This window comes from Microbacterium sp. NC79 (assembly GCF_019061125.1).
Lineage (GTDB): Bacteria > Actinomycetota > Actinomycetes > Actinomycetales > Microbacteriaceae > Microbacterium.
Genome location: NZ_JAHQYI010000001.1, coordinates 346,029 through 402,418 on the forward strand (window position 1 = coordinate 346,029; position 56,390 = coordinate 402,418).

55 protein-coding genes are annotated in these 56,390 nt (G+C 63.4%); 42 read left to right on the forward strand and 13 right to left on the reverse strand.

The window, feature by feature from the left end:
* Nucleotides 1-38 precede the first annotated feature (38 nt).
* From KTJ77_RS01520 to KTJ77_RS01560, 9 genes are all read left to right on the forward strand, one after another.
* Nucleotides 39-485: a VOC family protein gene (locus tag KTJ77_RS01520; protein WP_367948796.1), complete on the forward strand. Its 447-nt coding sequence runs from the start codon at nt 39-41 to the stop codon at nt 483-485.
* A gap of 132 nt (nt 486-617) precedes the next feature.
* Nucleotides 618-1,787: an exonuclease SbcCD subunit D gene (locus KTJ77_RS01525; RefSeq protein WP_217336758.1), complete on the forward strand. Its 1,170-nt coding sequence runs from the start codon at nt 618-620 to the stop codon at nt 1,785-1,787.
* Entirely contained in the window at nt 1,784-4,954 is a 3,171-nt protein-coding gene (locus tag KTJ77_RS13655; protein WP_217336759.1) for an AAA family ATPase, read from the forward strand. The genes KTJ77_RS01525 and KTJ77_RS13655 overlap by 4 nt, the downstream gene beginning before the upstream one ends.
* A gap of 45 nt (nt 4,955-4,999) precedes the next feature.
* Nucleotides 5,000-5,176: a hypothetical protein gene (locus tag KTJ77_RS01535; protein WP_217336760.1), complete on the forward strand. Its 177-nt coding sequence runs from the start codon at nt 5,000-5,002 to the stop codon at nt 5,174-5,176.
* A gap of 66 nt (nt 5,177-5,242) precedes the next feature.
* Nucleotides 5,243-8,779 (forward strand): bifunctional RecB family nuclease/DEAD/DEAH box helicase, encoded by a 3,537-nt coding sequence (locus KTJ77_RS01540; protein ID WP_217336761.1) that lies wholly within the window; start codon nt 5,243-5,245, stop codon nt 8,777-8,779.
* 41 nt (nt 8,780-8,820) lie between these two features.
* Entirely contained in the window at nt 8,821-10,275 is a 1,455-nt protein-coding gene (locus KTJ77_RS01545) for an MFS transporter (protein WP_217336762.1), read from the forward strand.
* Between the two features lie 25 nt (nt 10,276-10,300).
* On the forward strand, nt 10,301-10,987 hold the full coding sequence (locus tag KTJ77_RS01550; protein WP_217336763.1) for a hypothetical protein: 687 nt from the start codon (nt 10,301-10,303) through the stop codon (nt 10,985-10,987).
* Nucleotides 10,984-11,547, forward strand: a complete 564-nt coding sequence (locus tag KTJ77_RS01555) for a hypothetical protein (protein ID WP_217336764.1) — start codon at nt 10,984-10,986, stop codon at nt 11,545-11,547. Before KTJ77_RS01550 ends, KTJ77_RS01555 begins: the two co-directional genes overlap by 4 nt.
* Nucleotides 11,544-12,056, forward strand: a complete 513-nt coding sequence (locus KTJ77_RS01560) for a hypothetical protein (protein ID WP_217336765.1) — start codon at nt 11,544-11,546, stop codon at nt 12,054-12,056. The genes KTJ77_RS01555 and KTJ77_RS01560 overlap by 4 nt, the downstream gene beginning before the upstream one ends.
* On the opposite strand, the gene KTJ77_RS01565 is transcribed toward KTJ77_RS01560, so the two are convergent.
* Both KTJ77_RS01565 and upp read right to left on the reverse strand, forming a co-directional pair.
* On the reverse strand, nt 12,035-13,456 hold the full coding sequence (locus KTJ77_RS01565) for a hypothetical protein (protein ID WP_217336766.1): 1,422 nt from the start codon (nt 13,454-13,456) through the stop codon (nt 12,035-12,037). The two genes, KTJ77_RS01560 and KTJ77_RS01565, sit on opposite strands and share 22 nt — an antisense overlap.
* Nucleotides 13,457-13,557: 101 nt before the next feature.
* Nucleotides 13,558-14,190: a uracil phosphoribosyltransferase gene (upp, locus tag KTJ77_RS01570; RefSeq protein ID WP_217336767.1), complete on the reverse strand. Its 633-nt coding sequence runs from the start codon at nt 14,188-14,190 to the stop codon at nt 13,558-13,560.
* Nucleotides 14,191-14,269: 79 nt separating this feature from the next.
* Here upp and tadA point away from each other — a divergent pair, with 79 nt between their 5' ends.
* Entirely contained in the window at nt 14,270-14,722 is a 453-nt protein-coding gene (gene tadA / locus KTJ77_RS01575; protein ID WP_217336768.1) for a tRNA adenosine(34) deaminase TadA, read from the forward strand.
* Nucleotides 14,723-14,767: 45 nt separating this feature from the next.
* Here the strand turns inward: tadA and KTJ77_RS01580 are convergent, their stop codons facing one another.
* Together KTJ77_RS01580 and KTJ77_RS01585 are read right to left on the reverse strand one after the other, a co-directional pair.
* Nucleotides 14,768-15,685 (reverse strand): DUF808 domain-containing protein, encoded by a 918-nt coding sequence (locus KTJ77_RS01580; RefSeq protein WP_217336769.1) that lies wholly within the window; start codon nt 15,683-15,685, stop codon nt 14,768-14,770.
* 57 nt (nt 15,686-15,742) lie between these two features.
* Complete coding sequence (locus tag KTJ77_RS01585) at nt 15,743-16,846, reverse strand: alpha/beta fold hydrolase (protein WP_217336770.1); 1,104 nt, start codon at nt 16,844-16,846, stop codon at nt 15,743-15,745.
* A 169-nt stretch (nt 16,847-17,015) separates the two neighbouring features.
* On the opposite strand from KTJ77_RS01585, the gene proC reads away from it, so the two are divergent.
* From proC to KTJ77_RS01600, 3 genes are all read left to right on the forward strand, one after another.
* A complete protein-coding gene (gene proC, locus KTJ77_RS01590) occupies nt 17,016-17,843 on the forward strand; it encodes a pyrroline-5-carboxylate reductase (RefSeq protein ID WP_217336771.1) in 828 nt (275 codons plus the stop codon).
* 772 nt (nt 17,844-18,615) lie between these two features.
* On the forward strand, nt 18,616-19,173 hold the full coding sequence (locus KTJ77_RS01595; protein ID WP_217336772.1) for a hypothetical protein: 558 nt from the start codon (nt 18,616-18,618) through the stop codon (nt 19,171-19,173).
* A gap of 206 nt (nt 19,174-19,379) precedes the next feature.
* Nucleotides 19,380-19,970, forward strand: a complete 591-nt coding sequence (locus tag KTJ77_RS01600; RefSeq protein ID WP_217336773.1) for a hypothetical protein — start codon at nt 19,380-19,382, stop codon at nt 19,968-19,970.
* Nucleotides 19,971-20,142: 172 nt separating this feature from the next.
* Here the strand turns inward: KTJ77_RS01600 and KTJ77_RS01605 are convergent, their stop codons facing one another.
* Nucleotides 20,143-20,814, reverse strand: a complete 672-nt coding sequence (locus tag KTJ77_RS01605; protein WP_217336774.1) for a TrkA family potassium uptake protein — start codon at nt 20,812-20,814, stop codon at nt 20,143-20,145.
* The gene (locus tag KTJ77_RS01610) at nt 20,807-22,246 is read right to left on the reverse strand and encodes a TrkH family potassium uptake protein (RefSeq protein ID WP_217336775.1); all 1,440 of its coding nucleotides are present in this window, start codon (nt 22,244-22,246) and stop codon (nt 20,807-20,809) included. Before KTJ77_RS01610 ends, KTJ77_RS01605 begins: the two co-directional genes overlap by 8 nt.
* A 78-nt stretch (nt 22,247-22,324) precedes the next feature.
* On the opposite strand from KTJ77_RS01610, the gene KTJ77_RS01615 reads away from it, so the two are divergent.
* From KTJ77_RS01615 to KTJ77_RS01655, 9 genes are all read left to right on the forward strand, one after another.
* Nucleotides 22,325-22,729, forward strand: coding sequence for a helix-turn-helix transcriptional regulator (locus tag KTJ77_RS01615; RefSeq protein ID WP_217336776.1), 405 nt, complete (start codon nt 22,325-22,327; stop codon nt 22,727-22,729).
* A 320-nt stretch (nt 22,730-23,049) separates the two neighbouring features.
* Nucleotides 23,050-23,241: a helix-turn-helix domain-containing protein gene (locus KTJ77_RS01620; protein ID WP_217336777.1), complete on the forward strand. Its 192-nt coding sequence runs from the start codon at nt 23,050-23,052 to the stop codon at nt 23,239-23,241.
* 107 nt (nt 23,242-23,348) lie between these two features.
* Nucleotides 23,349-23,447 (forward strand): AURKAIP1/COX24 domain-containing protein, encoded by a 99-nt coding sequence (locus KTJ77_RS01625; RefSeq protein ID WP_003792170.1) that lies wholly within the window; start codon nt 23,349-23,351, stop codon nt 23,445-23,447.
* A gap of 129 nt (nt 23,448-23,576) precedes the next feature.
* Nucleotides 23,577-23,852: a metal-sensitive transcriptional regulator gene (locus KTJ77_RS01630; RefSeq protein WP_254367334.1), complete on the forward strand. Its 276-nt coding sequence runs from the start codon at nt 23,577-23,579 to the stop codon at nt 23,850-23,852.
* Nucleotides 23,839-25,539: an FAD-dependent oxidoreductase gene (locus KTJ77_RS01635; RefSeq protein ID WP_217336778.1), complete on the forward strand. Its 1,701-nt coding sequence runs from the start codon at nt 23,839-23,841 to the stop codon at nt 25,537-25,539. The genes KTJ77_RS01630 and KTJ77_RS01635 overlap by 14 nt, the downstream gene beginning before the upstream one ends.
* On the forward strand, nt 25,526-25,813 hold the full coding sequence (locus tag KTJ77_RS01640) for a rhodanese-like domain-containing protein (RefSeq protein WP_217336779.1): 288 nt from the start codon (nt 25,526-25,528) through the stop codon (nt 25,811-25,813). The genes KTJ77_RS01635 and KTJ77_RS01640 overlap by 14 nt, the downstream gene beginning before the upstream one ends.
* A 182-nt stretch (nt 25,814-25,995) precedes the next feature.
* Nucleotides 25,996-26,271: a glutaredoxin family protein gene (locus tag KTJ77_RS01645; RefSeq protein ID WP_217336780.1), complete on the forward strand. Its 276-nt coding sequence runs from the start codon at nt 25,996-25,998 to the stop codon at nt 26,269-26,271.
* Complete coding sequence (locus KTJ77_RS01650; protein ID WP_217336781.1) at nt 26,268-26,573, forward strand: Dabb family protein; 306 nt, start codon at nt 26,268-26,270, stop codon at nt 26,571-26,573. The genes KTJ77_RS01645 and KTJ77_RS01650 overlap by 4 nt, the downstream gene beginning before the upstream one ends.
* 244 nt (nt 26,574-26,817) lie before the next feature.
* Nucleotides 26,818-28,293: a hypothetical protein gene (locus tag KTJ77_RS01655; RefSeq protein WP_217336782.1), complete on the forward strand. Its 1,476-nt coding sequence runs from the start codon at nt 26,818-26,820 to the stop codon at nt 28,291-28,293.
* Nucleotides 28,294-28,559: 266 nt separating this feature from the next.
* Here KTJ77_RS01655 and KTJ77_RS01660 read toward each other — a convergent pair whose 3' ends face one another.
* The 4 genes from KTJ77_RS01660 to KTJ77_RS01675 all read right to left on the reverse strand — a co-directional run bounded on the left by KTJ77_RS01660 (nt 28,560) and on the right by KTJ77_RS01675 (nt 32,513).
* Nucleotides 28,560-29,642, reverse strand: a complete 1,083-nt coding sequence (locus KTJ77_RS01660; RefSeq protein WP_217336783.1) for an ABC transporter ATP-binding protein — start codon at nt 29,640-29,642, stop codon at nt 28,560-28,562.
* A complete protein-coding gene (locus KTJ77_RS01665) occupies nt 29,642-30,451 on the reverse strand; it encodes an ABC transporter permease (RefSeq protein ID WP_217336784.1) in 810 nt (269 codons plus the stop codon). The genes KTJ77_RS01660 and KTJ77_RS01665 overlap by 1 nt, the downstream gene beginning before the upstream one ends.
* Entirely contained in the window at nt 30,448-31,287 is an 840-nt protein-coding gene (locus tag KTJ77_RS01670; protein ID WP_217338284.1) for an ABC transporter permease subunit, read from the reverse strand. The genes KTJ77_RS01665 and KTJ77_RS01670 overlap by 4 nt, the downstream gene beginning before the upstream one ends.
* A gap of 83 nt (nt 31,288-31,370) precedes the next feature.
* A complete protein-coding gene (locus tag KTJ77_RS01675; protein WP_217336785.1) occupies nt 31,371-32,513 on the reverse strand; it encodes an ABC transporter substrate-binding protein in 1,143 nt (380 codons plus the stop codon).
* 308 nt (nt 32,514-32,821) lie between these two features.
* Between KTJ77_RS01675 and aspS the strand changes: the two genes are divergently transcribed.
* From aspS to ccsB, 7 genes are all read left to right on the forward strand, one after another.
* A complete protein-coding gene (gene aspS, locus KTJ77_RS01680; RefSeq protein ID WP_217336786.1) occupies nt 32,822-34,615 on the forward strand; it encodes an aspartate--tRNA ligase in 1,794 nt (597 codons plus the stop codon).
* Nucleotides 34,616-34,677: 62 nt separating this feature from the next.
* A complete protein-coding gene (locus KTJ77_RS01685; protein ID WP_217336787.1) occupies nt 34,678-35,346 on the forward strand; it encodes a DedA family protein in 669 nt (222 codons plus the stop codon).
* A 57-nt stretch (nt 35,347-35,403) separates the two neighbouring features.
* On the forward strand, nt 35,404-36,033 hold the full coding sequence (locus KTJ77_RS01690; RefSeq protein ID WP_217336788.1) for a histidine phosphatase family protein: 630 nt from the start codon (nt 35,404-35,406) through the stop codon (nt 36,031-36,033).
* Nucleotides 36,030-36,632, forward strand: a complete 603-nt coding sequence (locus tag KTJ77_RS01695; RefSeq protein WP_217336789.1) for a TlpA disulfide reductase family protein — start codon at nt 36,030-36,032, stop codon at nt 36,630-36,632. Before KTJ77_RS01690 ends, KTJ77_RS01695 begins: the two co-directional genes overlap by 4 nt.
* On the forward strand, nt 36,629-37,372 hold the full coding sequence (locus KTJ77_RS01700) for a cytochrome c biogenesis protein CcdA (protein ID WP_217336790.1): 744 nt from the start codon (nt 36,629-36,631) through the stop codon (nt 37,370-37,372). The genes KTJ77_RS01695 and KTJ77_RS01700 overlap by 4 nt, the downstream gene beginning before the upstream one ends.
* On the forward strand, nt 37,353-39,029 hold the full coding sequence (locus KTJ77_RS01705; protein WP_217336791.1) for a cytochrome c biogenesis protein ResB: 1,677 nt from the start codon (nt 37,353-37,355) through the stop codon (nt 39,027-39,029). The genes KTJ77_RS01700 and KTJ77_RS01705 overlap by 20 nt, the downstream gene beginning before the upstream one ends.
* Before the next feature lie 4 nt (nt 39,030-39,033).
* A complete protein-coding gene (gene ccsB / locus KTJ77_RS01710) occupies nt 39,034-40,044 on the forward strand; it encodes a c-type cytochrome biogenesis protein CcsB (RefSeq protein ID WP_217336792.1) in 1,011 nt (336 codons plus the stop codon).
* Between the two features lie 58 nt (nt 40,045-40,102).
* Here ccsB and KTJ77_RS01715 read toward each other — a convergent pair whose 3' ends face one another.
* Nucleotides 40,103-41,419, reverse strand: coding sequence for an LCP family protein (locus KTJ77_RS01715; protein ID WP_217336793.1), 1,317 nt, complete (start codon nt 41,417-41,419; stop codon nt 40,103-40,105).
* 2 nt (nt 41,420-41,421) lie between these two features.
* Nucleotides 41,422-42,414 (reverse strand): o-succinylbenzoate synthase, encoded by a 993-nt coding sequence (locus tag KTJ77_RS01720; RefSeq protein ID WP_217336794.1) that lies wholly within the window; start codon nt 42,412-42,414, stop codon nt 41,422-41,424.
* An 85-nt stretch (nt 42,415-42,499) separates the two neighbouring features.
* Here KTJ77_RS01720 and KTJ77_RS01725 point away from each other — a divergent pair, with 85 nt between their 5' ends.
* From KTJ77_RS01725 to KTJ77_RS01760, 8 genes are all read left to right on the forward strand, one after another.
* Nucleotides 42,500-43,408, forward strand: coding sequence for a 1,4-dihydroxy-2-naphthoyl-CoA synthase (locus KTJ77_RS01725; protein WP_217336795.1), 909 nt, complete (start codon nt 42,500-42,502; stop codon nt 43,406-43,408).
* 29 nt (nt 43,409-43,437) lie between these two features.
* Nucleotides 43,438-44,553: an AMP-binding protein gene (locus KTJ77_RS01730; RefSeq protein WP_217336796.1), complete on the forward strand. Its 1,116-nt coding sequence runs from the start codon at nt 43,438-43,440 to the stop codon at nt 44,551-44,553.
* Between the two features lie 91 nt (nt 44,554-44,644).
* On the forward strand, nt 44,645-45,169 hold the full coding sequence (locus KTJ77_RS01735; protein WP_217336797.1) for a PadR family transcriptional regulator: 525 nt from the start codon (nt 44,645-44,647) through the stop codon (nt 45,167-45,169).
* Nucleotides 45,166-45,855 carry an ABC transporter ATP-binding protein gene (locus KTJ77_RS01740; RefSeq protein WP_217336798.1) on the forward strand — a complete coding sequence of 230 codons (690 nt, stop codon included), beginning with the start codon at nt 45,166-45,168 and terminating at the stop codon, nt 45,853-45,855. The genes KTJ77_RS01735 and KTJ77_RS01740 overlap by 4 nt, the downstream gene beginning before the upstream one ends.
* Nucleotides 45,852-48,011 carry an FtsX-like permease family protein gene (locus KTJ77_RS01745; protein WP_217336799.1) on the forward strand — a complete coding sequence of 720 codons (2,160 nt, stop codon included), beginning with the start codon at nt 45,852-45,854 and terminating at the stop codon, nt 48,009-48,011. The genes KTJ77_RS01740 and KTJ77_RS01745 overlap by 4 nt, the downstream gene beginning before the upstream one ends.
* A gap of 260 nt (nt 48,012-48,271) precedes the next feature.
* A complete protein-coding gene (locus KTJ77_RS01750) occupies nt 48,272-49,177 on the forward strand; it encodes a 1,4-dihydroxy-2-naphthoate polyprenyltransferase (protein ID WP_217338285.1) in 906 nt (301 codons plus the stop codon).
* Nucleotides 49,178-49,254: 77 nt separating this feature from the next.
* Nucleotides 49,255-49,860, forward strand: a complete 606-nt coding sequence (locus KTJ77_RS01755; protein WP_217336800.1) for an aminoglycoside phosphotransferase family protein — start codon at nt 49,255-49,257, stop codon at nt 49,858-49,860.
* A gap of 5 nt (nt 49,861-49,865) precedes the next feature.
* Nucleotides 49,866-50,006 (forward strand): hypothetical protein, encoded by a 141-nt coding sequence (locus KTJ77_RS01760; RefSeq protein WP_217336801.1) that lies wholly within the window; start codon nt 49,866-49,868, stop codon nt 50,004-50,006.
* 47 nt (nt 50,007-50,053) lie between these two features.
* Here KTJ77_RS01760 and KTJ77_RS01765 read toward each other — a convergent pair whose 3' ends face one another.
* Entirely contained in the window at nt 50,054-50,341 is a 288-nt protein-coding gene (locus KTJ77_RS01765; protein ID WP_217336802.1) for a DUF4229 domain-containing protein, read from the reverse strand.
* An 81-nt stretch (nt 50,342-50,422) separates the two neighbouring features.
* Between KTJ77_RS01765 and KTJ77_RS01770 the strand changes: the two genes are divergently transcribed.
* The 5 genes from KTJ77_RS01770 (at nt 50,423) to KTJ77_RS01790 (ending at nt 56,174) form a co-directional block, all read left to right on the forward strand.
* Nucleotides 50,423-50,839, forward strand: a complete 417-nt coding sequence (locus KTJ77_RS01770; protein ID WP_217336803.1) for a PLD nuclease N-terminal domain-containing protein — start codon at nt 50,423-50,425, stop codon at nt 50,837-50,839.
* Between the two features lies 1 nt (nt 50,840).
* Nucleotides 50,841-52,763, forward strand: coding sequence for a thiamine pyrophosphate-binding protein (locus KTJ77_RS01775; RefSeq protein ID WP_367948797.1), 1,923 nt, complete (start codon nt 50,841-50,843; stop codon nt 52,761-52,763).
* A gap of 65 nt (nt 52,764-52,828) precedes the next feature.
* Nucleotides 52,829-53,692 (forward strand): polyphosphate kinase 2 family protein, encoded by an 864-nt coding sequence (locus KTJ77_RS01780; protein ID WP_217336804.1) that lies wholly within the window; start codon nt 52,829-52,831, stop codon nt 53,690-53,692.
* 24 nt (nt 53,693-53,716) lie between these two features.
* The gene (locus KTJ77_RS01785; RefSeq protein WP_217336805.1) at nt 53,717-55,405 is read left to right on the forward strand and encodes a glycerol-3-phosphate dehydrogenase/oxidase; all 1,689 of its coding nucleotides are present in this window, start codon (nt 53,717-53,719) and stop codon (nt 55,403-55,405) included.
* Between the two features lie 40 nt (nt 55,406-55,445).
* On the forward strand, nt 55,446-56,174 hold the full coding sequence (locus tag KTJ77_RS01790) for a tyrosine-protein phosphatase (protein ID WP_217336806.1): 729 nt from the start codon (nt 55,446-55,448) through the stop codon (nt 56,172-56,174).
* The last annotated feature ends 216 nt before the right edge of the window (nt 56,175-56,390 follow it).

Consider the following 56,390-nt stretch of genomic DNA (forward strand, 5'->3'; position numbering starts at 1 on the left):
CCGAGACCATTGCGCCGACGGCGCACAAGGCGCACACTGTGAACGCTTCATTTTCTGTCGATGTGGAGGCGCTCATGCCGAGTTTGAACCCGTATTTGTCGTTCCGCGACAACACCCGCGAGGCGATGGAGTTCTACCAGTCTGTGTTGGGTGGTGAGCTCGATGTGATGACGTTTGAAAACTTCGAGATGCCGCACGATCCGGCCGAAAATAACCTCATCATGCACGCGCAATTGACGACCCCAGACGGATTCGTGCTGATGGCTTCTGACACACCCTCCACGATGGAGTATGTGGCACCAGCGGGCTTCTCCGTGTCACTCGGTGGTGAAGACGAGGCGAAGTTCCGGGGGTTCTGGGAAGGTCTGGCAGACGGCGGAACCATCACCATGCCGCTATCCGCACCCGAATGGGGCGGATTATTCGGCATGCTTGTTGACCGTTTCGGCGTGCCCTGGATGATGTCGATTTCGCCAAGCGAGTAGTCCCCGCGTCAATCACGACGACGGATCCCGCTGCCCTCAGCGCAACAACGCGAGAGCCGCGGGAATCCGGGGTTTTCCTGGTTTCCGGCGCGCTCGAACACCAATGTCGGTGGCCACTCATAGCGTGGGGGTATGCGAATCCTGCACACCTCCGACTGGCACATCGGGCGCTCCTTCCACGGACACTCGACGCTGAGCGCGCTCGCCGAGGTGCTGCAGGCGATGATTCTGCAGGTCCGCGAGCACGCGGTCGACGTGGTGCTGGTGTCAGGAGACGTTTTCGATTCCGCCACACCCTCGGCTGATTCCTACACCCTGCTGACCGACACCCTGGCCGAGCTGGCTGACACCGGCACGCAGGTCATTGTGACCAGCGGCAACCATGACTCGGCGGCGCGTCTCGGCTTCCAATCGGGGCTGCTGCGCCCGGGCATCTACGTACGAACCGATCCGCTTCAGCTCGACCAGCCGATTACGCTCACCGACGAGTTCGGAGAGGTCGATGTGTACCCGATTCCGTACCTCGAACCCGCGATGGTTCGCCACCTGTGGGAGGGCGTCGAGCTGCGCAAACAGGTCGACACGCTGACCCACGCAATGAACCTCGTGCGTCGCCGCCGTGAAGAGCGTGCGACGAGCGGAACCTCGGTGCGTTCTGTCGTGATGGCGCACTGTTTTGCCGCGGGTGTCGAAGCGACGCCTGGGGTAGAACGCGAGGTCCGCCAGGGCGGCGTAGACATGGTTCCGGTATCCGTCTTTGACGGGGTCGACTATACGGCGCTCGGGCACATTCACGGCCGCCAGACACTGCGTGACAACGTGCGGTACGCCGGCGCGCCGTTGCACTACAGCTTTGGTGAACAGCACAAGCCGCGCGGCTCGTGGCTCGTCACCCTTGACGCGGATGGTTTCGCCGATGCCGAATGGCTCGAGGCCCCGGTACCGCGTCGCCTCGTCACCCTTCGTGGCACGCTCGACGAGCTGCTGACCGACGACCGCTTCGACGGCGACGAGACCGCATGGGTGTGTGCCGAGTACACCGACACCACCCCGCAACGCGACCCGATGCGTCGGCTCCGTGAGCGATTCGAGCACTGTGCGCTCGTGCTGCACAAGCCGGAGGGTGTGGTTGCGGGTGCGAAGAAAACGTATGGCGAGCGACTGCAACGCGCCGTGACCGATATTGAGCGCATTGAGGTGTTCCTCGCCGACGTCCGCAACGGCGAAGGAGCCAGCCCCGCCGAACAAGAGATTTTGCAGGCGGTCATTGACGAGCGGGTTCTCGCCGAGGCGCGCGCGTGAAGCTCCATCGTCTCGAGATCGAGGGTTTCGGGCCGTTCCTTCGTCGTCAGGTCATCGACTTCGATGAGTATGACGCTGACGGGTTGTTTCTGATCTCTGGCAAGACGGGTGCAGGCAAGTCGAGTCTGCTCGACGCCGTGTGCTTCGCCCTCTATGCGACCGTGCCCCGCTACAGCAGTGCGGGCGGCAAGCGGGTGCGTAGTGATCACGCGTTACCCGACGACGTATCTGAAGTGTCCCTGACCTTCTCAACCGGTGACGAAACCTACCGAGTGACCCGCTCACCCGAGTATGAACGACCCAAGCAACGCGGCGGCGGCATGACGACGCAGGCAGCCACCGTGCAACTTGATCGCCGTGACGGGGAGCAGTGGATCGGCATTGCGTCTCGAGCTGTCGACGCAGGTAACCAGCTCGCGGAGATTCTGCAGCTCAACAAGGATCAGTTTCTGCAGGTCATCCTGCTGGCGCAGAACCGCTTCGCGAAATTCCTGCTCGCCGACAGTAAAGAACGACAGACGCTCCTGCGTACCCTGTTTGGCACCAGGCGGTTTGAGGATTACCAGAAGCAACTCATCGAGCGGCGCAAACTGAGCGAACAGACGATGGTTGCTGCCCGGGCTCGGCTGCTCGATCGGCTGTGTGACGCCGAGAAGCTCGTTGATGCGCACGGCTGGGGCGAAACGCACGAAGACCTGATCGGCACCGTGCCAGGCGACGACGCCGCACCGCTGGCCGCCGATGACGCCCACGGTGCTGGGGCTGGTCTTGGTGGTGAGACGGGTGCTGCTGCTGGCACGGCTGTTGGTGCTGGTGGCACGGCTGCTGGTGCTGGTACGGAGCCCAGCGCCGACGAAGCAGACACAGACACGCCGCTCGACGCCACGCTGTTGCCAGTCGCTGACCGCCTCGAACGCTTGCACGTTGCTCGCGATCGCGGCGCGTATCGAGTCGAAGCCACGACGAACGCGCTTGCGCATGCCGATGCAAACCGTGTCGCGAGCGCGGCCGCGGCCGCGAATGCGAGGGCGCAACGAGATCATCAAAATCGCCGTGACCTCACCCGCGCCCAGCTCGCACGGTTGGAAGAGCGCGCACCGGAGATTCTGCAGGATCGTGCCGAGCTTGCCGCTGCACGCGAAGCGCAGACCGTGGCCAGTGCGATCGCGGCTCATGACCGTGACATCGCGGCAGCTGCACAGGCCACCGCCGACCAGGCGGGGGCGAAGGCGCGATGGACGACCTACGCCACTGATCCCGCGACAGCACCAACGGCCGCATATCTGCGAGAGCGTGCCGACGAGTGCACCGCGGCGCAGGGGGCACTGGCGGCAGCTGCTGCCGCCGAAGCCGACCTTACACAGCACGAAGACGCGGAAATCGCGACCCGTGCGGCACGGGTCGAAGCCGAGACCGCAGTGGCCACGCTCCGTGATGAGGCGCAGCGGATCCCGGCAGAGCTTGCCGTGTGCGAACGCGCACTCATGGCGCTGCAGGCCCGAGCCGACCGCATCGAAGAACTCACCAGCCGCCGCAGCACACTCGATATTCAACTCGGTGCCGCGCAGCAGCTGGAGGGTCACGAGCGCGATCGCGACCGCGCAATTGAAGCGGCGTACCAGGCGAATGCTGCTGCTCGCGCCGGCGTCGACAAGCTCGATGCGCTCTACAAGCGCAAACTTGCCGGGTCGGCGTCTGAACTTGCCGCGACCCTCACTGACGGCGTTGCCTGCCCGGTCTGTGGTTCCGATGACCACCCGCACCCCGCGCCCGTGCTTGTTGACCCGGTGACAGACACCGAACTTGCCGCGGTGGCGGCAGAGCGCGACGCCCTCCAACGAGCAGCGACGGCAGCGTCTGAGGCAGAACAAGCCGCGGCAACGGCACTCTCCCACGTGATCGCTGCAGCTGGCGGACAAAGCCTTGAGCAGCTCACCGCAGCGCAGCAGAAACTCGCGGCCGAAATTGCTGACGCCGAATCGGCGCAGGCGGAGCACGCCACGACCCAGCGCACCCGTGACGAGCTGCTGGCGCGGGAGAAGTCGATGTCGGCCGCGATCGACGAGGCGATGAAAGCATCGGCTGAAGCGGTCGCCGCGCAGGCCGCTGCGCAAGAGCAGGCACGAGCTGCGCGCGAAAGCGTGGCCGCGGCTCGCGGCGAATATGCGACAGTGGCCGACCGTATTTCCGCGATCGCAGCCGAACGCGACGCTGCTCAGGCCTATGCCGCTGCGCTTGAGAACATGGCTGTGGCGGAGGCGGCCGTCCGCACGTCGCGCGCGGCTGTCGAGCGGGCTCTTGCGACGACAACATTTGCGACCGCAGTGCAGGCGCAGGACGCGGCCCGCTCTCCAGAAGAGATGGCTGCGTTGGATGCGCGCATCGCGGAGCACGACTCCGCACTGCGCGCCGCGAAAGCGACCCTCATGGAGCTGGAACTCGAAGTTCTCCCTGACGACGCCATTGATGTCGACGCCGCCGAAGCGGCCGCCGAGGCTGCGCAACAGGAGTGGGCGCGTATCGGCAGTGAACTCACCGCGCTGCAGAGCGCGGTCGCGGCTCTCGCGGAGCGCACAACCGCAGCAGAAGACGAACAACAGCGTCAAGCAACAGCGCTCACCGCGCACGAGACCATCGAGCGATTGGCCGATACCGTCAGCGGCCATGAGCCCAACACCAAGCGCATGTCGCTGGAAACATTTATCCTCGCCGCCGAACTGGAGGAGATCGTCGCGGCAGCCAATGTGCGCTTGGGGGATATGTCGAGTGGAAGATACCGTCTGCAGCACAGCGACGAACGCGTCGGCAACGCGGCAGCGGGGCTCGGTATCGACATTTTTGACTCTTTCACGTCCAAAGCACGGCCCGCTCACTCCCTCTCAGGCGGTGAGACCTTCCTCGCGTCGCTCTCCCTCGCCTTGGGGCTCGCCGAGGTGGTCACGAACCGTGCAGGCGGGGTGCGTCTTGACACCCTGTTCATCGACGAAGGCTTCGGATCCCTCGACCCAGACACGCTGGCCATCGCAATGCAGACGCTCGATGAACTGCGCTCAGGCGGGCGCACCGTCGGCATCATTAGCCACGTTGAGGCAATGAAAGAACAGATCCCCGCGCAGCTACGCGTTCGCGTCGCGTCAGACGGGTCAAGTGACATCATCACGCGATAGGCGAACATCCGGCCGCCAACCAGATAAGCGCCCTACGCTGGCACTATGAAGAGCACCGCCGGAACCATCATTGCCGTCGTCGTGGCGGTCATCGTTGCGGCCATCATCGTCAACGTGATCTTTAGTGTGATGTGGTTTGTCGCGAAGATTGTCGTCATCGCGATCGTTGCGCTCATCGTGTACGGCGTCATGCGTTCCGTGTTTGGCAAAAGCGAAGGTTAGCCCACGCCCGCCCGCGTCAGCTGGCGATGTCTGATGCCCCGGGTAACGTGAGGGGCAGGAGGCAAAATGCGAATCAGCGACGGCCGGGTTATCTGGAGTGCGACCGATCTCAAGAAGGCAGCCGAGTGCGAGTTCGCATGGGCTCGCGGCATTGATGCCAAGCTCGGGCGCATTGCAGCCGTCGTCGAGCCCGAAGACGAGATGATGCAGCGAGCGATTACGCTCGGTCTCTCCCACGAGCGCGCCGTGCTTGAGCGTTACCGCAGTCAGTACGGTAACGGTGTCGTTGAGCTCGCCACGGTCGGGCCGACCGACCCCGACGCTCTGGCTGCGGCCCTCGACGAAACGGTAACGGCCCTGCACTCCGATGCGCGAGTTCTCTATCAGGGGGCGTTTGCTCACGACGATTTCATTGGGTTCGCCGACTTTATGGTGCAAACGCCTGATGGCTGGCTGGTGCAAGATACGAAGCTGGCACGCACCGCTCGTGTCACCGCCCTCATGCAGCTTGCCGCCTACGTCGACCAACTGCACCGCCTCGGGGTGCCGACCGATCCGACCGTTCAGCTCATCCTCGGCGACGGCGAAATCAGCACCCATAACATCGACGATCTGATGCCGGTTTTCGAGCTTCGTCGGGACCGCATCCGACAGCTCATCGCCGACCGCGCCGTTACTGAAACGCAGGCACCTCTCGCGTGGAACGACGAGCGCGGAGACCTCGGTGTCGTCGCGTGCGGTCGCTGTGCCACGTGTGAATCCGAAGTGGTGGCACACCGCGACCTGCTTCTTGTCGCTGGAATGCGCCCCGTGCACCGCCGTCTCCTGCGCAACGCCGGGGTCGACACGATCGACGCCCTTGCTGCGGCAACCAGCGCACCCGAGGGCATGAACCCTGACGTTTTCGCTTCGCTGCGCCTACAAGCCGATCTGCAACTGCGAAGCCCGGCAGGCGTCCCGTCGCTCGAATCCTCTGCCGACCCGCACGCGGTTCCGGAGTACGAAGTCGTGATGGCACCCGCCCTCAGCAGCCTGCCGCGGCCCAACGCTGGCGACATCTTTTTCGACTTCGAGGGTGACCCGTTGCACACCGAGGGCGACGGAACCATGTGGGGTATCGACTACCTGTTTGGTTGGGTAGACACCAGCGAAGCATACTCCGCACTGTGGGCGCACTCGTTCGAAGACGAGAAGCGTGCGCTGCTCACCTTCCTTGAGGCGGTGGCGGCCATGCGACACGCCAACCCTGGCATGCACATTTACCACTACGCACCGTATGAGACGAGCCATCTCACCGCCATGGCTGCCCGCTACGGTGTGGGGGAAGCGGCCGTCGACACGCTCCTGCGAGACGGCGTGTTCGTCGATCTCTACCCGATCGTGAAGCGGGCGGTGCGTGTCGGCTCACGCTCCTACTCCATCAAGAAGCTGGAACCGCTCTACATGGGCGACCAGGTGCGCACCGAAGATGTGCAGAACGGTGGCGACTCCATTGGTCGTTACGTGACGGCGCGCACGCTTGCCGCAGACGGCCACCGAGCCGAATCCGATGCCATCCTGCAAGACCTGGCGGACTACAACAAATACGACTGCGTCTCCACGCGCCGCCTGCGCGACTGGCTCATTCAGCGCGCAATTGAGGCGGGCCGTGCGCCTGCCCCAGAAGAAGAACCGGAGGAGCGGCCGTACGAAGCCTCACCGCTGGCGACCACCCTGCAGGCGATCGCCGTCGATTATTCGGCACCCGAGCAGGCCATCAGGGCGCAGTCGCTCCGGCTTGCTGCCGCCGCGATCGACTACTACCCGCGGGAGAGTAAAACGTTCTGGGCCGAGCACTTTTTGCGGCTCCGTGAGGTTTTGAGTGTGTGGGAGAGTCAGCGCAACGTTGTCGCGGTCGACCCACACGCCTCAGTTGTGCTCGACGACTGGTCAATCCCCGACGGCAAGTATTCGATGCGCCGTGTTTTGCACATTCGCGGAGCAGTTGCGCCTGGCAGCACGATCAAGGTGGGTTCCGAGCCTCACCTCATCTACGAGCGGCCAAGTCCGTTTGCACCGAAGCGGATGTCACAGCGGTGGCTCAACGTCGCGCACACAGCGCGGGTCATTGACGAGGTGTCTGACGGGTTCATCCTCGAAGAGATGGCGCTTGACGGGCAAACCTGGGACGCGCTGCCGATCGCGTTGACCGAACCGACACCGCCCCACGCTGGAGCGCAACAGGGCGCGATTGACGAGTGGGCTCAGAAACTCATTTCGCATGAGGCGACAGGCGTTGACTTCCGCGACCCGGCGTGGGACCTCCTGATGCGTCGCGCCCCGCGCACCGTGGGCGTCGCCGTGGACGGCAATACCATCCACACAACCGACAAGGTCGACGCCATCGTGTCTGCCGTCTCCGCGCTCGATCACAGCTATCTTGCGGTGCAAGGCCCTCCAGGAACAGGCAAAACCTACGTCGCATCGCACGTCATCGCAAAGCTCGTTCGCGAGAAGAACTACCGCATCGGCGTGGTGGCGCAATCGCACGCCGTCGTCGACAACGTGCTTGACCGTGTTGTTGAGGCGGGCGTCCCGAAAGAACTTGTCGGCAAGTCCTCCGCAAAAGCCATCGACGATGCGGCATTCACCCGCGTCGTGAAACGCAAAATGGGCGACTTCGTCGAAAAGAACAGTGCGCGCGGGTTTGTCGTCGGCGGAACCGCGTGGGATTTCGCGAATGCATCGCGTCTCGCGCGCGGATCACTCGACCTGCTCGTGATCGACGAAGCCGGGCAGTTCTCACTCGCCTCCACGATTGCCTGCTCGGTGGTGGCGAACCGCCTGTTGCTCCTCGGCGACCCGCAACAGCTGCCGCAGGTGAGTCAGGGTACCCACCCGGAGCCGGTTGACACCTCGGCACTTGGCTGGCTGATGGATGACACCGACGTGCTCTCGCCCGAGTATGGCTTCTTCCTGGAACGCACGTGGCGCATGCACCCCGAGGTTGCGGCTGCCGTCTCACAGCTCAGCTACGACGGAAGGCTCCAGGCGCACGATTCTGCGAGCCTGCGCAGCATTGATGGTATTGCGCCCGGCATCCATCCTGTTCCGCTGCCGCACCGCGGCAATACGTCCCATTCACCTGAGGAAGCGCAGGAGGTCTGCCGCATCGTGGAGGATCTCCTCGGCCGAACCTGGCATCCAGGCGATGGTGAGCCTCCGCGACCACTCACGCCCGCTGACATCATTGTTGTCACGCCGTACAACGCGCAACAGCAGACGGTCAGTGAGGTGCTCGCAGAATACCCTGACATCCGGGTCGGAACCGTCGACAAGTTCCAGGGGCAAGAAGCGGCAGTGTCGATCACGTCGCTAGCCGCCTCGACGGCGCGCGAAGCGCCGCGCGGACTCGAGTTCTTGCTCCTGGAAAACCGCATCAACGTTGCGGTCTCACGTGCGCAGTGTGCAGCCTATGTGGTGTACTCGCCGTGGCTACTCGACGATCTGCCCTACACCCCAGCCGGGGTGCGCCGGCTCTCGGCATTCGCGCGGCTTATGGGAGTGGGCGTCTCAGCAACCGGACACCGTGCGGCCCGGCATGAGGCGTCGCTCGTAGACTAACCAGGGTGCCTTCGCCGAGAAGCACGCGGAGAAGGGACAACATGTCGCTGGAGACCCACAAGTGGCGCGCCTACTGGGTAGGTGTCTCGATCGCCGCCGTCACGATTCTCGACATGACCAAGGTCAACACGGCGCTGCCCGCCCTGGAGACGGCGCTGGGCGCATCGTCCACCGAACTACAGATCATCGTGGCTGGCTACGTTCTCACGTTCGGTCTTGCTCTCGTTCCCGCCGGACGTATCGGCGACCAGCGCTCCCGTAAGACGCTGTTTCTCGTTGGCCTCATCGTCTATACCGGCATGAGTATGGTCGCCGGTTTTGCCGGGGACCCCACCACCCTCCTGATCGCGCGACTATTGCAGGGCGTCGGCGCAGGCATCCAAATGCCGCAGGTGCTCGGCACCGTGCAGGAGCTTTTCCAAGGCAAGGAGCGCGGCAAGGCGTTCGGTCTTTTTGGCGCGACCGTGGGCCTCGCGACCGCGTTTGGTCCGGGCCTCGGTGGCCTCGCCATCGAGTTGGGTGGGCCGGTCGACGGGTGGCGGTGGATCTTCTGGATGAACCTGCCGCTGGGGCTGCTGCTGATCCTCGGCGTGATCCTGTTCATTCCGGCCGCCCCGAAGAAACAACGCGAGACGCTCAGCTTGGATCCGATCGGAGTCCTGCTGTTCGCGGTCACCGTTATTGCGCTGATGTGGCCGTTCCTGTTCACCACAGGATCGGCAGAGGATGATCCGACGCGATGGTGGCTGCTTGTCGTGTTCGCCGTCGCTCTTGCCGCATTCATCTGGTGGGAGAGCCGCTACGCGCGCCGCGGACGTGCACCGCTGGTTCCGCTCGCCCTCTTCCGCAAGCGTTCGTTCCGCAACGGCCTCATGGTGGGCACCCTGTACTTCGCCGGGCTTCCCCCGATGTTCCTGCTCATCACGATTTTCATGCAGCAGGGCCTCGGACTCAGCGCGCTCATTGCCGGGCTGATCACCACCGGCTTTGCGCTCTCCAGCGCCTACGCAAGCTGGTGGGCGGGCGCGCGGATCAACGCCATGGGGGCGAAGCTCATCGTCGTCGGCATGATCATCGTGCTCAGCATCATGGTCTCGATGGCGGCTGCCGCATCGTTCCTGCCACACGCATGGATTCCGTGGATCGTGGCAGGGCTACTCTTCGTCGGCGGTATCGGCGGTGGTCTCGTCGTGTCACCAAACCAGACCCTGCTGCTGGAAGATGTCGCGGTACGTGAGGGCGGTCTCGCCGGATCCGTCGCGCAGCTTGGCCAACGCATCGGTAACGCGATCGGCACGGCCGTCGCCCTGTCGATCTACTACGCCACCCTGTCCCGCGAAGCCGGCGCTGTTCCTGCCGACCAGGTTCCGTTCGACGCGTTGCGCCTCGGACTCGTCGCCGTTGCCCTCCTCATCGCTCTCGCTCTCATCGTGGCAGTGGTCGATCTGCGCGGCCGCGGCGATGCCCATGACCTGATCGCCCGCGCGTCGGAGTAGCCTCAGCACCGTTTAGGCTGTGCGTATGGGGACGGGCAGGAGCTGGCTTCACGCTGTGGTGCGTGACAGCGAAGGCAAGCGTCGTCGCTGGGCGGCACCGATTCCCTGGTTCGCGGGCATCACCGGCGTCGCTGCCCTCGGTATCGGCGGGCTCCTCGGCGGTTTGGCGCCGGTCGATGACGTGCTCGTCATCGGTGATGAAACGACCGTGGTCGATGCCGGTGTTGTGACGATCGGCGTCGAGAAGGCGCTGATTGTAGATGACGCGGAAGAGCTCAGCATCGACCTGGACCGCGACGAAGATCTGCTCCTGATGCGCGTGGTCGTCACGAACACGTTCAACGAGCCGATCCACGGCACCCGAATTTTTGCGCAGACCTTCGAAGCTGACCCGCTCAGTATCGTTGACGAAGGGGGAGCCAGCAGCATCCAGGTGCTTCGCATCCCCGATATCGCCACCCAGCCCAGCCTCCTGATGCGCCTCGACACGTCTGAAATGCCTGCGATCGTGTTGCAACCAGGGGTACCGACGAAGCTCGCGATCGGGTTTGTTATTCCCGCAGACACCGACGTCAGCGAGCTCGGCATCCGGGTCGACAAGATCACCACCTTCCAGTTCACTTTTCTCGGCGATGGCGAAGATCACGGCTTCAATTCAGAAGGACACTTCGCCACCCTCACTGTGCCCGTCACACGCGAGGTGATTCCGTGAACCGTCTCGCATCATGGGGTCTCGGCGCCGCATTCATTGCCGCAGCGTGGGGCACGACGCTCCTCGCGCCAGCACCGACAGAATGGCGCACCCCCTATGTCACCGATATCGAGGTGGGTGAGGTGCAGACGTCAGGAAATCTCACCGTCGAAGTGCACGACGTGTATTTCGCCGATGAGCTGGTCGATTCTCAGCCCTCAGGGGTGTGGACCGGAGCCGGCAACTTTCTGGTCCTCGATCTGTCAGCGCAGGTTTACCAAGACGAGTCGATGAATCGCATCGTGACCCGCACCGCAATTCTGGGAGACGACGAGTACTGGCCGACCGAGCGCGTCTACACGCAGATTGGGTCGGCGACGCTGTCTGCCGCTATCGCGTCGCGCGGAACCATGGTGTTTGAACTGCCTCCCGAGGTGCGAAGCGGAACCATCATCGTGCAACTGGGAAGCGGCGATGCGAAGCAAGCGGGTCAAATCACTCAGCTCGAGATTAGCCTCGAGGAGCTCACCGTTCATGACAGCATGCGGCTGGAAAAAGTGCGGTGGGAGCCGTCGCTATGAGCCGGTTTCGGTCGCATCTACCCGCACTCGCCGTCGCCGCCGGTGCCGCGGTCGCGCTCGCTGGTTCCGTGGCTTTCTTCGACGTCATTCCGCGCATGCCCCCCACCTTCGACACCCGCATCGTGGCTGCGGATGAGCCGATTCAGGTCGACGGATTGCAGCTGACATCGATTGACATGACGGAGCGCGACAGCGAAGGACGCCTCCCAGACGGAGCGGTGCTGTACGTCTTTGAGGTGGACTTCGTGCCGTCTGAAACGGATAACGAGCCAACATGCATCGCGGTACGGCTCATTGAGACCCAGGGCTCTCAGCGTACGTTTGAGCCCTTCGAGGACTGGGATATCGCCCGTGCGCGTGGCGACTATCCGGCGTCCTGTATTGCGTCCTACGAGGGTGCACCAGGAACGGTCATGATTCAGTTCGTGGTTCCCGATGACCACAGCGACCTCGCCCTCATCTTGGGGGGTCCCTACGAAGATCGGGTTCAGGTTTCCGTCGCTGAATGATGCGTCGCGGCTGGCTCCGTCTCCGGGGTGTGCCCGGTTTCGGCTGTCGCCGTGGTTTCGGCCGATTGTGCAACTTCGGTGGTATCGGTATCGGTATCGGTATCGGTGTCGGTGTCGGTTTCGGCCTCAGCGGCCGATTGCTCAGCCGCGGCGGTGTGCGCATCCTCGGCGCGGGCGACGTTCTTGTCGACGGTGACGTTCAGCGCTGTGTCGTACGCGGCCGAAACGAGGGCGGAACGTAGCGGCTCTGAGATCGCGAGCGCGAGCGCGCCCACGATGGGCGTCACCCACCACAGGGTCTCGGGACTGAGCGGACCCAATACTCGGAGGAGCCCGACGTCGAGCCATCCTGCGCCCAAATTCCACAGCTGGTAGAGCAACACGTAGCCGCCGAGAAAAATCGGTCCAGCGCGGAGCGCCATGGCGAGCGCCTTGCCAATGGTGGCCAATCGCCCCTTGGTATCGCCTGCGACCTGGTCAACCGCGAACGTCACGCCTTCACGCACGGTCTGATTGACCCGCCCGTAGGTGCTCTTGACGCGCGTGAGTGCGGAGACCTGCTCGGCGAGCGGGCGTGCCGAGATCGCCTGCCCGTAGACGACACCGGCAACCATCAGCCATGCCAGGGGAGCGGCAATGAGCCCGGCAGCAGCACCGAGACCGGCCGTGATGGCTTCCCACACAGCAGCAACCGGCGGCATTGTTGCCGCAATCCAGTCGCCAATGCCGAATATCCAGGCGAACCCGACGCGGCTCTCCAACCACTCGCCTGCACCCCCAAGGAGTTCCTTGATGACGCGAACGGAGAGGAACACCCAGACGACCTCGAGGTAGACGGAGACGAGTCGCGTCCAGGTGGGCAGTCGTTTTTCGAAGCGCTTGACGATCGTACGCAACGCAAAAGCGGCGGCGACGATGAGTAAGACGAGCGCGTTGATGTCGAGTTCGGCTTTTTCAAAGGGGTTCTCGGCACCCTCCAGAAATTCGGCGGTGAGAATCCATTGCCGCTGAATTTCTGCAGACACCTGGATGATCGAACGCATGTCTTCGTTGAAGTAGCCGGTTGCATAATAGAACGCGAAGAACGGCAGGATCGCCATCAGAATCGCGTTGATCAGCGCAGTACGCCGCTCGGCGCGCGTCGCAGCCCGTATCGGTGCCAGCGCCGACAGCGCGGGCAGCGCCTCCCGCACGATCAGGATCATCACGACATAGCTGATCAGACGAGCAAGGATCGGCAGCGGGTGCACGAACATGCCCCAAAACTCGCTGGCCGCCGTCACGAGGCCGGCAAGGCGAATCAGCAAAAAGTGCGCTGTGGCACCAGCCAGATACGCGGCTATGAGTTCAGGCCCACGTTGCCGCAGCACCGCCCCCATGATGCGAATCACCGACAACATGTCTCAACGGTAATACCTGATGCCGATGCGCCGTACCGAAAACGACGAAACCGGAACCATCTGCGCGTCGCGCGTGATGGTTCCGGTTTCGAGAAAGAGATTTAGACGGTGCCGTACAGGCGGTCTCCGGCGTCGCCGAGACCCGGAACGATGTAGCTCTTCTCGTTGAGACGCTCATCGAGCGCACCAAGCACGAGCGTGACATCGCGGTCGCCGACCTGCTTTTCAATGGCGGCAACACCCTCGGGTGCACCGAGAATGCAGACCGCGGTGACGTCTTGAGCGCCGCGATCGAAGAGGAATTCAATGGCCGCACCCAGCGAGCCGCCGGTGGCGAGCATCGGGTCGAGCACGAAGCACTGGCGGTCGCTGAGGTCTTCTGGCAGACGCTCTGCGTAGGTGGTCGGCTCGAGGGTTTCTTCATCGCGCGCCATGCCGAGGAAGCCCACTTCGGCGGTGGGGATGAGCTTAACCATGCCGTCGAGCATGCCGAGGCCAGCACGCAGAATCGGAACCACGAGGGGTCGCGGTTCGGAGATGCGCACGCCGGTGGTCTTTGTCACCGGCGTCTCAATCTCGTACGGCTCAACGCGCACATTACGCGTTGCCTCATACGCCAGCAGCGTCATGAGTTCTTCCGTCAACTGACGAAAGACGGGCGATGGTGTCCGCTTGTCGCGAAGTACCGTGAGCTTGTGGGTGATCAGAGGATGATCGGCGACGTGAACACGCATAGATTCAGAATAACGTTTCTGGCCGCCCACCGTGGCGTCCATGCGCGTCCTGCGTTACCTGGATAGGTAGGGTTCACATATGAGCACGACGGATGAGGCGATGACGACGGCGCTTGCGTTGGCGCGTGAAGCCGCAGACGTGGGGGAGATTCCCGTGGGTGCTGTGGTGCTCTCCGCAGACGGACAGCGGCTCGGCGCTGGCCGCAATCGGCGCGAAGAAACGACGGATCCGACCGCGCATGCTGAGGTGGTGGCGCTGCGCGAAGCGGCGCTCGCGACCGGATCATGGAACCTCAGCGGAACCACGTTGGTGGTCACGATGGAGCCGTGCGTCATGTGCGCGGGTGCGATTTTGCAATCACGAGTGTCTCGCGTCGTGTTCGGTGCGTGGGATGACAAGGCGGGTGCCGCTGGCTCCCTCTACGACGTATTACGCGACCGCCGCTTGCCCTATCGTGCGGAAGTGGTTGGTGGCGTGCGTGAAGACGAAGCCGTCTCGCTCCTGAAAGAATTCTTCGCGGAGCGTCGCTAGGTTCCGCTGGTCGCGCGTTCCGCGCGCTCAGTGCGACCCACGCACTCAGTGCGCGACGGTTGCCGGGCTCTCGCCACCCTCGTTGAACGACGGTTTCTTGCCGAAAATCTTGGCGACCAGCAGCACGAGCGCGACAACGGTCAGACCGATGATGAGGCCAGCGATGGCCGATACGAGGGTGTCACCGAACCACACCACGACAGCGCCAAGCGGTGCCAAGAATCCTTCGACGGCGTGCAGCATATCGACGGGGACGTGCCAGCCAACCTCCCCCAGGTTTGCCAGCACGAGGTGGCCGCCGACCCAGAGCATGGCAATGGTTCCGATGATGGAGATCGTGCGGAACACGGCGGGCATGGAGCGCACGATGCGGGTGCCGGTGTGGCGGACGCGCTTTTCTTTGTTCTTCGCCATCTTCAACCCGATGTCATCGAGTTTGACGAGCAGCGCGACGGCACCGTAGACGACACCGGTCATCAGCAGGGCGATGACGCACAGCACGGCGAGGGTCATGCCCATGCCCATGTTGGTGTCGAGGCTTGCCAGTGAGATCAGCATGATTTCGGTGGAGAGAATCAGGTCAGTGCGCACCGCACCGAGCACGAGCTTCTTTTCGTCGCGCGCCTCGGCTTCTTCGTGCCCATGGCCAAAACCGAACCATTCCAGAACCTTCTCCGCGCCTTCGAAGCACAGGTAGGTTCCGCCGACGATCAGCAGGAAAGGCAACACCTGGGGCGCCCACGCCGTCAGCATGAGTGCGATCGGGATGATGATCACAAACTTGTTGACGATCGACCCCAGAGCGATCTTGGCGACCACGGGAAGCTCGCGAGCGGGCGTGAGCCCGTGAACGTACTGGGGCGTCACAGCGGCATCGTCAATGACAACGCCAGCAGTTTTCGCCGAAGCCTTCATCGCTGCGCTCAAGATGTCATCGACAACAGCGAGCAAACCGACCGACATGGGTCCCCCTTTAAGTTTTAGCGGGTTCAGCCTAGTGGTCGTTGTTTGTGAGTTTTCTTAGTCGGCGGACTTCAACACGATCGACTCGGTCGGCGGGCCGCCAACCGGAACGTAGTCGATGCGGTGCAGGAGAGCGGCACGGAAATCTTCCGGCTCCTCCAGGTGCGGCGCGTGGCCGACGCCGTCGAAGACGAGCTCGGTGACGTGACCGCCTGCGGCAACATACGCATCGAGCACATCGCGGGTCTGGCTCACCATTTCCTGCGCGGGGGCGACGTCGTCACCTGGCCAGTCAGGGATGACCCCGAGCTTGCCCAGGTTGTTGATGTCGAAGAGCGAGTTGTCGCTGACGATGATGTCGGCATCGCCGCGAACCCACAGAATGCCGGGCTTCTTCTCCAGCTCGACGATCGAGGCGACGTTGAAGTACTGGGGTGCCATGGCGTTGAGCACGCCGATCTCGCCGGGAGCAAAACCTGGCCAGTTGTCCGAAGCCTTGGCGTCGCCTGGGTAGTTGCCCTCGGCGGTCGACGTGGTCAGCATCGACTCGACCCAGTGATCTTCGTTCACGCTGTGGAAGTCGGTCGCGATGTAGGAGGCGCGGAAGACGCTGCGCGGTGAGGTGGGCGCCTCATCCGTCGTGTCGTTGGCGGCAAGGCGAGCGACGAAGTCGGGGTTTGCACCGCCAGCACCGGTTCCGGCATCGTCGTCGGTCAGACGGGAACCATCACGGCGCGTGCCGCCGAATCCGTAGGGGGACACGGGCGATTCGAGGGTGAGCGAAAGCGTGGGGTAGTCCAGGGCGTACTGCATGATGACGCCGCCACCCATTGACCAGCCCACGAGGTGAGCGGTTTCGAGGCCGAGAGTCTCCAGCACCGAGTGCAGATCATCGGAGAAATCGCGTAGTCCACGCGTGGCATCAACGGGGAGCGAGTCGGAATTGCCGAACCCCCGGAGATCAACAGCGATGACGCGAAGGTCGCGCGGCAGGGCGAGCATGGCGACCTGCCAGAATGCGGCAGACGATACGTTGCCGTGAACGAAAACGATCGTCCGGTCGGCCGATGTGTTGGCATCGTCGGCCGTGCGCTCGAGAATTCCAGCGTTTAGGCGCGGGGTTTCGACGATGCGTGCAGTGATTCCGTCAAAGAGTGTCATTTTCCCTCATTGTCGCCGTCGTTCGAGAAGCGCCGCTTTGCGCTTCTTAAACCCATCGTAACGACCTTCTGAGAAGGTGCGATGCCGTCGGCGCGGAAAGCCCGCGAGTTGAGTGCACGGGTGCATTCGTGCCGCACGTGGTTCCGGAATAAAAACCTATGATGAAGGCATGACTGCTCCTGCGATTGCGATTCTTGGTGCCGGTTCGATGGGAGGCGCGATTGCGCGCGGCGTGGTTGCCAGTGGGGTGCCAACCCGCTCGCTGACGGTGACGAACCGCACCTCTGCGAAGGCTGCCGAACTCGCTGCGCTTGACGGTGTGACCTCTATCGCGCTGGCAGACAATCCGCGCGGAAACCACGATGCCGTGGCAGACGCTGACATCGTGCTGGTCGGCGTCAAGCCCGTCATGGTTGCCGATCTGCTGCGTGAGATTGCACCGTCACTGAAGCCGGGAGCGATTGTGGTCAGCATGGCGGCCGGAACCACGCTGGCGGCGATGGCGTCGGCGGCAGGTGCGAGCACGAAGATTATGCGCGTGATGCCGAATACGCCGGCAATTGTGCGTAAGGCAGTGACAGGTTTGGCATCGAACGAGAACTGCACGACGGAAGACATTGCCACGGTGCGCGCCGTGTTTGAGGCGGTCGGAACCGTCATCCTCACGGACGAAGACGGCATCGATCGGCTCTCCACTATTTCGGGTTCCGGTCCGGCCTACGTGTTTTTCTTGATCGAGCAGCTGACCCAGGCGGCGTTGCACCAGGGGTTCACGCTCGCCGATGCGCGCGCGATGGCTGAGCAGACCTTTATCGGTGCGGCCGCGCTGCTGGATGCGACAGGGGAAGACCCCGCCGAGCTGCGCCGTCGGGTAACGAGCCCGAAGGGCACGACGGAGCAGGCGATTTTCGTGATCCAAGATGCTGGCCTCGACACGATGTTCATCTCCGCCACGAACGCCGCCCTCGCCCGCGCCAAAGAACTCGCCGGCGCCTAATCTCGTGCGTCGGGGTGCTGTGTTTGCGGCCCCCAGCCTCTGGTTCCGCGGGGTGCTGTGTTTACGGCACCCAGCCTCGCGCGCCGGGGTACTGTGTTTGCTGCCGCCAGCTTCTGGTTCCGCGGGTCCATGGCTCGTTGACCCGTGCGAGGTTTGTCCCGCGTCGGAGACGTCGCGCCCTGTTACGCAACACGCCGGACAATCGTCACTCCAGTCACACAACTCCCGACGTAAGACAACAGGCTGCCCGTTTGTCGGGCGCTCGCTCTGCGGGTGAGTACTCCCGTCCGGCAGCCTCGGCTGCTTACCCTGCGCACGATTCCCCCGCGGGTTGATGCGCGCATCGCCGGGTGTTGTCGCGCGTCGGAAGCTGTGTGACTGGTGAGGCAAAGTCGCGGCGTGTCGCGTTTTAACCGACAACATCTCCGACGCGAGACAACGTGCGAACGAGGGATGGCAAGTTAGCCGGCGAGTGGAGCCAGCTGAGCTGGATGCCTGGTTGGCCTGACGTTGAGGGGCGTCGTCCCGCGGAACCACGGACTACGGAACCAGGGGGCTACGGAACCACGTGGGCTGGGGGTTCATGGGCTGAGGAACCATGGGCTACGGAACCATGGGCTGAGGCGCGGGCGATAGAACCATGGCTGAGGAATCATGAGCTGAGAATCAGGAATCATGGGCCAAAGAACCAGGGGCTGAGGTGCGGGCGAGATTGATCTGACAGTTGTGGATAAAGTGCGCGGTGGGGGCGGAATTCCAGTACTTTCGCTCCATGCGAATTTCTCGGATGGTTGCGGTAGGCGGCATCGCGTCCATGCTCGCGCTCGCGGGATGCACAAGCACACCCGACGAGCCGCTGCCGGTACCGACGTCCGCGCCGAGCACGACACCGCCCGAGTACACGCCCGGCCTTGACGCCGAAGCCGACGTCGAAGCCGCGATCAAGACCTACGAGGCCTACGTCGAAGCCAGCAACAACCTCGTCATCGCAGACAGGGAAACCTGGGACCCGGTCCTCGAGCTTCTCCTCGAGGATTACAAAGCCTCATCGATCACGACATATGAAGGCATGGCGGAACGAGGTGAGGTACTTGAGGGCGAGGCAACGATCGTGTCAGCGGAACTTGATGAGGCTCTCGGTACGGTACTTCGCATTCACGTATGCACCGACTTCTCTGAAGCCTTGATACGGAATGCGGACGGCACACTCATCGGCTCAGTCGAGGACTATGGAGTGCAGTCAATGAACGTCGTACTGCAAGCAGATGGAACGGCACAATATTCCTGGCGGATTGGCTTCTTCGGAGAGTCTGATCGGCCATGTTCTTAGTACTTGTAGGGTTGGCGCTATTCACGCCCGCACTTGCAGCCCCCACGCCGCAAGATTGTGCCCCGGGCGATTTCTGGTGCGCTGTGGAGGAAAGCGGTACAGCGCTTGACGTAGGACGGATTAAACCAGGCGACCCCGGATACGGTCTGGACCCCGTTCTCGGGGATGACGGCGCACCCATCGGCGTTGGCAACCCGGGAGCGCCGGTGAATCCACCTGTCACGCTCTGCAATACCGAAGACGACACCTTTCCGATCGATGATCCGTTGCAGGGCGGATGCGAGTCGGACGACACCGTCACCATCCCGTACCCGACGCTCTCTGACCTGGCCCGCTTCATGCCCGAGCCACCGACGTTGAGTGGAGAGCCGCTCAACGCTGGCGTGCTCGGCAAGCCCACGAACTTCCTCAGCACGGCGAACGAACACACGCTCGACGGTGAGCTCTTCGGCTACCCCGTGAGCGTACGTTTCACGCCTGTTGAATACACTTTTGACTACGGTGACGGAACCACGGCGACCGTCACGGACGCCTACGATTCGTGGGCGGAAATGGGGCTGGCACAGTTCACGCCCACCGCCGCGTCACACACCTATTCGGCCAAGGGGGAGCACGACGTGAACGTCACGGTGTCGTACTCGGCCGCGGTGAACTTTTGGGGTTCCGATGCCTGGCTGCCCGTCGAGGGGTACGTCCGTGCCTCGGCATCCGGATACGGCGTCACCATCTACGAGGTCGTGACAGCGCTCGTTGATAAAGACTGCACGGAAGACCCCGCAGGTATCGGCTGTCCCTAGCCTGCTTCGACGACCCGCAGCGTGGTTCCGCCCAGTGGTTCCGCCCCGCAGGGCGCCGGAACTGGGGTGCCGTCCAGCGGTCCCCCCGCACACGTGCACAGCAGACGCCGGAACCGCGGTACAGCAGACCCCGGAACCCCGGAACCGGAGGTCCGTCGCGGCAAAGCGTCGGCTAGCGGTCGAGGGCGGCGAAGCGTTCGATGTCGGAGTTGGTGCCAGAGACGATGATGAGGTCGTGGTTGGTGACGACGGTGTCGGCCTCGGCATAGCGGAACGGCTTACCAGGACTCTTCACACCGACGACGGTGACTTTGTATTTCGAACGCACACCCGATTCGTTCAGGCCAACGCCGCGGATGAAGCGCGGCGGGTACATTTTGGCGAGCACGAAGTCGTCGTCGAAGCGGATGAAGTCGAGCATGCGACCTGACACCAGGTGGGCGACGCGCTCACCCGCTTCGCGCTCGGGGTAGATGACGTGGTTGGCGCCAACACGAGCGAGAATCTTGCCGTGTGATTGTGACACAGCCTTCGCCCAAATCTGCGGAATCTTGAGGTCAACGAGGTTCGCGGTGATCAGCACCGACGCCTCGATTGACGAGCCGACGGCCACCACAGCGACCTGAAAGTCTTGGGCGCCGACCTGGCGAAGCGACTCCAGGTTTTTGGCGTCGGTCTGCACGGTGTGGGTGACGCGCTCTGACCACTTCTGCACGAGCTCGAGGTTCTCGTCGATCGCCAAGACCTCGCGGTCCAGTCGGTCTAGCTCGCCCGCACACGCGGCGCCGAAACGCCCCAGTCCGATGACGAGCACGGGGGCATCGCTGCGGATCTTCTCAACCAACGATCGGCCTTTCAACGGGCAGCGAATAGAGCTGCGAACGGGCGGTTGCGGCCACGGCTGCGGCGAGTGTCACTGTACCAACGCGGCCCATAAACATGGTGATCGCCAGCACGTAGACGCCGGAGTCTGGCAAGTCTTGCGTGAGTCCTGTTGACAGGCCAACCGTGGCGAAGCCGGAGATCACGTCAAACAGCACGTGCTCGAGCGGGGCTTTTGTAATCTGCAAAAGGATGATGGTCGACAGCGCCACAATCGTCGCTCCCCACGCCACCACCGAGATGGCGACGCGTTGCACGTCAGATGGGATGCGGCGGCCAAACGCCTCAACGGTCTGGCGCCCGCGCGCTTCCGACCACACGGCCAGCGCCAGCACCGCAAGGGTGGTCACCTTGATACCGCCGGCGGTCGACGCGGAACCACCACCCACGAACATGAGCATGGAACCAACAACCATGCTGGAGCCGTTGAGCTCGGCAATATCGATCACGGCGAATCCGCCTGAGCGCGTCATTGCCGACAGGAAGAACGCTTGGAAGGTGGTGTCCCACGCATCCATCGATCCAAACGTCTTCGGGTTGTTGTACTCCAGCACGAGGAAAGCCGCGGCTCCCGCGAGGAACAGAATCACCGTCGTGATGACGGTTAGCTTTGCGTGGAGCGACCAGCGGCGCACATGCCACACGTGCTTCGCCAGAGCGAAGATCACGGGGAAGCCGATGGAACCGAGAAAGACGCCGACCATCAAAACGCTGAGGAAGAGGTAGTCGTCAGCGAACGGGGTGAGGCCGCCGGCGTTCGGCGTGAACCCGGTGTTCGTGAACGACATCGCCGCGTAATACGGCGCTTCCCATAGCGCGGTCAGCGGGTCGACCCCGGCGATGACCATCAGTGGGTACAGCAGAACCGCGAGCGTCGCTTCAATGATGAGGGTGGACAGCGCGACTGTGACGAGTAGTTGACCGACCTCGCCGAGGCGAACCGTCTGGCCCTCGTTGACGGGGCCACCGTGCACGCGCAACGGGTTGGAATCACCGGCTGCGAGCAGTTTTGCGCGAAGGCCGAGACGCTTCGAGATGACCAGACCGAGGATCGATGCCAGGGTCAACACGCCCAACGCGCCGATCTGTACGCCCAAAAACACCAGGGTGTGTCCGAGTGGAGTCCACTGAGTGTCCATGTTGACTGTCGTCAGCCCCGTCACGCAGATCGTCGACGTCGCGGTGAAGAAGGCGTCGGCGAGCGAAAGGGACTGGCCATTGGCAGACGCAGCCGGGAGCGAAAACAGCCCGGTGAACAGCAGAATCAACGAGCTGAAGATGATGACGGCAAAGCGAGCAGGCGACTTTGTCGTCTGCTCGCGGAGGTCGTGGAACCAGGTGTGAAAGCGTTCGCTAAAGGGACGCTGGGTGGATGGTCGCGTAGGTCGAGCCATGACCGCAGCCTCCCCTCAAATCGTGAATTCCGGTCGCCCGTCATGGTACTCCCCGCGCGCACTGACTAACCTAAACACATGGCTGACATCTTCGACGTGATCGCCGACGGTACCAGGCGAGAAATCTTGCGTCTGCTTCTGGACCGGTCCGACACGCCCTCCTACGACGGCACGAGTGTGTCTCACATCGTCGCCGAGCTCGGCGTCAGCCAGCCGACCGTGTCCAAGCACCTCAAGGTTTTGCGCGAAGCCGGACTCGTCGTTGTCCGTGAAGAAGGACAACACCGCTACTACAGCCTCGACCCCACGCCGCTCGGCGATATCGATGACTGGATTCTGCCCTTCCTTGACGCCGAGGCTCCGGAACTCGCGTCCGCTCTTCCGGAGCCCGCCGCGAACGCCGCTGAGTTCGTCGGTCGTGCGGCAGCGTCTGCCAAGCACGCCGTCGAAAGCGTGTGGCGTCGATTCCCCGGCGTGAACTGAGAGAAGCGAGATTCCCCGGCGTGAACTGAGAGAAGCGAGCGGGAAGGGTGCTCCAGATCTGCACCCCACCCACTCGCGCAAGGGAACCATTAGGGGGACTGGTTCCGCATCTTCGGGAATCTCAGACCGAAGTGCTTGCACAATATTTGAACGCACCACCCTGGAACGCGGATGGGTGCACCTTATGGGGTTTCTGAGAACGTGTTGGTGACTCATTCCCTGGACCCTGCAGGCTCGCTGTTTCGTTAGTCACAGAAACCACAGGTGTTTACACACGCCACATGAGTCCCATAGAGTGACAGAAACAGGGGGAGCCGGAAATGGCGGAAATTCCAGACGTGACCTTTCTCACGGTCGCCGAAGTAGCAAAGCTAATGCGCGTTTCGAATATGACGGTGTACCGCATGGTACATTCGGGCGAATTGCCCGCCGTCCGCTTCGGGCGTTCCTACCGTGTTCCCGAATCTGACGTGGTTGCTGCGATGAATCGACCGATCGCAAATGCTGGCTGATTACGACACCCTCTGACAGCGTGTAAACTGTCGGAGGCATTAATTTGCCCGTTCCCGGACGCCCGGGTCACGTCCCGTCCGTCCAGCCCCGATCTAGTGAGGTTTCCGTGGGTTCAGTCATTAAGAAGCGCCGCAAGCGTATGGCGAAGAAGAAGCACCGCAAGTTGCTTCGTAAGACGCGTCACCAGCGTCGCAACAAGAAGTAAGCGGCTGGTCTTCCAGACCGTAGACACTCAGCGCCTGTCATCTCGACGGGCGCTTTGTGTTTTCTCGGAGCGGAACCATTAGGTCGTTTTCTCAGGTTCCGGATACCCCCGGGGGTATATAGTGGGGGCATGGTTGAAGAGAAGCGCGACGAGTTGCACGTCGATATGGACCACGCAATGCCGCGCCTGAAGCGGGCGTACGGGCAATTGGCAGGGATCATGAACATGATCGAATCTGACCGGGAATGCTCCGATGTGCTGACGCAGCTGGCTGCCGTGTCTAAGGCCATCGACCGCGCCGCCTTCTCCATCATTTCCTCCGGTCTTGAGCAGTGTTTTGCCAGCCCGGAATCGACCGAACAAGACCGTGCCCGATTGGAGAAGCTGTTCCATGCCTTCGCGTAAACGCATCCTCGTCGTCGGTGGCGTCGCAGGAGGCATGAGCTTCGCTGCGCGCGCCCGCCGCCTCGACAACAACGCCGAGATCATCGTGTTCGAAAAGAGCGACTACGTCTCTTACGCGAACTGTGGCCTGCCCTATTTTGTGTCAGGTGAGATTGAGAACCAGTCTGCGCTTCTCGTGCAGACGCCCGCGTCTCTCAAAGCGGCGCTCGACCTCGATGTGCGCACCGGCCACTTTGTCAGCGGCATCGACACCGACCGCCGTGTCATCCGCGTGTTCGAGAACCCGGATGCCGCCGAACCCACCGAGTTTGCCTATGACGAGCTCGTGCTCTCGCCCGGCATGTTCTCGGGAATTGCAGACTACCCGGGCGTTGTCGAGGTTGGTTCGCGTCTGACGACCCTGCGCACTGTTCCGGACGCCGTTGCGCTCGAAGCGATTGCATCAAGCGGAACCTCGGCCGTTGTTCTCGGCGGCGGTTACATTGGCGTCGAAGCAGCAGAAGCGCTGCGCTCGCGTGGCCTCGAAGTACACATTGTGCAGCGCTCGACTCACGTGTTGTCACACCTGGAGACCGAGCTCGCGTCGTACATCACTGCCGAGCTGGAGCAGCACGGCATCATTGTGCACGCGAACACAGAGCCGATCGCCTTCGCGGAGCGCGACGGCAAACTTGTCGTGTCGCTGAGCGATGACACCGAGATCGTCACCGACCACGCCGTGATTGCGATGGGCGGCGTACCCGCCACCCAGATCGTGCCTGACTCGATCCCGAAGACCGACGGCGGACTGATCATCGTCGACGAAAACGGTCGCACGTCGGCTGCGAACGTGTGGGCAGTCGGCGACGCCGTCACGCACGCCGACCCGATCACCGGCGCACTGCGTTCCGTTGCTCTGGCAGGCCCCGCGAACCGCGATGGTCGCTACATCGCTGATGCCATGCTGTCGACGTCATTCCGCCCGCGCCCCGCGGCGCTCGGCACCTCGATTGTGCGCGTGTTTGGTCTTGCTGCTGGCGCTACCGGAGCGAACTCGCGCGAGCTCACCGCGGCCGGTGTCGCTTTCGAGACTCTGCACCTGCACGCCAATTCGCACGCCGGCTACTTCCCTGGTTCCGAAGCCATCCACCTCGTGGCGTACTTCGCGACCGAGGGGGAGGAGAAGGGCCGCATTTACGGTGCGCAGGCGGTTGGCCGTGACGGCATTGACAAGCGCATCGACGTTATCGCCACCGCGATCCGCGCTGGCATGACGATTGACCAACTCGCTGACCTTGACCTGTCGTACGCGCCGCCGTTTGGCAGTGCGAAGGACGCCGTGCAGATGGTGGGCTTTGTCGCGCAGAACGTGCTCGACGGAACCACGACGCTGTGGCAAGCGCGTGACCTGAAGCAGGTGATGGCTGACAGCCTTATCCTCGATGTTCGCCGCGCCGATGAGTTCGCCACCGGGCACCTGCCCGGTGCGCTCAACGTGCCGCACACCGAACTGCGCGAGCGTCTCGATGAGGTCATCGCGGCAGCCGACGGCCGGCCGGTGCGCGCGCACTGCGCCGCCGGCATTCGTTCGTACCTCGCCCACCGCATCCTGGTTGCGGCTGGGCTCGATTCTGCAACACTTTCAGGAGGGATGCAGACCCTCATCGCCTACCACGGGAAGGACATCCTGACTCATGAAGACAATTGACGTATCGGAGCTTGAAGGCCGCGGCCTGCCGCTTGTCGACGTTCGCGAGGTTGACGAATACGCCGCCGGCCACGTGCCTGGTGCCATCAACATTCCGATGTCACAGATCACCGAGCGCCTGGGCGAACTGCCCGAGGGTGCCTTCGACGTGATCTGCCAGTCGGGTGGCCGCTCGGCTCGCGTGAGCGAGTACCTCGAGGCTCAGGGTCACGATGTCACCAACATTGACGGTGGCACTGGCGGCTGGATCGCCCTCGGCAAGCCCGTCGAATAACCCCCCTGGGATCGTTCCGCCTCGGACGCTTCGCGCGCTCGCGGCGTATCGCCGGATTGCTTCCGGTCGCTCCGCGAGCGAAGCGAGAAGAACCGCCCAACAAATACCCCGACACGTACCGCACGTGTCGGGGTATTTCGCGTCGGCGAGCCCGTATGCCGTGGCGGGCATAGGATTGATGTGTGACCACTCTCACGCTGATTGGCAAAGACGGCTGCCACCTGTGTGACGTTGCCGAGGGCATCGTCGAGCAGGTCATAGCCGAGCTTCCGGATGCGGTGGCTGATGGCATCGAGATCGAGTCTGCCTCGATCCTCGAAGACAAGGCCCTGTACGACCAATGGTGGGAGAAGATCCCTGTGGTGCTGATCGATGGCGAACTACACGCCTACTGGCGAGTCGCCGCTGACCGTCTGCACGACGCCCTGATCACCGCGAGCAAGGGGAGTGAGCGATGACCATTCGCCATGTTGTCACCTGGCGCTTGGCCGCCGCTGACGAGGCCGACCGCGCAGCGCATGCAGATGAAATCGTGCGCCGTCTGACGAACCTTGTTGGCGTGGTTCCGTCGATCCTGTCGCTGACCGCCGGAGCCGAGTCGCTCTACGTCGGAACCAACTGGGACGTCGTGCTGATCGCTGACTTTGCTGACCAGGAAGGGCTCGAGGCCTACCAGGTGCATCCGGCCCACAAGGAGGCAGGAGCCTTCATTCGCAGCGTGGTCGCTGACCGGGTCGCTGTCGATTTTCACGTCGACTGACGAGAATTGACCTTGTCAATCTGACGCACGACACGCGATATTTGATCTTGCCTAGTGTTGTATCACCGGTAATTATTTCCTGATCAGCAGGAAATTTTCTAATCATCCGATGTGTTGACACGGTGCATAGGCCCGTAGGTAGTATCCCCACAAGTGCGCGCGGCTTCGGCCTGTACTCCAGATGTGCTTCGCGTGCATGATGCGCTCTCTGCGCGCACGAATCTCGAAGAATCATGGGGAGAACATGAAGGTATCGAAACGCGAACGGACGCGTCCGCTCGCTTCTCGCCTCTCGCGGATTGCCGCGCTGAGCGTCCTGATTATCTCTGCGCCATTTGTGGCGCAGAGCGCATGGGCAGCCACGATGACGGCAACCGGCCCGCTTACTGAAATCGAAACAACGCCAGACCTCAACTGTCGCGTCGAGCACATTTCCGACAGCGCCAGTGAGTTCTATGGCAGAACAGCGTGCGCGACATTGGTCACGATGGATGGGGTGCTCTACGGCCCCGCGCAAGTTCCCGCAGGTAGCGAGGTTCAAGACGTCGCGTGGGCACCGGTGTCGCAGGACTCGGGTGGTGGTGGAACCGTTGCTGACCCGTACTGGATTAACACGGTCGTGAGTGGCGGTTCGCTGACGGTGACGCAGCGAGACACCTACGTCAACGGTGAAAACTTCTACCGCACGTCAATTTCTGTGACGTCGACGGAGCCTGGCGACATCATCATCTATCACGGCGGCGACTGCTATTTGCAGAACAGCGATAACGGCTTCAGCGAGCAAGACCCCGTAACGGGAGCCACAACGTGTCGCGCCGTGAATGAGGCGGGCGATGCTCCCGGTGAGCGCATCGAGCAGTACGTGCCGTTGACCGGCGGAAACACGTTCATGGTCGGGTACTACGACAGCGTGTGGGCTGCGATTGCCACGATGCTTCCGCTTCCCAACACGGTCTACGAGGGCTTTACTGACAACGGCATGGCTCTCGCGTGGAGCTACACGCTCCCGGCCGGAGGCTCGGCCAGCGTGTCATTGCTGACGAACTTCTCGCCGATCGGCGTGCTGCCGTTGCCGACCACACTCACGCCAGCTGACGCCACGACGCCGGTGACCGATGCCAACACGATCACGGCGACAGTGCAGAACCCGAATGTGATGGACGTCACGCTCTCTGACCTCGTCGTCACCCTTGCGGACGGTCTGACGTACGTGCCTGGCACGACAACGGGAGCGGGCGAGCCGACGGTGTCGGGTCAGACGCTGACATTTGCAGGGCCGATCCCGGTGGCAGCCGGAACCACGGTGCCTGTCACGTTTGATGTCACGAGCGACACTGCTGGCAGCTATGGCATCAGCCTGATGGGTCACGAGACGGGCGGCGCTCCCGTTCTCGAATCGAACACGACCGTGGTCTTCGAAGGTGTGACACCAACGCCGACGCCGACGCCGACTCCTACGCCGACTCCGACGCCGACTCCGGAGCCCACGCCTACGCCAACGCCTGAGCCCACCGTGACGCCGACCCCCACCCCGGAGCCGACTCCGACGCCGACCACGACGACGGCGCCGACCCCGACGCCGTCTCCGACCCAATCGGCCGCGTTGGCGCAGACGGGTGTGGCCGAGTCGACGCCGTACCTGGGCTCCGCGCTGCTGCTCATGGTCGCTGGTGCGGTCCTGGTCATGGGTGCTCGCCGCGGACAGCGTAACGAGGTTTAGCGACAGCTAAAGTCCCAACACAGCAAGAGAGGCGGGATGGTTCCGATCGGAACCACTCCGCCTCTCGCCCGTTACGCGTACCTTTTCGGCGTGGACGACATCCGCTCTCTGCGAGCCGGCCCTGTGCCACGCGAACCGACCGTGTTGTGCACGACGCGAACACTCGTTAGGCGCGAAAACACGGCGTGCCGCGGCCCAGCCGCCATTTGATCGTGCAGAAATGAGAAAACTCATGCACAACTCGGCCGCTCGGTGGCGCGAACGTGCTATCGAGGAAGCTGCGCGGTCACGGCAGCACCGGTCAGCTCAAGCCCCACAACATCGCCGAACTGCGGCTTCACCGCGGCATCGTGTTGCACGGCGATGCGGTGGCCCGAGTCCGTCAGCACGACGGTGCGACGGAAGCTTCCGAGAAACGTGCTCTCCTGCACCGTGCCGCGTGTGACTGCCCCGGCCGGTTCGGCTAGGCGCACGTGCTCAGGACGAAGCGGAACCTCGACATCGCCGGAGAGGGGAGTGGTTAGCGGCAGGGTGGTGCCCCAAATCTCCACAGTGTTGCCGCTCGCGACGCCGGGGACGACCGATGACAGTCCGACAAACGCTGCCACAAAGGGGGAGATGGGTTGTCCGTACAGCTCTTCCGGGGTTCCGATCTGTTCAATGCGCCCGGCGTTCATCACCGCGATGCGGTCAGAAATCGCGAGTGCTTCCTCCTGGTCGTGTGTCACGAACACTGTCGTCATCCCCAGCCGAAGCTGCAGGCGTCGAATCTCGTCACGCAACTGCACTCGCACTTTTGCGTCCAGCGCAGACAACGGCTCATCCAGCAGCAGCACTCGTGGTTCCGTCACCAGCGCGCGCGCCAGCGCCACGCGCTGCTGCTGCCCGCCGGAGAGCTGGTGCGGGTACCGATCGGCAAAGCTCGCCAGGCCCACGAGATCGAGAGCATCATGCGCGCGTTTCGCCGCCGCAGACTTTCCCACTCCGCGCCTACGCAACCCGAACGCCGTGTTTTCCACGACCTTGAGGTGCGGAAACAGCGAGTACGACTGGAAGACCATGCCGATATCGCGTTTGTTGGTTGGCACGCCCGTGACGTCGCGGTCGCCAAGCAATACGCGTCCGCTCGTCGCGGTTTCCAATCCGGAGAGCACACGCAGCGCCGTTGTCTTTCCGCATCCGGAAGGCCCAAGAAGCGATACGAACTCGCCGGGGGCGATGTCGAGATCCAGGTCGTGCAGCACACGGTTGGTGCCGTAATCCTTCGTGATCTGATCGAACTCGACGCGCGTTGATGTGGTCGACGCCGACAGCAACGAGTTTGACGCGGTGGATGGCTGTGCAGACATCAGAGGGCCTTTCCGGTTCGGCGACGGGAGAGGAGGCCGATGGTGAGGAGCAGGAGGAAGCAGAATGCCAGGGCAAGGAGAGTGAAGATCGCGGGTGCGTACGCATCAGATTTCGAGACCACCACGAGAGCCGTCTGGAGCACCTGACGGTTTAGTAGCGACGCAATGGTGAATTCGCCAAGCACGACGGCAACCGAAATGAGCGAGGCAGACAACAAACCTGGCCGCAGGTTTGGTGCGAGCACGCGCCACACTACGGAAGGCCATGACGCCCCGAGCGTGCGCGCCGCTTCAGACAACGTCTTCATGTCGACCGCATCGATCGACGCCTGCAAGGCGCGGAAAGCAAAGGGCAACACGATAATTCCGTAGGCGAATGACAACGTCCACGCACCGGTGCCGAGGGCACGCGCGATCGGCAAATACATCGGGGCAAGGCCCACGACAAGCACGATCGCCGGAATAGAAATGGGCAGCAGCGCGACAAACTCGAAGAACGGCTTCAGCCGAACGAAGCGCAAGTTCACCAGGATCATCGTGGGCGCGACGACCAGCAGCACAATGGCGACGGTGAGCACGGCGAGCAGGAGCGAATTACCGAGCGCTGTCCACAGCGGCTTCATCATTGCGGCGTTCTCGGGTGAGAACACGGCAGCCCAGCGATCCCATGAGAAGGTGCCGGTGCGTGAATCACGCACGGTGTAGACGAAGGTGCTGACCAGCGGAACCAGGAAGAGGGCTCCGACGACGAGGCTGATGATCCACCTGGTTGCGGTGGAAGGCCCGAGCTGAGCTGGTGACGTACTCATCGTTGCCACCTCGCAGCCCGCCGCTGCACGAGCGAGTATGCCGTCATCACGAGCGCGACAATGACAATCATGCCGAGGGCGAGCGCCCCGGCGAGATTCTCACGGCCGAGCAGGGTCTCACTCGTCAACGCCGTACGAATCTGAAGCGTCACGATTTGCGAGCCCTGGCTGATGAGAGCGGCAGCGGTCGCGAATGACGAGAACGCGTTGGCGAAGAGCAACAGGGTGCTCGCCAAGAAGGAGGGCAGCAGCACGGGGATGCCGACCTTTGTCCAGAATGTCAGTCTCGTGCCGCCCAGCGTGAGGTTCGCCTCCGCCCACTGCGGCTTGAGCGCCGCCAGGGCAGGCATGAAGGTAATGATCATGAGCGGAACCTGGAAGTAAAGGTAGGGCAAAATTAGGCCGGGTACTTCATAGAGCCAGAGTCCGCCCTCGTAAATGTCGATGCCCCACACCTCGCGCAGCAACACCGTGACGACACCTTGCGCGCCCATCGTTGCGATAAAAGTGAACGCGAGCGTCACGCCGCCGAACTGCGCGAGAACACCGCTGGCGGCATCCACGAGCGTGCGGACGATGCCGGTATCGCGGAGCCCGAGCAACGCGTAGCAGACGAGCCCGCCAATGAGTGCGCCGCCGATGGCGGTGACAAGGGAGAGCCACACTGAGTTCCAGAATGTGGCCTGCACGACGGGATCAAACAGTGCCGCGAGGTTGTCTGTGGTGAAGGCGCCATCATCGGTAAACAGTGCAGAGCCGAGCGCCAGCGCGGTCGGCAACGCAAGAAACGCGAGCACATAGGCGGCGAACGGCACCAGGCCGAGCACTGCCCACATCGCCCGCGGTCGGGCCGAAGCTGTGCGCTTCGACCCGACCGCGACGTTGTCCTTCTGCGCAGGCGCGGAGAGGGAAGAGGGCGTCACTGGACGGCCGCTGCCCACTTCTCACCGAGCAACTTTCCGGCGGCGGAGCTCTGCGCTTCGGTCGGAACCACGGTGTCGGTGGGAGCCGCAGGCAAGGCGTCGGCGAGGGCCTTGTCAATGGTTCCGGCCTCGATCATTGCCTCCATGCGAACCGGGCGTGCGCCGCCAGCGAGCCACATGTTCTGAGCGTCGTCGCTGTAGAGGAACTCCTGCCACAGGCGAGCGGCAGCCGGGTGCGGTGCGTCAACGTTGATGGCCTGGTTGTAGTACGCGGCATAGCCCGTGCCATCGAAGACGACAACCTTCCAGTCGGGGTTGTCCTTCGTGTGTGCGGCGTTCAGGTAGTCCCAGTCGAAGACGACGGGGGTCTCACCGCTGGCAACCGTTGCCGGCGTTGCGTCTACCTTGATGAAGTTGCCTGCCTTGTTAACCTCAGCGAAGAAGTCGATGCCCGGCTGGTAGTTGTCGAGGTCGCCGCCGTTCAGAACCGTTGCGAGACCAATGGCACCGAATGCCGCGCCGGCCTGCGTCGGGTCGCCGTTGAGCGCAACAGATGCCTTGTAGTCAGACTTCAACAGGTCTTCGAGCTTCTTCGGCTCTGGCAGCTTCGACGAGTCGTAGCCGACCGACATGTATCCGCCGTAGTCGCCAACGAACAAGCCGCTTGGCTCCTTGAGGGCGTCCGGGATGTCGTCCCAGTTCGCGACCTTATACGGAGCAAATTGATCGGTGCTCTGCAGTGCAACTGTCAGACCCAGGTCGAACACGTCTGGTGCTGTGTCGAGGCCCTTGTTGTTCTCTGCTGCCTGGATCTCTTCGGCGCTGGAGACGTCAGGCGACTGCTCAACGATCTCGATGTCTGGGTACTTCGCCGCGAACGCGTCAAGAATCTCGCCGTAGTTTGCCCAGTCGCGCGGAAGCGCGATGACGTTGAGCTTGCCCTCTGCGATTGCCGCCTTCTCCAGGTCTTCGAGGGTGCCGAAGTCCGCAAGGCTCGTCGCGGTTGCGGCGTTTGAACCGTTACCGTCTCCCTCGCCCGCAGGGGCGTCGGACGTACCGCATGCGCTCAGGGTGAGTGCTGCCACTGCTGCCAGGGCGATGCCGGCGCTGAGGCGCCTGGGCTTGCGTAAAGTGCTCATGGGTCGGGTTCCTCTCGGGTGGTTCACATATCGAGCGCAAAACGAGCGCGCGTCAGACAGTAGGGCTCCAGGGTTGACCGCAAGCGATCAGTAGTTGAACAATTCGTTGCGCGAGACTCTACCCCCGCACCTGGGCAATTGTCACTGGTTCATCTTTTGCCGGTCGTTCTGCCCGAGTTTGGCCTCCGGCTCCCGTGCACGAAGTCCGCTTGGTGCCGATGCAATTCTCGGTACCCACCGCACGCGCGTAGACTGGAAGGATATGTGTGGCTACCCGCCGCACCCCATTACTTTGGAAAGGACCCTTCGTGCTGCGCACTCATGACGCGGGAACACTCCGCGCAGAGCACATTGGTCAGACTGTCACCCTGGCAGGTTGGGTGGCTCGCCGCCGCGATCACGGAGGCGTTGCCTTCCTCGATCTGCGCGATCGCTCGGGCGTTGCCCAGGTCGTCGTGCACGACGAAGCCGTGTTCTCTCCGCTGCGCAACGAGTTCGTTGTTGCCGTCACCGGAACCGTGCAGGCACGTCCGGCTGGCAACGAGAACCCTGACCTCCCCACCGGTGAGATCGAGGTCGCTGTTGACACCCTTGAGGTGCTCAACACGAGCGCTCCGTTGCCCTTTCAGGTCGACGATCACGCCGAAATTGGCGAAGAGGTGCGCCTGAAGCACCGCTACATTGACCTTCGTCGCTCGAAGCCGGCCGCCAACATGCGCCTGCGCTCTGAGGCGAACCGGGTGGCACGTGAACTGCTGCACGAAGGTGGCTTCCTCGAGATCGAGACGCCCACGATGACGCGTTCGACGCCGGAAGGTGCCCGTGACTTCATCGTTCCGGCACGCCTGGCTCCTGGCAAGTGGTACGCGCTGCCGCAGTCGCCGCAGCTGTTTAAGCAGCTCCTGCAGGTGGGTGGCGTCGAGAAGTACTACCAGCTGGCTCGTTGCTACCGCGACGAAGACTTCCGTGCTGACCGTCAGCCCGAGTTCACGCAGCTCGACATCGAGGCATCGTTCGTCGACCAAGACGACATCATCGCGCTCGGCGAGAAGATCGTGAAGCGCCTGTGGGCACTGATCGATGTTGACGTCGATGGCCCGATCGACCGCATCACGTACCACGAGGCGATGCGTCTGTATGGTTCGGACAAGCCTGACCTGCGTTTCGGTCTGCCGCTCGTTGAGCTGAAGGAGTTCTTCAAGGACACCGAGTTCCGCGTGTTCCAGGCGCCGTATGTTGGTGCCGTTGTCATGCCCGGTGGTGCCTCGCAGGCTCGCCGCCAGCTTGACGCATGGCAGGAATTCGCCAAGCAGCGCGGTGGCAAGGGTCTTGCCTACGTGCTCGTGCAGGAAGACGGAACCCTCACCGGCCCCGTCGCGAAGAACCTCACCGAGTGGGAGGCCGCAAACCTCGCCGAGGCCGTCGGCGCGAACCCCGGCGACTGCATCTTCTTTGGTGCTGGCGAAGCAAAGCCGACCCGCGCCCTGCTGGGTGCCGCTCGCGTTGAGATCGGTCACCGCACCGGACTCATCAAGGACGGCGACTGGGCCTTCGTCTGGGTTGTCGACGCGCCGATGTTTGAGCCGGCCGCTGACGCTGTCGCCTCGGGTGACGTCGCCGTCGGTGCTGGCAAATGGACTGCCGTTCACCACGCCTTCACGTCGCCCAAGCCGGAGTTCGTCGACACGTTTGACACCGACCCGGGCTCGGCACTCGCCTACGCGTACGACATCGTCTGCAACGGCAACGAGATCGGTGGCGGATCGATTCGTATCCACCGCCGTGACGTGCAGGAGCGCGTCTTCAAGATCATGGGCGTGACCGACGAGCAGGCCACCGAGCAGTTCGGCTTCCTCCTCGAGGGTTTCAAGTACGGTGCCCCGCCGCACGGCGGAATCGCATTCGGATGGGACCGCGTGGTTTCGCTGCTTGCCGGTGAAGAGTCGATCCGCGAGGTCATCGCCTTCCCGAAGACCGGTGGCGGCTTCGACCCGCTCACCGCGGCTCCCGCTCCGATCACGGAGCAGCAGCGCAAGGAAGCTGGCGTTGACGCAAAGCCCGAACAGCCCAAGGCTGACGAGGCTGAAGAAGTAACCGCGTAAGACACGCACACGTACCGCCCTGCCCCGGAGTTTCTCAGGGGTGGGGCGGTATTTTGTTTCATATGGCAAACGACGGATCCTGGCTGAGCGACCTCGCTGACGGCATCACTCATCTCATGGACGTTGTGGGGGCGTGGGGCGCTGGCGTGGCAATCGCGGCGGAAAATCTGTTCCCGCCGCTACCCAGCGAAGTCATTCTGCCCATGGCGGGGCTCGCCGCTTCCCGCGGGGCCTTCACGCTGTTCGAAGCGCTCTTCTGGACGACCCTTGGTTCCGTTGTCGGAGCCTTCGCCCTCTACGGTCTCGGACGACTGCTGGGTATGGAGCGCCTGCGCAAAATGTTCCAGGTCATTCCGCTGCTGAAGCCGGAAGACGTGGACAGCACGGTGACGTGGTTCAACAAACACGGCGGCAAAGCCGTCTTCTTCGGCCGCATGATTCCGATCTTCCGTAGCCTCATTTCGATCCCCGCTGGCGTCGCCAAGATGGCGCTGTGGAAGTTCGGTCTGCTGACGGCTGCCGGATCCCTCATCTGGAACTCGATCTTCGTCGGCGCGGGCTTCTTCCTGGGCGAGCAGTGGCACATCGTCGAGAAGTATGCAGATGTGCTGCAATACGTCGTCATTGCTGTGGCCGCTGTCGCCGTCATTGTCTTCCTGGTGGTGCGCGTGCGGTCCATCATGAAGGCACGTCGTGAGGGCGCGCCTGCGGCAGTAGAACCCGCGGAATAGCGCGCTCACCAGAAACCCTCAGGGGGTATTCAGACACCCCCAACGTAGACTGATCACGTGCCCGCTGATCGAATCCATCTCGTGCGCCACGGCGAGGTTTTTAACCCCGAGGGCGTGCTGTACGGTCGCCTTCCCGGATACCGCCTGAGCGAGAGCGGGCGAGAGATGGCGCAGGCGGCCGCTGACTACGTGCAGGGCGAAGGTCGCACCGTCACACGCTTGATTTGCTCACCGTTGCAGCGAGCACAGGAATCAGCACAACCGTGGGCGCTTGCCTATCGGTTGACGCCGGTGATTGATGAACGCGTCATTGAGCCCACCAACGTTTTCGAGGGCACGCAGATGCGTAAGGCACTGCGCAACCCTCTTAATTGGCTTCACTTGCGCCGCCCTTCGCTTCCCAGCTGGGGCGAGCCGTTCCGCTCGATGGAGTCGCGCATGCGGGCGGCCATGGATGACGCCTGGGACTCGACCTCCGGGGGCGACGTCGTCATCGTTTCGCACCAGGCGCCGATCTGGATCGCCCACCTCTCTGTGGCTGGGGAAAAGCTCGCACATGACCCGCGGTCGCGTCGGTGTGCCCTCTCGAGTGTGACCTCTTTTGAACGCCGCGGAACCACGTGGCGCGAAGTTGCGTATGCGGAGCCGGCTGCGACGGATTCTGCTGTGGATGTAGGAGCGGTATGACCTCGCGCATGAAGAAGACGATCGCCTCGATCATGGTGGCTGGCACCGCTCTCGCTTTGAGCGCGTGCTCGCCGACGGACCCGGCGACCGAACAGTTCTTAAACGGCGGTAACTCCGGCTACATCACCGACACCTACCAGGTCGTTGAGATTCCCGAGTCCCAGCGCGGAGAGCCCATCGTCTTCGAGGGCGAGACCGAATATGGCGACGCCGTCAGCTCGAATGAGCTCCTCGGCGACGTCGTGGTGGTGAACTTTTGGTACGCGGCGTGCGGCCCCTGCCGTGTCGAGGCTCCCGTGCTGGAAGCCGTCCACCAGGAGTACAAAGACGCGGGCGTCAGCTTCATCGGCGTCAACACGAGCGACCTGGCAGATACCGCGCTGTCTTTCGCCGACAACTTTGGCGTGACCTACCCCAGCATCCTGGACGTCAAGACCGGCGAGGTTGAACTCGCGTTTGCCGCGGTGGCGCCCATGACGGCAACGCCGACCACCATCATCCTTGACAAGCAGGGGCGGGCAGCGGCGCGCATCATCAGCGCGGTGCCTGACGAATCAATTCTCAGCACGCTTGTGCGTGAACTCACGGAAGAATCGTGAGTCCCGAGGGGATCGTTCTCACCGGAACGCTGTGGGCAGCGCTTCCTATCGCGCTGCTCGCCGGTCTGATCTCGTTTCTCTCTCCCTGCGTGCTGCCGATTGTGCCCGGCTACCTCGGTTACATTTCTGGGGCTGTCTCGGCCGACGATAACGGCAAGACGCGGCGTGGGCGGCTGCTGCTCGGTGTGCTGCTGTTCATTCTCGGATTCACCATTGTCTTCGTCGCGCTGGTCACGCTCACCGGCGTTGCCGCGCAGAACTTCGTGCGCTATGCCGACGTCGCCACCCGCATTCTCGGTGTGGCCGTCATCGTCATGGGTCTCGTATTCATCGGGTTCTTCTCGCTGTTCCAACGCACCGTGAAGCCAATGCCACAAAAGCAAATGGGACTGTGGGGAGCGCCTCTGCTCGGCATCGCCATCGGCATTGGTTGGTCGCCGTGCATGGGGCCGACGCTCGGCGCCATCATGGCGCTGTCGTGGAACGTGGGTGACCCGGGCCGCGCCGCGATTCTCGGCGTTGTGTACTCGCTGGGCCTCGGTATTCCGTTTATTCTTCTCGCCCTCGGCTTCGGCTGGGCAACCAAGGTGGTCGGATTCTTCCGCCGCCATATCCGCGCCGTGAACATTACGGGCGGTGTGCTCCTCATCATCATGGGTGTGCTCATGGTCTCCGGGCTATGGACCATCTGGATGACTCGACTCGGATCGGTGATGGATAGTGTCCAGCTCCCCCTCTAAGAACACCGCGGCAGATCCGCTGCGGCCAGCCGACCACATTGACTCAGAGGATGTCATTGCGGCACCGGCTCTGGGCATTGTGGGCTGGGCCCGCTGGGGCTGGCGTCAACTGACCAGCATGCGCACGGCGATCGTGCTGTTGCTGATGATGGCGCTCGCGGCGATTCCTGGTTCCATTTTTCCGCAGCGTTCCGCCGACCCGAACGGTGTCGTGCAGTACCAGCAGAACGACCCGCAGCTGTTTGCGGTGCTCGACTGGCTGAGCCTTTTTGACGTCTACGCGTCGCCCTGGTTCTCGGCGATCTACATTCTGCTGTTCATTTCGCTGATCGGCTGCATCATTCCGCGCACGAAGCACCACGCGAAGTCGCTGCGCACGCACCCGCCTCGCACACCGGCTCGCCTCGCACGCCTCGAGGACTACCGCGAAGATCTCTTTGAAGCACCGGGTGAGCCCGCCACCGCTGCGGCGGAAGCGGTCGACCTTGCCGAGAAGCAACTCAAGTCGTCTGGCTACCGCGTCGAGCGGTACGACGGCAAGGGCACGTACTCGGTCTCGGCTGAGCGTGGCTACATGCGAGAGACCGGAAACCTGCTGTTTCACGTTTCGCTCGTCGGCGTACTAATCGCGGTCGGCATCGGTGGCGGAGTCACGTACAACGGGCAGACGGTCATTCGCGAGGGTGAAACGTTCGTTAACTCGTTGCTCAGCTACAACTCGATGAACAAGGGACGCTTTGTTTCTGACGAAGCGTTGACACCGTACGCGATGACGCTGGATTCGTTCGATGTCACCTACCACGACACCGGTATGGCCGGTGACTTCGCTGCACACCTGAGCGTCAAGCGACCGGGCGAAGAGCCCACCCAGGAAACGATTCGCGTCAACCACCCGCTCGGGTATGAGGGAGACCGCATCTTCCTGATGGGCAACGGCTACGCCCCCACCATCACGGTGCGCAACGCCGACGGCGATGTCGTCTTCACGGATGACGTGCCCTTCCTCCCGCAGGACGACAACATGACGTCCACCGGCGTCGTCAAGATCACTGATGGTCTTGACGAACAGCTCGGTCTGCAGGGCTTTTTCTACCCGACGGTCGCGCAGCTCGACTCCGGTGCCCTGACCTCGCGCTTCCCCGACCTTTTTGCACCGGTGCTCACGCTCGACGTGTACGCGGGTGACCTCGGCATCGACGACGGCACGCCGCGCAACGTGTACACGCTGAACGTCGAAGAGATGGTCAAGCTCACCGGCCGCAACAGCGCCTCGGGTGCCGATTCTATTCAGCTGATGCCTGGCGAGACGGCAGATTTGCCAAACGGACTCGGAACCATCAGCTTTGACGCGAAGGATCCGGCTGCCGTTGAAGCGGGAGACTATTCAAAGTCCGTCACCCGTTACGTGTCACTGTCGTTCCACCACGACCCGACCACCACCTATGTGTTGCTGTTTGCGCTGTTGGCCATGGCTGGTCTCGGCATGGCGCTGTTTGTTCCGCGCCGCCGGGTCTGGGTGAAGGCCACCATCGACGGTGACCACGTGAAGCTGGAATACGCGGGCCTCGCCCGCGGCGAAGACCCGCAACTCGCCACCGTCGTCGAGCAGCTTGCCGAAAAGCACCAAGCCGCCCTCACCTCATCGAAAGTAAACTAAGCCCATGTCGCCGAACGTCGTTGAACTGGACAACTATTCCGTTCTGATGATCTGGACCGCGATCGCGATTTACGCGTCCGCTTTCCTGGTCTATGTGTTTGACCTGGCGCGTCGCGCGCAAGTCTCGGCCGACGCGCGCCTGGAACGCACGAAACAGCGCGAAGCCGTGCTTGTTGGTGGTGGCACCGCGTCTGCCACCGCACCGGCCGTCGCTTCTTCCGCTGCGGCTGCAAAGCCGGGCGTGAACAGGCTGGCGCGTATCGCGACGGCCCTCACCACGCTTGCCGTGCTGTTCCACATTGCCGGCACCGTGCTGCGCGGTATGGCTGCTGGCCGCGTGCCGTGGTCGAACATGTACGAGTTCGCGATGACCGGCACGGTGCTGATGATCGTTGTGTACTTGGTCGTCAACCTCAAATACGACCTGAAGTTCCTCGGAACCTTCATTACCGGGCTCGTCGTCGTGCTGCTGGGCGGCTCGGCTGTTGCGTTCTACGTTGTGGTCGCTCCGCTGGCTGACCCGTTGCGCTCGGTCTGGCTCGTCATTCACGTATTCGTGGCGACCCTGTCAACGGCGTTCTTCGCACTGGCGTGTAGCCTGTCGATTCTGCAGCTCATGCAGGCACGTCGTGAGGCGAAGAAGGCCAACCCCGAGCTGGCGCTGAAGAAGTCGTTCCTTGACACGCTGCCCACGGCAGACAACCTGGAAGGCCTCGCCTACCGTTTCTCGATCGTTGGTTTCATCCTCTGGACCTTCACACTCATCGCCGGATCTGTCTGGGCGAACGACGCGTGGGGCCGCTACTGGGGCTTTGACACCAAGGAAGTCTGGACATTTGTGATCTGGGTTCTCTACGCCGGATACATCCACGCCCGCGCAACGCGTGGCTGGCGCGGCAACCGCTCGGCATGGCTCTCCATCGTTGGCTTCAGCGCCGTGCTGTTCAACTTCACGATTGTGAACATCTTCTTCAAGGGATTGCACGCCTACTCGGGTCTGACGACCGCGAACTAAGCGTTCTCACCAGCGAAAGACCGGCCTCGTGCCGGTCTTTTGTTGTTTCTCCGATGAATTACCCGCCGCCGTTGGAGCACGCATTGTCGGCGGGCGTGAAGCCCGTCACAGTCAGCGGCAACAGCACCTCATCAGCGTCTGTGCTGGTTCCGGCGCTTGCTGATGGTTCCGGAACCGCGGAGGGCGTCGCCGACGGCGTCGTGCTGGGGACGGTGATCACCGCGCCGCCGTACTCGCCGCCATCGTTCTGCACGACCAGGCGGCGATTATCGGCGATCGCCTGGAACAGAACGGCCGCGTCGTCTTCGAGGGGAATGAGGCGGTCTTTGTCCCATGGCGCATCGGCCACCGGATATTTCACAAACGTAAACTCGTCAAGCGGCACATCCTTCATCGCCATCGCGAGCTGCACGATCGTTGCCGGGTTGGCGAGCGCCGTCGTGGGCGTCACTGCATCGATCGTGGTCTGGGCGAGGCGCAGCACCATCGGCAGGTCGGTGAGAACGCGCTCGCTCATGATCTTTCGCACCAGCGCTGACATATAAACCTGCTGGTTGCCCACGCGGGCAACGTCGCTCTCGCCCTCCAAGCCATACCGGGTGCGCAAAAACTGCAGCGCCTGAAAACCCTCGAGCGTGTGCAGCCCCGCTGCCAGGTCGAGACCGGTGTGCGGGTCGCGGATGCGCTCCGCAACGCACACCTCGACGCCGCCGATGGCGCTCGTTAGTTCAATGACGCCTGCCCACGTGATCATCGCGCCGAATTGAATGTCGAGGACGCCGCCGGACAGGGCTTCGATCGTCTGTGCCACGCATGAGATGCCGCCGTATTCGTACAGCGCGTTGATCATGATGCCCTCTTGCGCAGGCAGGATCGCACCCCGTGGCGTGGTGCACTCCGGGGCATCGACGATGAGATCACGAGGAAATGTGATCGCGATAACGCGGCGCGGCTCGGCCGAAATGTGCACGACGATATTGACATCGTTGAGCGTTGCCTCCTCCTCAGGATTCTTGCACCGGTCACCGAAGAGGTCTTTGATCTCCTCCTCACAGGCGTCCACGCCCATCAGCAGAATGTTCGCGCCGCCCTGCAGCTCGGCGATATTGGGAGCGTTGGCAGGTTCGCCAGCGAGGGCGACTGAGTTTGTCGTGAGCGTGGTGACCCACGTGCTGGCGATCGTCGCAGCGACGCTGCCTGCCGCGATCAGAACGGTGGCGAGCATCACCGCGAGGGTGCGCAAGAGTCGCGGAACCACGGTGTGGCGTTTGAAGCTGGTGTGCTGTGCCAGCGGGGCGCGGGCGCGTCGCCGTCCACGGCTAGTGACGGGCACGGTGGAACCGTCACTAACGACGGCACTCCACTCGGTCTCCATGGTTAGTTCTCGGTGCCCGCGCTCTCCAGCAAGCGGTAGCACCGTTCAATCCGGTTGCGCCACCAGTGTGCGCGGTCGTCGTCGGCAGCGTGCGTGGCGAGAGACGCCGCATCGGGGGTGAGACGTTCCGCAGAAATGACGCCGCCGTGCGGGCGCGAGTCGCCAACATCGGCGCGGAAAAGTGAGGCGGTGCCGAGCCCACAGTCGTAGTCGAGCTCGGGCAGGGCGGCGGCGAGGGCTGCGCCCATGCGCAGGCCGATCGCGGTATCGAGCGCGGAGGAGACGACGGCGGCGAGCCCCGTTTCGGCGACGATCTCGAGTGCGCGGTGCACGCCGCCGAGCGGCTGCGCTTTCACGATGATGAGGTCGGCCGCGCCGGCGCGGGCGACGGCGAGCGGGTCTGCGGCCTTTCGCACGCTCTCGTCGGCAGCGATCGGAATTCCGGAGTACTTCACGCGCTTTCGAATATCATGGAGTTCTTCGACGGTTGCGCACGGCTGCTCGACGTATTCGAGGTCGTACTCGGCGAGAGCGTGAATTGCGCGCTCCGCCTGGTCAACGTTCCAGCCCGCGTTCGCGTCAACACGAATGCGGCCATCCGGACCCATGACCTCGCGCACAGCACGCACACGTGCGATGTCATCCGCGAGAGATTGCCCGGCCTCGGCTACTTTGACTTTCGCGGTGCGGCAGCCGTCGAAACGGGCCAGCACCGCCGCGACCCTATCTGCCGCGACCGCAGGCACCGTCGCATTCACCGGCACATGGTTCCGCTTCGCTACAGGCACCGCGCGCCAGCCATAGTCGATCGCGCCGGCGAGCCACGTCGCTGACTCATCGTCGTCGTACTCCACGAAGGGACTGAATTCGGTCCACCCCTCTGGCCCCTCGAAGAGGGCGGCTTCGCGCACATCGACACCGCGAAAGCGCACGGCCAACGGAAGAGCGACGACACGGAGAGAGCCGAGGATATCGTCGAGCGGGGGCAGAGTCATGGCTCCATTGTGGCCCCCTGGGCACGGGTTTGGTGGGATCAGAGCCGGACTAGGCTGGAGGCAGTGTTAAGCCCGGGAGGTAGCCATGACTGACGCCGTGTCAGACCTGTTCGATGCCAATGAGTGGAACCTCGCGCCGGGCGCTGAAAACTTCACCGACATTACGGCGCACGTGTCGAAGGATGGAACCATCGCGCGCATCGCGTTTGACCGCCCTGAGGTGCGCAATGCGTTTCGTCCGCACACCGTCGATGAGCTGTACCGCGCGCTCGACAGCGCGCGTCAAGACCCGCGCATCGGTGCGGTGCTGCTGACCGGTAACGGCCCCAGCCCGAAGGATGGCGGCTGGGCGTTCTGCTCCGGCGGCGACCAGCGCATTCGTGGCCGCGATGGCTACAAGTACTCCGAAGATGAGACCACGGTGCAAGACTCGGCGCGTGCCGGTCGCCTGCACATTCTTGAGGTGCAGCGCCTCATTCGCTTCATGCCGAAGGTTGTTATTGCGGTGATTCCGGGGTGGGCGGCTGGTGGCGGGCACTCCCTGCACATCGTGTGCGACCTGTCGATCGCGTCGGCCGAGCATGGCAAATTCAAGCAGACCGACGCTGATGTCGGCTCGTTCGACGCCGGTTACGGCTCGGCGTACATGGCGCGTCAGGTGGGGCAAAAGATCGCCCGCGAAGTGTTCTTCCTCGCCGAGGAGTATTCCGCCCAGCGTGCCTACGAAATGGGTGCCGTCAACAAGGTCGTGCCGCACGCCGAGCTCGAGGTTGAGGCCATCAAGATGGCGCGCACGATTCTCACGAAGTCGCCGACCGCGATTCGCATGCTGAAGTTCGCGTTCAACGCGGTCGATGACGGCATGGTCGGCCAGCAGGTCTTCGCAGGTGAGGCGACGCGACTCGCCTACGGCACCGACGAAGCTGTCGAGGGCCGCGACTCGTTCTTGCAGAAGCGCGACCCCGACTGGTCGGCGTACCCGTACCACTTCTAATTTCTCAGCCCCCTGGTTCCGGAGCCCTTATGAGTCCTGCGGTGTTTGACGCCGACGCCGACCCGCGTGACGTGTATGCGGCGGTGAAGGCGACGTTCAACGGCTCGGGCGGGCCGGTTCTGCTTGGCGGTGAAATTTCACGCGCTGATGAGCTGCCTGCCGGAACCATTGCGGTGGTCACGACGTCGGGATCGACGGGGGAGCCGAAGAGCGTCGTGCTGTCGCGGGCAGCGCTGACGGCATCGGCAATGTCGACGATGGAGCGTCTGGGCGAGGGCGCGTGGATGCTGGCGCTGCCTGCGACCTACGTTGCCGGGCTCCAGGTGCTGGCGCGGTCGGTGATTGCGGGGCATGAGCCGACGTATCTGGACGGACACTTCACCGCTGATGCGTTTATTCGTGCGGCTTCTGAGATGGCGCGCGTGGCGCCAGGCGCTCCGCGGTACACGTCGCTGGTTCCTGCACAGCTGCAGACACTTTTGGAAGAGGCCGAAGACCCCGCTGTTGTTGGGGCTGCCCGGTCGTTTGCCGCAATTTTGGTGGGCGGGCAGGCGCTTCCCGAGGCGATGGCGGAGCGTGCGCGGGAACTTTCGTTGAATGTGGTCCGCACGTACGGTTCATCGGAAACGGCTGGCGGCTGCGCCTACGACCAGGCGCCGCTCCCGAACGTCAACGTGCGCGTCGTTGACGGCGAACTACAGATTTCGGGCCCGATGCTGGCCGACGGGTACTGGGGCAATGAGGCGCTGACCGCGGCGACATTTGTTCTTGATGATGGCGTGCGGTGGTATCGCACAGGTGACGCCGGAAGCGTCGATGACGGCCTCGTGTCGGTTACCGGTCGCATCGACAATGTGCTGATTTCCGGTGGCGTAAACGTGTCGCTCGACCGGGTCGAGCGGGCCGTGCGCAGCGTTCCCGGCGCGGAACGTGGCGTGATTGTCGCAGCCGATGACGAGCGGTGGGGACAGGTTCCGGTGCTCGTGGTCGAGTCGGATCGCCCCGGACTGATAGGCGAGGTGCGAGCCGCGGCGGAAGGCGCTGTCGGTGTTGCTGGCCGCCCTGCGCGCATTGTTGTTATGGTTCCGCTGCCGACGCTGTCGTCTGGCAAACCCGACCGTCGCACCATCGCCGCCCGGCTGTAGGCGGGCACCTTCAAGGCCGAGTATTCCCGTGCCTCATCACCCGGCGACGAAACACTTGCGCAACTATACATTCGGTGTATACGCTCGGTGTATGGAGAGTTCGAAGGCCCTACTGGGGCTGTTGGGGGTGCGGGCGAGCTACGGGTATGACCTGAAGCACGACTACGACCGACTCTTTGGCGCGCGCAAGGCGCTCGCCTTTGGGCAGGTATACGCAACACTCGCGCGGTTGCTTCGCGACGGCAAGATTGAGGCCGTCGGTGACGAGGCAGGCGAAGGCCCTGACCGCAAGAAATATGCGGTGACCGACGCGGGGAGAAAGGCGATCACCGAGTGGATCACCACCCCAGACGTGCCAAATGAGGCGATGCAGTCCAACCTGTTCGCCAAGACCGTGATCGCGATCATCAACGGTGATGACGCGCAGCACATTCTTGACGCGCAACGCGCCGCACACATGGCACGCATGCGCGAACTGACACGGCAGAAACTGACCGCCGACATCGGCGCGGCGCTCCTCGCCGACTACACGCTTTTTCACATCGAGGCGGATCTCCGCTGGATCGACATCACCATCGCTCGCCTCGGCGAGCTGCGTTCGGAGGTAACAGCATGAACCGGGTTCCGCTTCTCACGGCCCACGGCGTCACGAAATCGTTTGGTCCACAGCCGGCGCTGCAGGGCGTTGACCTCACGATTCACGCGGGTGAGGCTGTCGCGATCATGGGGCCGAGTGGCTCCGGCAAGTCGACACTGCTGCACGCGCTCGCGGGCGTCGTCGGCATCGACGGCGGCGAGGTGCACTTTCACGGCAACCGCATCGACAACCTGCCGGATTCGGACCGCGCGAAGCTGCGCCTCGACGCCTTCGGGTTTGTGTTTCAGTTTGGCCAGCTGATTCCTGATGTCACGGCACTGGAAAACGTTGCGCTTCCCCTGTTGCTGAGGGGCATCAGCCGCGCCGAAGCCACCGCGCAAGCAACGACCTATCTCGAGATGCTGGACGTTGCCGATCACGGCCACGAGGTTCCGGCGCTCCTCTCCGGCGGGCAAGCACAGCGCGTCGCCATTGCCCGCGCCATGGCGGGATCACCTGGTGTGATCTTTGCTGATGAGCCGACCGGCGCTCTCGACACCCTCACCTCCGAAAAGGTAATGACGGCGCTCATGAAGGTCGTGCGAGAGAGCGGAACCACGCTGATTATCGTCACGCACGACCCGCGCACTGCCGCCTTCGCTGATCGCGAGATCATCGTGCGCGATGGCCGCGTCGCGAGCGACTCCGGGGGAGCAGACGCATGACCGTCCGCTCAGCACTGCGCATTGCGGTTGCGCCAGGGCCCGCCGATCGACGCCGTCTGATTGGCATGGCGGCCGGCGTCGCCGTCGGTGTGATGCTCGCAGCGCTGCTGTGGGCCGGGTTCACAGGTCTCGGCGACCGCAGCGAGCGGTCGACGTGGATGTCTCCAATGTCATCCGAATTCTGGACGCCAGAAACGACGCTGACTGCCGATCAGATTGCGGCGCGCGGCAAGACCGACGTCTTCGATGGCCGGGCGATCTCTGTTCTTTATGTGTATGGAGCGGATGACCCGGAGATGGATATTCCGGGAACCCGCGACGGGGTGCCGGCCGGAACCTCGTGGGTGTCGCCAGCACTTGCGGAACTCATCAAGACGGCTCCGCCCGCTGAACTTGGCGACCGCTTCGGTACCGTGCGCGGCACGCTGCCTGATCGTGTGCTGGCAGGGCCGGATGCACTCGTCGCCGTGGTCGGTGTTGATGAGACGCGGGTTGACGACACCTACAGTGTTGTCTCGGAACTTAACGGATACCGCTACGCCTCATTCGCTTACGAAGCCATCGCGCTCTTGGGTGCCGTGGCTGTGCTCATTCCGGTCGCGATGCTCCTGGGCATTGTCACCTCGTTTGGATCGATCGATCGCACCGCGCGCATGCGCGCATTTCACCTCCTGGGCGCCACCGCGGCCGACCGCGCTCGTTTTGCCGCTGTTGAAGCGGGCGTTGTCGCCCTGATCGGAACCATCGCGGGCGTGCTTCTTGCCTGGTTGGCGGCGATTCCGACCTCACTGGTGTCGATCAATGGTTCCCGGCTCTTCCCGGACGATGTGCGGCTGGAACCGTGGGAGGCACTCGTCGCGACTGTCGTGGTTCCGCTCGCTTTTGCAACGGTCGCTGCTGTGCGCGCCGCTCGCGCCGATGCACAGCCGTCATCGGTGCGCGACCGCGCAGAGAAGAAGCTCAGCATGTGGCGGGTGGTTGTGCTCGCTCTCGGTGTGATCACCATGATCTTTGTGTTTATCGGGCCGGGGCAGATGATCGGCATTTATGGCCTCGTCGCAGCGTTCGCGGTCACCGCGATCGGCGTGCTGATGATCGGGCCAATCCTCACTCAGAGCATCGCGCGCTTCGCGCACCGGCGTGCGCGATCGGCCGCTGGTGTGATGGCATACGCGCGAATCGGACGCCATCCCAGGCAGATCTTTCGGGCTGTCAGCGGTGTCGTCATCGCGGTGTTCTTGGTATCCCTGTTCATGTCGGGCGTGACCTCCGTGCGCGAGGGCATCGCGGGGGAGGGCGATGGATACCTTCCCGACGACGTCTTGATGGTCGCGCTGCAAGACCCGACGATGTCGTTCTCGTCTCCCCAGCCCGACGCGGACCTCGTCGCAGAGCGAAGCGCGCACAATGTCGCGCTCGCAGACACGATCGCGCATCTCGATGGCGTCACTGGTGTTGCACGCATTTACGCGTCATCCACTGATGGCGGCAACGTGACCACTCGTGAGGATCTCGCTTCTGTCGGTGTTGTCACCAGCGAGGAGCAACCCGCCGTCGACGTTTACCCCTTTGGCGGACCGGCCGTCATTTCCGGCGCAATGGGTCACGTCGACGAGACTCGCCTGCTCGGGCTCTTCGTTGCAACCGACAGTGACGTCGCGCGCGAACTCGTGCGCACCGTGCTCGCTGACAGTTCGGCCGCCATGGGAACCCCGGCGACTCGCGCCGAGTACGATCACCTCAACTCCTCGACAGCGCGCGAGTATCGCTCGCTCGCGATCCTCGGCATTCTGGTCGCGGCAGGCGTTTCAGCAGTGGCGCTCGCGGCGGCGACGATCTCCGCTGTGCGCGACCGACGCCGCACGCTCGGCCTCATGCGCCTGACCGGAATGCCGTTCCGGGCCGTCAAGGGCATCATGATGCGGGAGGCCGTGGTCCCGTTGGCGGCCGCCGTCGCACTCGCGGCACTCGTCGGCTACGGCGTGGGGGCCATCATTGTGGTCGGTCTTAGCTTTGGTGCCCGCAGCATCACGCCCCCGCCCCTCGAGTACTACCTGGTGATCGCCGCCACTCTTGCGCTGTCGCTCCTCGCCGTGCTGGCGGCCTTCCCCGCCGCCCGTCGCGCCACCTCCGGTGAGGTCACCCGCTTCGAGTAACCGCTCCGTGGTTCCGGAACCACCGCTTGCGAACAGCTCCGTGGTTCCGGAACCTTCCCCCAGGCGCGAGACACATTTTGGTCGGCGAGACACGACGCGGGACCAAGTGTCTCGCCGACCAAAGTGTGTTTCACGAGAAACCACGCACGTGAGCCGTAGGATCAACGATTGTGAGCACCCAGAAGAAAACCCGCAAGCCGCGTCAGGGAGTTTCCGGTAACCCCGCGAAGCGTGGCGTCGTGCGGGCACACACCGCCCAGATGGAGGAGCGTCGCGCGACGCCAGGCGATTGGATTGCGGGTGCCCGCCTGCGCACGCTGCCACTGAGCATCGCGCCCGTCGTCGTCGGCACGGGTGCAGCCATGCTGGTCAACCGGGAGTTTCACTGGGTCATCGCGCTCGCGTGCCTCGCCGTTGCGGTGTTCCTGCAGATCGGCGTGAACTACGCCAACGACTACAGCGACGGAATCCGCGGCACCGATCAGTTCCGGGTCGGCCCCGGCCGTCTGGTGGGGTCGGGTAAAGCGACCGCGAAGAGCGTGCTCACCGTCGCGCTGGTGTTCTTCGCGCTCGCGGCAATCGCCGGCCTCGCGATCACGATTCGCACGCAGCAGTGGTGGTTCCTCGCGGTCGGTGCCGTCGCTATTGTCGCAGCGTGGTTCTACACGGGCGGCAAACGCCCATACGGCTACAACGCCCTGGGCGAAGTATTCGTCTTCATCTTCTTCGGCCTGGTTGCGACGCTCGGAACCACATGGGCGCAGGTGCAGTTTCTCCCGCAAGAAGCATGGTTCTCCGCAGTTGCCATCGGCCTTCTCGCCTGTGCAGTGCTGCTCGCAAATAACCTGCGTGATATTGAGCAGGATCGGGAAGCAGGCAAGCGCACCCTGACCGTGTTCATCGGTAAGGTGCCGACGCAGGTTCTGTTCTCGTTGTTCCTGCTGCTGCCGTTTGGCCTCAGCGTGTGGTTTGCCATGTTCTATCCGTTTGCGTGGATGTCGCTTATGGCGTTGCTCGCCGCGCTCCCGGCCCTCCTCATCGTGTGGACGTACCGCACGGCGCGCGAACTCGTCACCTGCCTGGCGCTGACGTCATTCACCGCGCTGATCTGGGCAATCTTCATCGCCTGGACCTTCTTCGGCACTCCGGTCGGCGTCGTCGGCTAACGTCGGCTAACTTCGGCTAACTTCGGCACGGGGTACGACATCCGCACCGCTGATCGATTGGCGCTCTGACAACGACCATGCGCCGCGAACAACCCTTCACCATTCCGCCAGCGGTGCGGAACCGGTTTGAGACGCGCGATGAGACGACCCGGTCATGGGTGGGCGGGTTGCCGACGCTCGCGCGCGACATTTTCGCGGAATGGGACCTGCGTGCCGACGGGCATACGCACTCCGGAGAAGCGGGAATTGTGGTTCCGGTTCGTCGTGCCGATGGTGCGGCAGCTGCACTGAAGTTTCAACCGCCAAGCACCGAGACAGCGGCTGCCATCCTCGCCCTCACGCGGTGGGACGGTCAGGGCGCCGTGCGCCTCCTATACAGCAGTAGCGAGCGCGGCGTGCTGCTCTTGGAACGGCTCACTGCTGATCGCTCGCTGCACTCGGTCCCCGATGACGAAGCGATTCACGTTGTCGGTGGGCTTCTCGCCCGCCTGCATGCCGTCGCTGCTCCCGACGAACTTCCTCGCCTCGACACCGTCGTCGCCGAGATGATGTCGCACGTCGAACCGGCGCGGCGGGTGCTGAGCCCTGATGACCGGGTTCGCCTCGACCGATGGGTCAGCAGGGTGAACGAGGTGCGCAACGATTCATCGCACACGTCGTGCGGCGCCGGTTCGACATCCTGACAGAGATGCTCATCCTCGATCGGCACCGGGCTGCGGCGTGGACGATGGCGCGCCTGCTGCAAAACCTGCTGTGGGACATTGACGACGGTAATCCCACGGTCAGCCCGTCGATGATCGCGGTCGATACCGCCCTCGCCCGTTACTGACCGGCTGGCGGTGCCGCTGAGGGCTAAGGCAGGGGTTGCCGTTGCCGCTACGGCTGGGGCTGAGCGTCGTCGCGCGAAGCGACAGACTGATCAACGACGCCGTCTTCGACGTCTTCGTCACTCACCGTGCGCTGCGGCTTACGGCGGGCAGCCAGTTGAGCGGTCGCCTCGCTGAGGGGCTTGCGCAGGAAGATGATCGACAGCGCGAGTCCGATGAGCGCCGCGAAGATGGCGGCGAGCCAGGGCATCTCCCGGAATACCGCAAACTGCCACATGATGACGAACGGAACCACGAAGGCAGCGAGACGGAGCAGGGAGTACACGAGCAGCTTCACCCCACCAGTCTACGTTCGTGGTTGTTTGGACGCTGTGAAGAGCCGGAGCGACCTACCAGCCTGAGAGCCTAGGATGAAGCCATGAGGTTTCTCATTATCGGTATCGTGATCGCGGTCATCTTCTGGGTGATCAGCATCGTCGACTGCGCCGTTCAGCCAGAGACCCGTCACCGCGGCGTTGGCAAGAAAGCCTGGATCGCCATTGTCGTCCTGCTTCCCGTCATTGGCGGAGCGCTGTGGTTTGCCGTAGGCCGCACGACGATCGGCGCACGCCGTGCACCGATCGCGCCCGATGACAACCCTGAATTCTTGTCGTCCATCGGTTCGACGTACGACCAGAACGAGCGCATCCGACGCATCGAAGAAGAGCTCGCTCGCCTCGACGCGGAAGAAACCGCTGCCGACTCGAACAAACCAGCTCCCAAGCCGGAGCCCGAGCGCCCGGCTGACGGCGACGACTCAGCTCCGCGCGGCGGCGCAACCGGCGCTACGAACTAAGGTGTCCGACTCGCGTCGTCTGGCGTCGGCTGCGACCGATGCCGCCCACGCCCTCCTCGATGAACTGATCCGTCAGGGCCTCCGTGACATCGTCGTATGCCCCGGCTCCCGCTCTCAAGCACTCGCGCTCGCGGCCGCCGCTGAAGCCCGTGCCGGTCGCGTGCGCCTGCACGTGCGTATTGACGAACGCGTCGCTGGCTTCACCGCCCTCGGCCTCGGCCGTGAAACGGGAGTCCCCGCCGCCGTTGTCGTCACCAGCGGAACCGGAGTCGCCAACCTGGCACCCGCCGTATGGGAAGCCCACCACAGCGCCGTTCCGCTCCTACTGCTGACCGCCGACCGCCCAGAAGAACTCCGCGGCATCGGCGCCAACCAAGCCACCGTGCAACCCGGCGCATTCACGAGCTTTGTGCGCGCCGAATGGGACGCGCCCACCCCCACCGAGCTCGACAACGACGGATCCGGTTCCGCCGCCTTCCGCGCGCTCGCGCGATCTGCCTTCGCGGCTGCGACCGGAACCACGGGGTCCGCAACCGAAGGCTCCGGAACCACGGATGCGGAGCACCGCGCCGCCACCGACGCTGGAACCGACGTTTCCGTCTCCGTCCCTGGCCCAGCCGTTCCAGCTTCCGCCTCCATCACTCGCTCCGACGTCACTGGTTCCGCCTCCGTCACTGGCTCTGACGTCATCGGTTCGGCCGCCGCTCTCGGCGCCACTGCGACCGCTGTGCCGTCGCTTGTGCCCACGCCCGGACCGGTGCACGTCAATCTGCCCTTCCGCGACCCGCTGTCTGGCGAACCGCCCGCGTGGACGAAGGCACTCGAACACGTCGAACATCCCGAGGCGCTCGAGCGCACCACGCGTCACGTGGTTGCGCTTGAGCGCGGCCCGCGCACCGTCGTCATCGCCGGAGCCGATGCCGGAGCCGATGCCGAGGAGATCTCGCACGCCGGCTCGTGGCCGCTCATCGCCGAGATCGTGAGCGGTGCCCGCTATGGCCGCCTCCTGGTTCATGGGTACCGGGCGCTGTTGCGTGATCCCGACCTCGGCGGGCGTATCGAGCGTGCCATTGTGTTCGGGCATCCGACGCTGTCGCGTGAAGTCACTCGACTGCTGAGCAACCCCGCGATCGACGTGATCGCCGTTCGAACAGGGGGCGTGCCGCTTAACCTCAACGGCACAACCCGGCATGCCGACGCCGTGACGGTTGCCCGCGGTTCCGCCGATCGTGAGTGGCTCGGCGCATTTATGACCGCATCGCGGGAGCAGATCGTAGACCTGTCTGCGGCGGCTCCCGATCTTGACGGCCTCGCCTCCCTCAGCGGCAAAGCCCGCCGCGCTGCCCTCGACGCCGAGCTCGCCGCCGTGCGCGCGCCCCTCACCCGGGAGCTTCTTGCCGATGCCGTGTGGCGTGCCACGTGGCCGCACGACCGGCTCGTCTTCGGCTCATCGCGACTGGTGCGGGTGGCCGATGCGGTGCTCGGTGGAAAAAAGGTTCCTGTGCATGCCAACCGCGGGCTCGCGGGCATTGACGGCACGATCGCGACCGCTCTCGGCATTGCGATTGCGAGCCAGGGCGATGGATCGCACGGCATGACGCGCGTGCTGCTTGGCGACCTGACCTTCCTGCATGATGTGGGTGCGCTCCTGCTGCCAGCGGATGAGCCGGAACCACGCATCCAGCTGATCGTCGGCAACGACGGCGGCGGAACCATTTTTGATGGCCTTGAGGTGGCATCGGTTGCGAGCGCAGAAGACATGACGCGCGTCCAGTACACGCCCCAGAACGTTGACCTGGAACGCATCGCCACCGCGTACGGGTGGGGATACCGCAGGGTGTCGACGCGCTCAGAGCTCGATCAGGCGCTCACAACGCACACCTCGAACCGGCAGATCATCGAAGTCTCCCTGCCGCGCGACTAACCGGTCTCGCACTGCGAGGCGTCGGCACCTAGCCTCAGAGTCCGGGCGGTGTCAGAATGGGCGCCATGACGAGAACGCCCCAACCCGCCTGGACCACCGATCCAACGACGACGCTTCGCGTCGGTAATGGCTTCACGCTCGCCGATGTGGATCCGCGCTCGACACCGGGGTTCGATGGTGACAAAGAACTGGGCGAAGTCGCGCTCAAATCCGGTCTCGCCGAACTCAGCGAATATCAGGAGCGGCTGTTCGCGGCGAGCCGTGGCGGTGATTCTCGCGACGCAATCCTGCTGGTTCTGCAGGCGATGGACTCCGCGGGCAAGGGCGGCATCGTGCGCCACGTCGTTGGCGGCGTTGACCCTCAGGGCGTGCTGATCACGTCGTTCAAGAAGCCGACGCCCCTCGAGCTGGAGCACGACTTTCTGTGGCGCATTGAACGGCGGTTGCCAGGCGCAGGCATGATCGGTGTCTTTGATCGGTCGCACTACGAAGACGTGCTGGTCGGCAAAGTGCGCGAGCTCGCCAGCCCAGCTGAAATTGAGCGCCGCTACACCGCCATCAACGACTTTGAAAAGCGGGTCGCCGATACCGGAACCCGCATTCTCAAGGTGATGCTGCACATCTCGTACGAGGAGCAGCGTGAACGGCTGATGGAGCGTCTCGATCGTCCAGACAAACATTGGAAGTACAACCCGGGAGATGTTGATGAACGTCAGCTGTGGCCCGCGTATCAAGACGCTTACCAAACCGTTTTCGAGCGCACCGCCACCGACGTAGCGCCCTGGTACGTGGTTCCGGCTGATCGCAAGTGGTTCGCACGATTGGCTGTTCAGGAGCTCCTTTTGCAGGTTATGGAAGGTATCAACCCGCAGTGGCCGCTCGCACAATTTGATGTTGCTGAAGAAAAGCAAAGACTCGCCGCTACCTGACCCCCCGACCCTTAGGCTTAGCTCATGGCCACCACTTCACGCGCGAGCGTCGAGGCGCTGCGCGCCCGCCCGACTGCTGACTTTCTTGTGATCGGTGGGGGTGTGAACGGGGTCGGAATCTTCCGAGATTTGGCGTTGCAGGGTGCCGACGTCGCTCTGGTTGAGCGCGCCGACTACGCGTCGGGTGCATCGAGTGCGTCGAGCCACATGATTCACGGCGGTGTGCGATACCTCGAAAACGGCGAGTTTCGACTTGTCAAAGAGTCCGTCGTCGAGCGCAACGGTCTGCTCAAGATCGCAGCACACGTCGTCAAACCGCTGCCGACGGTCATCCCGATTTTCTCCACCTTCTCCGGGCTGCTTTCTGCACCGTTTCGCCTACTCACCCACAAAGCAGGCAGACCGAAGGAACGCGGTGCGTTTCTCATCAAGGTTGGTCTCATCATTTACGACTTCTTCTCGCGTGATGGCGGGTCGGTGCCGCGGCATAAGTTTCACGGCCGGAAGAAGTCGCTGGCTGCGCGCCCCGATTTTCCGAACAACATCAAGTACACGGCGACGTACTATGACGCCTCCGTGCACGACCCTGAGCGTCTCGTCATCGACACGCTGCAAGACGGCATCGAGCACGGCGGCCGCGCCAGCAATTACCTCGCCGCTGTCGGATTCGCCGACGATGCCGTGACGGTGCGAGACGAAATCACCGGCGATGAGTTTGCCATCACTGCGAAGACCGTGATCAACGTTTCGGGCTCATGGACCGACCTCACGAACGAAGCCCTCGGCACCGCCACCACCTACATGGGTGGCACCAAGGGCTCGCACATCATCCTCGACAATGCCGAGCTGCTCGAAGCCACAGGCAAGAGCGAGATCTTCTTCGAAAATAGCGACGGCCGCATCGTGCTGATCTACCCGTTCCGCGATCGCGTGATGGTCGGCACGACCGACCTCAACGCCGACCCGCGTGAGGTGACGCGCTGCACCGAAGCCGAGGTCGACTATTTCTTCGGTCTTGTCGCGAAGGTGTTTCCGACGATCGCCGTTGACCGCTCACAAATCGTGTACCGATTTAGCGGTATTCGTCCGCTACCCCGCCACGGGGATCTGGAACCCGGCTTCGTCTCTCGCGACTACCGCATCGTCGAATCAGCCCTTGGTTCCGTGCCGCTGCTCAGCGTCGTGGGCGGAAAGTGGACGACGTTCCGCGCGCTGGCCGAGCACGTCTCACGCGATGCACTGGCTCTGCATGGGCAGGAGCGCACCGTGACGACTGCGCGCATGCCGATCGGTGGGGCGCGCGACTTCCCGCGTGATGACGCGGGGAAGGCGGCGTGGGCCGTGCGCCACAGCGCGGTTGTTGGTGAGGCGCGCGCAGACCGCTTGCTGCGCCGCTACGGAACCACGGCTGCCGCTTTTATTGCGACGGTGACGGAACCAGAAACCATGCTGGAGAGCACCGACAAGTACTCGCGCGAAGAGATTGCGTGGCTTTCTCGCACCTACCAGGTGGTGCGACTGGTTGATGTTATTCAGCGCCGCACGTCGATCGCCATGGCCGGGCGTGCTGTTGATAACGTGCTGGTCGAGGTTGCTGACGTTGTCGCCGAGGCGCTTGGCTGGGACGCGCAGGAGCGCGACGCACAGCTGGCGCATGCCCGCGGATACCTCGCCGATGTGCACGGTCTGACCGAACTCGTCTCGGTCGCGTAGCGCACAGCCATTTCTCACCCCGCTCGGGCAGGGTGGCCGTATGCGCGATGTTGCCTGGGATACCTATCCGAACGCCCGCGATTTGGGAGGTCTCCCAACGCTGCATTCACCGACAGGGCTCACCCAATTCGGACGAATTGTGCGGGGGCCGCGCCGCGAGTTGCTGACGGCGGAGGGCTGGAACAAAGCGCGCGCCTGGGGGCTGTCGAACGTCGTCGACATTCGCAATGCGGACGAGGTCGGTCGCCGCGATACCGATCCTGAGGTCGATGGTGCCGCGTGGGCTGGTGTGACGGTACGAAACCATCCCACAGAAGACCACGACAACCCAGACTTTGTCGCGTACTGCATGCCGGTGCTCGATTCTCCTGCGTATTGGGAACACAATGTGCGCATCCTCCCCGGCCTCGTCGCGTCGGCGCTACGGGCGGTGTTGGACGCGGGGCCAGGCGTTCTTGTGCACTGCGCTGCAGGCCGTGACCGTACCGGTCTGATCGCCACGCTGTTGCTCGCTAACGCTGGCGTGCCACCTGAGGCGGTGTCAGCCGACTATGCGATGAGCGTGCGTGCCATGGCCGGAACCGCACACCATGGCGGTGTGGCGCATGACAGGCAGTCCACCTGGACGACAGCTCAGACCGACGCTTTCCTATTGCAGGCGGCGCCGATCGTGGAACGCAACGCCCGCGGTATTGCGGCGACGATGGCCGACCTCGGCATCACCGCCGACGAACGCCAGGGCCTGCGCGACCTCCTCGTCGCTCCGTAGCCCGGGGCGACGCCGCTCCCGCCGCTTCCGCCGCCCGCGCCGCCCCCGCCGCTCCCGCTGGCCGGGCCGGGCCGGGCGGAGCCCGCTGGCCCCGCGCCCTCCGCGAGAATCAATCTGGTCGGCGAGACACAGCGTGGCCGCGTGTTTCTCGCCGACCAGAATGTGTTTCCACCGTTGGAGACGGAATCCGGAACCATGCAGCGGCCGCCAGCACAG

What these genes read in the sequence shown, in the direction of transcription:
- KTJ77_RS01525 (WP_217336758.1), top strand. Translation starts at nt 618, where the DNA reads ATGCGAATCCTGCACACCTCCGACTGGCACATCGGGCGCTCCTTCCAC.
- KTJ77_RS01535 (WP_217336760.1), top strand. Translation starts at nt 5,000, where the DNA reads ATGAAGAGCACCGCCGGAACCATCATTGCCGTCGTCGTGGCGGTCATC.
- KTJ77_RS01540 (WP_217336761.1), top strand. Translation starts at nt 5,243, where the DNA reads ATGCGAATCAGCGACGGCCGGGTTATCTGGAGTGCGACCGATCTCAAG.
- KTJ77_RS01545 (WP_217336762.1), top strand. Translation starts at nt 8,821, where the DNA reads ATGTCGCTGGAGACCCACAAGTGGCGCGCCTACTGGGTAGGTGTCTCG.
- KTJ77_RS01550 (WP_217336763.1), top strand. Translation starts at nt 10,301, where the DNA reads ATGGGGACGGGCAGGAGCTGGCTTCACGCTGTGGTGCGTGACAGCGAA.
- KTJ77_RS01560 (WP_217336765.1), top strand. Translation starts at nt 11,544, where the DNA reads ATGAGCCGGTTTCGGTCGCATCTACCCGCACTCGCCGTCGCCGCCGGT.
- KTJ77_RS01565 (WP_217336766.1), bottom strand. Translation starts at nt 13,456, where the DNA reads ATGTTGTCGGTGATTCGCATCATGGGGGCGGTGCTGCGGCAACGTGGG.
- upp (WP_217336767.1), bottom strand. Translation starts at nt 14,190, where the DNA reads ATGCGTGTTCACGTCGCCGATCATCCTCTGATCACCCACAAGCTCACG.
- tadA (WP_217336768.1), top strand. Translation starts at nt 14,270, where the DNA reads ATGAGCACGACGGATGAGGCGATGACGACGGCGCTTGCGTTGGCGCGT.
- KTJ77_RS01580 (WP_217336769.1), bottom strand. Translation starts at nt 15,685, where the DNA reads ATGTCGGTCGGTTTGCTCGCTGTTGTCGATGACATCTTGAGCGCAGCG.
- KTJ77_RS01585 (WP_217336770.1), bottom strand. Translation starts at nt 16,846, where the DNA reads ATGACACTCTTTGACGGAATCACTGCACGCATCGTCGAAACCCCGCGC.
- proC (WP_217336771.1), top strand. Translation starts at nt 17,016, where the DNA reads ATGACTGCTCCTGCGATTGCGATTCTTGGTGCCGGTTCGATGGGAGGC.
- KTJ77_RS01595 (WP_217336772.1), top strand. Translation starts at nt 18,616, where the DNA reads ATGCGAATTTCTCGGATGGTTGCGGTAGGCGGCATCGCGTCCATGCTC.
- KTJ77_RS01610 (WP_217336775.1), bottom strand. Translation starts at nt 22,246, where the DNA reads ATGGCTCGACCTACGCGACCATCCACCCAGCGTCCCTTTAGCGAACGC.
- KTJ77_RS01615 (WP_217336776.1), top strand. Translation starts at nt 22,325, where the DNA reads ATGGCTGACATCTTCGACGTGATCGCCGACGGTACCAGGCGAGAAATC.
- KTJ77_RS01620 (WP_217336777.1), top strand. Translation starts at nt 23,050, where the DNA reads ATGGCGGAAATTCCAGACGTGACCTTTCTCACGGTCGCCGAAGTAGCA.
- KTJ77_RS01630 (WP_254367334.1), top strand. Translation starts at nt 23,577, where the DNA reads ATGGTTGAAGAGAAGCGCGACGAGTTGCACGTCGATATGGACCACGCA.
- KTJ77_RS01635 (WP_217336778.1), top strand. Translation starts at nt 23,839, where the DNA reads ATGCCTTCGCGTAAACGCATCCTCGTCGTCGGTGGCGTCGCAGGAGGC.
- KTJ77_RS01640 (WP_217336779.1), top strand. Translation starts at nt 25,526, where the DNA reads ATGAAGACAATTGACGTATCGGAGCTTGAAGGCCGCGGCCTGCCGCTT.
- KTJ77_RS01650 (WP_217336781.1), top strand. Translation starts at nt 26,268, where the DNA reads ATGACCATTCGCCATGTTGTCACCTGGCGCTTGGCCGCCGCTGACGAG.
- KTJ77_RS01655 (WP_217336782.1), top strand. Translation starts at nt 26,818, where the DNA reads ATGAAGGTATCGAAACGCGAACGGACGCGTCCGCTCGCTTCTCGCCTC.
- KTJ77_RS01660 (WP_217336783.1), bottom strand. Translation starts at nt 29,642, where the DNA reads ATGTCTGCACAGCCATCCACCGCGTCAAACTCGTTGCTGTCGGCGTCG.
- KTJ77_RS01665 (WP_217336784.1), bottom strand. Translation starts at nt 30,451, where the DNA reads ATGAGTACGTCACCAGCTCAGCTCGGGCCTTCCACCGCAACCAGGTGG.
- KTJ77_RS01670 (WP_217338284.1), bottom strand. Translation starts at nt 31,287, where the DNA reads ATGTGGGCAGTGCTCGGCCTGGTGCCGTTCGCCGCCTATGTGCTCGCG.
- KTJ77_RS01675 (WP_217336785.1), bottom strand. Translation starts at nt 32,513, where the DNA reads ATGAGCACTTTACGCAAGCCCAGGCGCCTCAGCGCCGGCATCGCCCTG.
- KTJ77_RS01685 (WP_217336787.1), top strand. Translation starts at nt 34,678, where the DNA reads ATGGCAAACGACGGATCCTGGCTGAGCGACCTCGCTGACGGCATCACT.
- KTJ77_RS01695 (WP_217336789.1), top strand. Translation starts at nt 36,030, where the DNA reads ATGACCTCGCGCATGAAGAAGACGATCGCCTCGATCATGGTGGCTGGC.
- ccsB (WP_217336792.1), top strand. Translation starts at nt 39,034, where the DNA reads ATGTCGCCGAACGTCGTTGAACTGGACAACTATTCCGTTCTGATGATC.
- KTJ77_RS01715 (WP_217336793.1), bottom strand. Translation starts at nt 41,419, where the DNA reads ATGGAGACCGAGTGGAGTGCCGTCGTTAGTGACGGTTCCACCGTGCCC.
- KTJ77_RS01720 (WP_217336794.1), bottom strand. Translation starts at nt 42,414, where the DNA reads ATGACTCTGCCCCCGCTCGACGATATCCTCGGCTCTCTCCGTGTCGTC.
- KTJ77_RS01725 (WP_217336795.1), top strand. Translation starts at nt 42,500, where the DNA reads ATGACTGACGCCGTGTCAGACCTGTTCGATGCCAATGAGTGGAACCTC.
- KTJ77_RS01730 (WP_217336796.1), top strand. Translation starts at nt 43,438, where the DNA reads ATGAGTCCTGCGGTGTTTGACGCCGACGCCGACCCGCGTGACGTGTAT.
- KTJ77_RS01735 (WP_217336797.1), top strand. Translation starts at nt 44,645, where the DNA reads ATGGAGAGTTCGAAGGCCCTACTGGGGCTGTTGGGGGTGCGGGCGAGC.
- KTJ77_RS01740 (WP_217336798.1), top strand. Translation starts at nt 45,166, where the DNA reads ATGAACCGGGTTCCGCTTCTCACGGCCCACGGCGTCACGAAATCGTTT.
- KTJ77_RS01745 (WP_217336799.1), top strand. Translation starts at nt 45,852, where the DNA reads ATGACCGTCCGCTCAGCACTGCGCATTGCGGTTGCGCCAGGGCCCGCC.
- KTJ77_RS01750 (WP_217338285.1), top strand. Translation starts at nt 48,272, where the DNA reads ATGGAGGAGCGTCGCGCGACGCCAGGCGATTGGATTGCGGGTGCCCGC.
- KTJ77_RS01755 (WP_217336800.1), top strand. Translation starts at nt 49,255, where the DNA reads ATGCGCCGCGAACAACCCTTCACCATTCCGCCAGCGGTGCGGAACCGG.
- KTJ77_RS01760 (WP_217336801.1), top strand. Translation starts at nt 49,866, where the DNA reads ATGCTCATCCTCGATCGGCACCGGGCTGCGGCGTGGACGATGGCGCGC.
- KTJ77_RS01770 (WP_217336803.1), top strand. Translation starts at nt 50,423, where the DNA reads ATGAGGTTTCTCATTATCGGTATCGTGATCGCGGTCATCTTCTGGGTG.
- KTJ77_RS01780 (WP_217336804.1), top strand. Translation starts at nt 52,829, where the DNA reads ATGACGAGAACGCCCCAACCCGCCTGGACCACCGATCCAACGACGACG.
- KTJ77_RS01785 (WP_217336805.1), top strand. Translation starts at nt 53,717, where the DNA reads ATGGCCACCACTTCACGCGCGAGCGTCGAGGCGCTGCGCGCCCGCCCG.
- KTJ77_RS01790 (WP_217336806.1), top strand. Translation starts at nt 55,446, where the DNA reads ATGCGCGATGTTGCCTGGGATACCTATCCGAACGCCCGCGATTTGGGA.